We start from the raw sequence: 56,465 nt of genomic DNA on the forward strand, positions 1-56,465 counted from the left end.
TCGGCGCGCACTGGTTCGCCGCGCATCCGCCGGTGCCGCTGGCGGACATCGTCGCCAATCTCGAGATCGAGATGATCGGCCAGCAGGATCCCAAGCTCCCCGCCGGCACGATGATGATGACCGGCTTCGAACGCTCGACCTTCGGCGACACGCTGAAGGCGCACGGCGCCTTCGTCACCACCGACCCCTATCCCGAGCAGAACTTCTTCCGCCGCTCGGACAATTACGCGCTCGCGCTCAAGGGCGTGGTCGCGCACACCGTCTCGGGCTGGGCGACGGTGCCGACCTACCACACCCCCGAGGACACGATCGACAAGCTCGACATCCCGTTCATGGCGCGGGCGATCCAGTCGCTGGTCAAACCGATCGCCAGCCTCGCCGACAGCAAGGCCAAGCCCGAATGGAAGCCCGGCGGCCAGCCGACCGAGTGAGACGATGACCGCCGGCGAACTCCACGACCTGTTGGTCACTGCGCTCGTGCGCCAATATGGCGGCAGCAAGCGTGCCTGGCGCGCCGCGCTCGGCCCGCTGCGGGTGTACGACCCCGCCACGCATCCCCACTGCAACTGGTCCGCTGCCCCTTCGGGCAGCAGCACCGAGAACGCCGCGATCGAGCGCCTGCAGGACGAGCTGCGCGGGAAACACCCGCTGGTGACGACAGGATAAGCCGTCATCCCGGATGTTAGGCTTTCCCGGAAAACCACTGGTTTTCCGTTGGAAAGCCTTACAGTCCGGGATCCACCGCGCCGCTTGATGCTTGCCTCACGATAGATCCCGGACAGCTCGATTTTCTGATCAAATCAGAGATTTGAAGAAAATCGGCTTCCGGGATGACGGGCCGCGGACAAGCTGACGCGCAAGGCCCAACCCTTGGCGCCGGCCCGTCTCACGCCGCGCGCAGCGTCCGCGCCGCGGCGACCATCGCTTCGATCGCCGGCTTCACTTCCTCCCATTTGCGCGTCTTGAGCCCGCAATCGGGGTTCACCCAGAGCTGGTCGGGGCGGAGATGTGCTTGGGCGAGCCGCATCAGCGCGACCATCTCGCTCTCGCCGGGCACCCGCGGCGCGTGGATGTCGTACACGCCCGGCCCGATCGCGCCGGGATAGCGGTACGCAGCGAAGCCCTCGAGCAGCTCCATCTGCGAGCGCGCGGTCTCGATCGAGATCACGTCGGCGTCCATCGCGCCGATCGCCGGCAGAATGTCGTTGAACTCCGAATAGCACATATGCGTGTGGATCTGGGTCGCGTCCGCCACGCCCGCGGCGGAGAGCCGGAACGCGCCGACCGCCCAGGCGAGATAGGCGTTCCAGTCGCGCTTGCGTAACGGAAGCCCCTCGCGCAGCGCCGCCTCGTCGATCTGGATCGCCTTGCACCCCGCCGCCTCGAGGTCGGTGACTTCGTCGCGGATCGCAAGCGCGATCTGGCGGCACGAGTCCGCGCGCGGCTGATCGTCGCGGACGAACGACCAGTTCAGGATCGTCACCGGCCCGGTGAGCATGCCTTTCACCGGCTTTTCGGTCAGGCTCTGGGCGTAGCGCCACCAATCGACCGTCATCGGCTGCGGCCGCGAGACGTCGCCATAGAGGATCGGCGGGCGAACGCAGCGCGAGCCATAGCTCTGCACCCAGCCATTGGTGGTGAAGGCAAAGCCGGCGAGCTGCTCGCCGAAATACTGGACCATGTCGTTGCGCTCGAACTCGCCATGGACGAGCATGTCGAGGCCGACTTCCTCCTGCCAGCGGATGGTGCGCTCGGTCTCCGCGCGCAGGAAGGCGTCATAGGCCGGCGCGTCGAGCTCGCCGCGGTTGAACCGCGCGCGGGCATTGCGCACTTCGCCGGTCTGCGGGAACGAGCCGATCGTCGTGGTCGGGTAGGCCGGCAGGCCGAGCACCGCCGCCTGCGCCGCACCACGCGCGGCGATATCCGTCGCGCGGGCGTACATCGCCTCGGTGACGTCCGCCACGCGCGACCGGACCGCGGGATTGTGTACCCGCGGCGAGGCCTTGCGGTTCGCCACCGCCTGCGCGGCCCTGGCGAGCTCTTCGGAGACGCTCGCGCGTCCGTCGTTGAGCGCACGCTTGAGCAGCGCCAGCTCCTCGACCTTCTGCACCGCGAAGGCGAGCCATTCGGTCACCTCCGCATCGAGCTTCTTCTCGAGCGCCAGATCGACCGGGACATGGAGCAGCGAGCAGGACGGCGCCAACACCAGATCGCGCGTCGCCGCGATCGGCGCGATCCGATCGAGCAGCGCGTCGAGATCGGCGCGCCAGACATTGCGCCCGTCGACGACACCCAGCGAGAGCAGCAACGATCGGGGCGCGGCCTTGAGCACGGCGTCGAGCTGCTCGGGCGCCCGGACCAGATCGATATGCAGCCCCGCCACCGGCAGCGCCGCGGCGAAGGCGAGATTGTCGCCCAGCCCGCCGAAATAGGTCGTGAGCATCAGCTTCGGTCCCGAGCGCGATAGCCGGGCATAGGCGCGGGTCAGCGCCCGGCGCTGCTTCTCGTCGAGGTCGAGGACGAGCACCGGCTCGTCGATCTGCACCCATTCGGCGCCCGCATGCGCGAGCTGGCCGAGGATCGCGGCATAGAGGCCGAGCACTTCGTCGAGCGCGTCGAACGGATCGACGCCACGTCCCTTGGCGAGGCTCAGCCAGGTCACCGGCCCCAGCAGCACCGGCCGGGTCTCATAACCCTGCGCCCTGGCCTCGCGATATTCGTCGACGATCTTGAGCCGGTTAAGCGCGAGCTTCTGGCCCTCGGCGAGCTCGGGCACGAGATAGTGATAGTTGGTGTCGAACCATTTGGTCATCTCGCACGCGGTGACGCTGCCATGGCTGCACCCGGCATGGTCATCGCCGGTCGTGCCGCGCGCCATCGCGAAATAAGTGGCGAGCCCCGCCTCGCCATCGGCGCTGCGATAGCGTTCGGGGATCGCGCCGAGCATCACGCTGGTGTCGAGGACATGGTCGTAGAGCGAGAAGTCGTTCGACGGCAGCCAGTCGGTGCCGAGCGCCTTTTGCCGCGCCCAGCCAGCGGTGCGCAGGCCCGCGGCGGCCTCGAGCAGTTCAGATTCATTGGTCTTGCCGGACCAGAATGCCTCGAGCGCGTGCTTCAATTCGCGTCGCGGCCCGATGCGCGGGAAACCCAGTGTGGCAACAGAGACGGTCATGTTCTTCAACCCCGAAGAATGGGCGAGGAACAGCGGAACAGACGCGCGCAGGCACGGACGCGACGGCCGGCATGCAAGCGGCCGATCCGGGCACCCCGCCGGTGGACGTTATCGCGTCGCGGGCAGGTCTCCTGGCTCGCGGGTCAGCGCGGCGATCCGTCTTCCCGGGGCGAGCCCCAGTGACATGTTGGATCGCAGCTCGCCGCTTACAGTTGCGGGGGCAGCGCCGGCATCGCACCGGCTTCCCGTCTTAGCTCCGCCGCGGGCATGCGCCCGGACGGAGAACCTTCGACGCGCGCAGGATCGCACCGTGGGGGAGCCCCGTCAAGCATCATATAAAGAAATCTTTATATGATGCTATTTGACCGGTCGCTTCTCCAGTTTGCGCGCGAGCGTGCGACGATGCATGCCGAGGCGGCGCGCGGTCTCGGAGATGTTGAATCCGGTCGCCGCCAGCGTCTCGTTGATCATCTCCCACTCATGCGTCTTGAGCGAGGTCGCGCGGCCGGTGACGGGCACCTGGGGATCGCCCATCGCCTTGCCGAATGCCGCTTCGATGTCGTCGGTGTTGGAAGGCTTGGCGAGATAGTGGCTGGCGCCGAGCTTGATCGCCTCGACTGCGGTGCCGATGCTCGCATAGCCGGTGAGCACCACGATCAGCATTGCGGGATCGCGCGCGTGCAGCGTCGCGACGCAGGGCAGCCCCGATGCGGTGCCGAGCTTGAGATCGACGACGGCGCGGTCGGGCGTCTCCTCGGCAAGCAGCGCGTCGAGCTCGGCCGGCCCGGATGCCACCCGGACGCGATAGCCGCGTCGCTCGAACGAGCGCTGCAGCGTCCGCGCGAAGGTCGCGTCGTCCTCGACGATGATCAGGCTGGGACCGTCCACCATCATTCTCCCCCGGTTCCGGCGAGCGGTAGCAGGATGCGCACTTCGGCGCCGCTGTCGAGATTCCGCGCCTCGAGCCGTCCGCCGAGCCGTCGCGCGACATTGGCGGCGAGGAACAGGCCAAGCCCATGCCCGGCGCCCTTGCTCGACTGATAGGGTTTGCCGACATGCGCCAGCGCATCGGGCTCGAAGCCCGGCCCGAAATCGCGCACCGCGATCGACAGCATCTCGCCTTCCGCCCGGACGATCAGCCCGACACCCGTCGGCGAGGCCGCGGCGGCATTGTCGAGCAGATTCCACACCGCCTGACGCAGCGCCGGGTCGGCGGCGACCACCGCTGCCTCGACCCCGTCGCGGCTATAGCCGAGCGGCACCTGCGGATGCGTCGGCCGCCACGCCGCGGCCAGCTCATCGAGATAGGCGGCGGCCCGCACGCTCTCCATCGCCTCGCCGCGCGGCTGGCCGGCCGAATGGAGGATGTCGGAGACGATCGCCTTGCAGCGCCGCACCTCGGCCTGCATCTCCTCGACCTCGCCCGCCAGCTGCGGGTCCGCTGCGATCGCCGGCATCCGCCGCCAGTCGGCGAGGATCACCGACAGCGAGCCGAGCGGCGTCCCCAGCTCGTGCGCGGCGCCCGAGGCGAACAGTCCCATCCGCACGATGCCCTCCTCTTCCGCCGCATGCTGGCGCAGGTCGGAAAGATAGTCGTCGCGGGCATGGAGGTTGCGGCTGATCCGGACGATGAACATGACGAGCAGCGTCGCGACCATCAGGAAGCCGATCCAGCGGCCGATCGCGAACAGGTCCGCGCCTTCGGGGATCAGCCCGATCGGCAGCTCGAGCGGAACGTAGCGGACGGTGAGCAGCGCATAGCTCAGCCCGGCGGCGAACAGCAGGATCGCCACCGACGCGGGCGGCAACAGGATCGCGCCGAGCACCACCTGCAGCAGGAACAGCGAGATGAACGGGTTGGTCGCGCCGCCGCTGAAATAGAGCTGCAGCGTCAGCACCCCCATGTCGATCAGCAGCGCGACCATCACCTCGATGTTGCGCACGCGGTGATGCGGCAGCGCCATCCGGGCGACGAAATTGGCGCCGGCGAGGAACAGCGCGACGCTGAGCATCTCGGCGAGCGGCAGCGGCACGCCGAGCGCGAAATGCACGAACAGGATGGTCAGCGTCTGCCCGACGACCGCGATCCAGCGCAGCTGCATCAGCTGGCGCATATTCTCCGCCGCGGCGGTATCCGCCGGGAGGCCGTTCGGGGCGCCGGAGCGTCGCCGCGTCAGCGCGAGCAGCGGTGCGTCCATCACCGCCGCACCGGGCTGCGCCACGCCAGGGCGGCCGCCTCCGCGCTCAGCAGCGCGAGCGCGAACCAGGTGAGCGCATAGACGAGATGGCTGTTGCGAAAGCGGACCACGGTGAGCCCGCCTAGCGGATAGCCGCCCGGGTTGGGAGAGGCATCGGCATCGACGAAGAAAGGCGCGACCGGGCCGAGCCCCCGCGTCCGCGCGATGGCGGCAACGTCCCGCGAATACCAGCGGTCCGCCGCCGGATCGTTCGAGCGCAGGAAACCGCCCGCCGGCTCGCTGGCGCGCATCAGCCCGATCACGGTCACCGTGCCGCTCACCTGCCCCGCCGTCCGCGTAGACGCACTCCGGCGATCGCCGGGGACGAAACCGCGATTGACCAGCACGATCCCCTGCCCGGTGCGCAGCGGCGTCACCACCCAGAAACCGGCGCCGCGCTCGGTCACCGCCTGCACCAGCGTCTCGCGGTCATGCTCGAACACGCCGCGCGCCCGCACCCGCCGATATTCGAACGCCTGCGTGCCGAGGCCCGACCAGCCGGCCGGAGGCGGCACCGGCGCCGGCGCCGCATGGATGCGCGCATCGACGCGCGCGATCAGATCCTGCTTCCACGCGAGCCGCTGGACCTGCCAGATACCGAGCGCCGCGAAGCCGGCCGCTGCGAGCAGGGCCAGCCCGATCAGCAGCGCGCGTTTCAGGACGGCGCGCCCATCTCCGCCGAGGGCATCGGCATCATGTTGCTGTTGAGATGGTACATGATCCACAGCGAGCCCGCGAGCACGATCACCACCAGCACGGCGGTGAAGACATAGGCCATCAGCGTCCAGCCGCCCTCGGCGCGTGTGTTGACGTGGAGGAAGCAGACCGTGTGGACGAGGATCTGCACCACCGCGAATCCGATGATCAGGATCGTCGTGACCGCCGGGTTCTGCAGCGCCCCGGTCATCACCAGCCAGAACGGAATCGCGGTGAGCACCACCGACAGCAGGAAGCCGATCAGATAGCCGCGGCGCGTGAAATGGGGTGCCTCGTCATGGCCATGGCCATGATCGTCGTGCGAATGGGTGGCGTCGTTCATCGCAGGGCCCCGAGCAGATAGACGAAGGTGAAGACGCCGATCCAGACGACGTCGAGGAAGTGCCAGAACATGCTGAGGCACATCAGCCGCCGCTTGTTCTCGGCGATCAGGCCGCGCTGGCCGAGCTGGACCAGCATCACGCCGACCCAGATGATGCCGAAGGTGACGTGCAGCCCGTGGGTCGAGACCAGCGTGAAGAACGCCGAGAGGAAGGCGCTGCGCTGCGGCGTCGCGCCCTCGGCGATCAGATTGCCGAACTCGAACAGCTCGATCCCGACAAAGCCGGCGCCGAGCAGCCCGGTCACCGCCAGCCAGAGCTGGGTGGCGCGCAGCTTGTCTTCCTGCATCGCGATCACCGCGAAGCCATAGGTGATCGACGAGGTGAGCAGCAGCGCGGTGTTGAGCGCGACCAGCGGCAGCTCGAAGATCTCGTGCGGCGCCGGGCCGCCGGCATAGCTGGTGCTCAGCACGCCATAGGTGGCGAACAGCGTCGCGAAGATGAGCGCGTCGCTCATCAGGTAGATCCAGAACCCGATCAGCGTGCTGCCGCCGGGCGCGTGATGATGCTTGTCCTCCACATCGTAGAAGGACAGCTCGGTGGCGTGAGGTTCGGTCACTGCGTCCGCGGCCATGTCAGGCTCCCGCCGCGAGCAGCTGGGTGCGCGCGTCCTCGTTCTGCGTCACTTCGTCCGCGGGGATGAAGTAATCGCGGTTGTAGTTGAAGGTGTGGACGATGGCGACGACCAGCAGCCCCACCGCGGAGAGCGCCGCGAGCCACCACATGTACCAGATCATCCCGAAGCCGAGCGCCAGCGCCAGGCCGGAGAGGATCACCCCCGTGCCGGTGTTGCGCGGCATGTGGATCGGCTTGAAGCCGGTGGTCGGGCGCTGCGCGCCGCGCTCCTTCATGTCGTACCACGCGTCGAGATCGTGGATCACCGGCGTGACGGCGAAGTTGTAGGCCGGCGGCGGCGACGAGGTCGACCATTCGAGCGTGCGGCCGCCCCATGGATCGCCCGTGGTGTCGCGCAGCTTGTCGCGGTTTTTGATGCTCACCCCGATCTGGATGAGGAAGCCGAGGATGCCGACCGCGATGATCGCCACGCCGATCGCGGCGATGACGAACAGCCACTGGGTCGACGGGTCCTCGATATGCTGGAGGCGCCGCGTGACGCCCATCAGGCCCGCCACGTACATCGGTGTCCACGCGACCCAATAGCCGATCACCCAGCCCCAGAAATTGACCTTACCCCAGAACGGATCGAGCCGGAAGCCGAAGGCCTTGGGCCACCAATATTCGATCGCCGCGAACAGGCCGAACACCACGCCGCCGATGATCACGTTGTGGAAATGCGCGACGAGGAACAGCGAGTTGTGGAGCACGAAGTCGGCCGGGGGCACCGCGAGCAGCACGCCGGTCATCCCGCCCACCACGAAGGTGATCATGAAGGCGAGAACCCACTGCATCGGCAGCTCGAAGCGGATGCGGCCGCGGTACATCGTGAACAGCCAGTTGAAGATCTTCGCGCCGGTCGGGATCGAGATGATCATCGTCGCGATGCCGAAGAAGCTGTTGACGCTCGCGCCCGAGCCCATGGTGAAGAAGTGGTGGAGCCACACCAGCCACGACAGGATCGTGATCACCACCGTCGCGTAGACCATCGACGAATAGCCGAATAGCCGCTTGCCGGTGAAGGTCGAGGTGATCTCGGAATAGATGCCGAACGCCGGCAGGACGAGGACGTACACTTCGGGGTGGCCCCAGATCCACACCAGGTTCCAGTACATCATCGGGTTGCCGCCGAGATCGTTGGTGAAGAAGTTGAAGCCGAGATAGCGGTCGAGCATCAGCATCGCGAACGCGGCGGTCAGCACCGGGAAGATCGCGACGACGAGGATGTTGCTGCAGAAAGCGGTCCACACGAAGATCGGCATCTTCATCATCGTCATGCCCGGCGCGCGCATCTTGATCACCGTGGCGACCATGTTGATGCCCGACAGGGTCGTGCCGATACCGGCTATCTGCAGCGCCCAGAGATAATAATCCGGCCCGGTGCCCGGGCTGTTCTGCAGATTGGAGACCGGCACATAGTTGAGCCAGCCCGCGGTCGAAAACTCGCCGACGAACAGCGAGATCATCACCAGCCCGGCGCCCGCGGCAGTCAGCCAGAAGCTCAGATTGTTGAGATAGGGAAAGGCCACGTCGCGCGCGCCGATCTGCAGCGGCATGACGAAGTTGACGATCCCGACGACCAGCGGGATCGCGACGAAGAAGATCATGATCGTCCCGTGCGCGGTGAAGACCTGATCATAATGGTGCGGTGGGAGATAGCCTTCGCTGCCGCCGAACGCGATCGCCTGCTGCAGGCGCATCATGATCGCGTCGGAGAAACCGCGCAGCAGCATGATCACGCCGAGGATCATGTACATGATCCCGATCTTCTTGTGGTCGATCGAAGTGAACCACTCGCGCCACAGCCAGCCCCAGAGCCGGTATTTGGTGATCGCGGCGAGCACGCCGATCCCGCCGAGGACGACGCCCGCGAACGTGACGAGCAGGATCGGCTCGTGGATCGGGAAGGATTCGAAGGTGAGGCGGCCGAAGATTGCCCGGCTGAGACTTTCGTCGAACATGATGGCTCCGGCGGTCAGACTGTGCCGGCGCGGGCGAGGCCCGGCGCGGCAGGGACAAGGTTGTGCGACGTGTTGCGGTTGGCCGGCGCATCCTTCGACTCGGGCGAGGTGCGGTTCGGGCCGTCGCCCTTCTCCTCGCCGTGCTTGAAGATCGCGCCCTTCGGCTTCTCGCCCGGCGGCGGCGGGGCGGCATGGCCGGGCGGCATGCCGGCGCCGGCATGCGGGTCATTCGGGTGCCCGCCGCCCGCGCGCATGTCGTGCTGCATCACGTCCTTCATGCACGGCGTGCCGGGCTTGACGCAGCGATTGAACACGCGATCGAAGAGATCGGCGTCGACGCCCGCGAAATACATCGCCGGCGAGCGCTCGCTCGGCTTTTCGAGCGCAAGATAGCGCGCGGTGTCGAGCGCCTGCCCGCTGCCTTTCACGCGCGACACCCACGCGTCGAAGCCGCCCTGATCGACGCCGTAGAGCTTGAAGCGCATGCTCGAGAAACCGGCACCGCTGTAATTGGCGGACATGCCCTCGAACTGGCCGGGGCGGTTGAGCACCGCATGCATCGTGCTGCGCATGCCCGGCATCGTGTAGATCATGCCCGCCAGCGTCGGCGCGTAGAAGGTGTTCATCATGTTCGCCGAGGTGAGGTCGAAGCGGACCTGGCGATCGACCGGCAGCGCCAGCTCGTTGACCGTCGCGATGCCCTGTTCGGGGTAGATGAACAGCCATTTCCAGTCGAGCGAGACGACCTGGATGACGAGCGGCTTCGCCTTGGGATCGATCGCCTTCTCGGCCGAGATCCGGTTCAACGGACGGAACGGGTCGAGCAAATGCGTGCTCCACCAGGTCAGCGCGCCGAGGCAGATGATGATCAGCAGCGGCGCCGACCAGATGACCAGCTCGAGCGCGGTCGAATGGTCGAAATGCGGATCGTAGGTCGCATCCTTGTTGCCCTGGCGGTAGCGCCACGCGAACACGACGATCAACGCGAGCACCGGCACGATGATCAGCAGCATCAGCGCCGTGGAGATATAGATGATGTCGCGCTGCTGAAGGGCGATGTCGCCGGCGGGATCGAGCACCGCGCCGTGACACCCCGCGAGCAGACCGGCGAGCGGCAGCAGGAGGAGGAGCCGGCGTGCAATGGACATGGGTGTGTCTTCGCGCATGGACCTCCGCCTATCCCGGCGCCCCGCTGCGCCGACATTGGACATTTTGTCCTATCCCCGCCGTTGCGCTTTTCTGGTGCAACGCGCGTTGAAACGCAATAACATCAAAAAAGGCTGCCGGAGCTAGCGAATGAGTGCACCGATCGCCGCGTCGAACTCGACGCCCCTCGAACGCGATGCCCGCATCGTGAATGCCCGTGACCACAAGATCGCGCCAGGCGAGATCGCCATCGGCGTGATCATCGGCCGCACCAGCGAATTCTTCGACTTCTTCGTCTACGCGATCGCCTCGGTGCTGGTCTTCCCGGCGGTGGTGTTCCCCTTCGTCGATCCGCTCACCGGCACGCTCTATTCGTTCGGTCTGTTCGCGCTGGCCTTCATCGCCCGCCCGCTCGGCTCGGCGATCTTCATGTGGGTCGACCGCAATCACGGCAAGGGCGTCAAGCTGACGATCGCGCTGTTCCTGCTCGGCGGATCGACGATGGCGATCTCGTTCCTGCCCGGCTACGCCTCGATCGGCATCGCCGCGGTCTGGCTGCTCGCGCTCGCACGAGTCGCGCAGGGCGTGGCGCTCGGCGGCACATGGGACGGCCTGCCCTCGCTGCTCGCGCTCAACGCGCCGCGCGAGCATCGCGGCTGGTATGCGATGATCCCCCAGCTCGGCGCGCCGCTCGGCCTGATCGTCGCCGCCGCGCTCTTCGCCTTCTTCCTGTCGACGCTGTCGAGCGAGGACTTCCTGTCGTGGGGCTGGCGCTATCCGTTCTTCGTCGCCTTCGCGATCAACGTGGTCGCGCTGTTCGCGCGGCTGCGCCTCGTCGCCACGCCGGAGTTCGAGCGGCTGTTCGAGAGCCGCGAGCTTCAGCCCGCCCCGATCGTCGAGACGATCCGCGAGGAAGGCCGCACCGTGCTGCTCGGCGCGTTCGCGCCGCTCGCCAGCTTCGCGCTGTTCCATCTGGTGACGGTGTTCCCGCTGTCGTGGGTCGTGCTCAACACCGGCGAGACCGTGGTCCGCTTCCTCGTAATCGAGATCATCGGCGCGGTGGTCTGCGTTCTGTCGATCCTCGCCTCGGGGCTGATCGCAGACATCGTCGGGCGCCGCGCGGTGCTCGGCGTCTCGGCAGTGCTGATAGGCGCCTATAGTGGCTTCGCCCCGCAGCTGCTGGGTGCCGGCAGCTTCGGCGAGACGGTGTACATGATCGCCGGCTTCGTGCTGCTCGGGCTCGCCTTCGGCCAGTCGTCGGGCGCGGTGAACGGCAGCTTCTCGAACGAGCGCCGCTATACCGGCGCGGCGATCACCGCCAACCTCTCCTGGCTGATCGGCGCCGGCTTCGCGCCGCTCGTCGCGCTCGCGCTGGCGAGCAATTTCGGCCTGTGGTCGGTCGGCGCCTATCTGCTCTCGGGTGCGGTCTGCACGCTCGTCGCGCTGGCGATCAACAAGGATTGGGCGCAGCCCTTCGGCCTCGTCGCGCGCGCGGAGCCCGAGCCACAGGCGTGACACTCTTCGTCCTCCTCGCGCGTTGCGCTTCGCGTGCAGCACACAGGAGGACGGGATGCCCCGTGGCGACAAGTCGAGCTACACCGACAAGCAGAAGCGCAAGGCCGGGCATATCGAGCAAGGCTATGAGGACCGCGGCGTAAGCCACAAGGAAGCCGAGCGCCGCGCCTGGGCCACCGTCAACAGCGAGTCCGGCGGCGGCAAGAAGTCCGGATCGGGCCGCGGCAAGAAGGAAAGCCACGAATCCGCGCGCAAGGGCGGCCGGAAGGCCGGATCGAGCCAGAGCGCCGAGAAACGCTCCGCCGCCGCGAAAAAGGGTTGGGAGACGCGCCGCCGCCGCGGCAACGGATGATCGGCACATGAGCGTCATCGGCTGGAAACTCGATCGCGATCAGCGCACGGAGCTGCTCGCGCAATTCCCGCCCGAATGGCCCGATGTGATCGCCGATCATGTGACGCTCGCGGCGTATGTCGACGCCGAGGCTCTCCTTCCCGCCCCGGTACATGCCGAAATCGTCGGCGAGATCAGCGACGGCGAGGGATTGCAGGCAATGGTGGTCGCGCTCGACGGCGGCACCGATCGGCCGGACGGCTCTGTTTGGCACATCACCTGGTCGCTCGATCTGTCCGGTGGCCGCAAGCCGGTCGAGAGCAACGCGCTGATCGCCGAACGCGGCTGGCGGCCGCTCGCTGCACCGGTAGCGATCCGGCTCACGCCGGCGCGGCTCGACTGATGCAGCGCGATCGCGTCCGCGACGGCATCCCCGCCGCATCGCCATGACCGATTTCGCGCGGCTCCGGGACCGGATGGTCGAGGTCCAGCTCGCGCGGCGCGGGATCCGGGACGCGAGGGTGCTGACGGCGATGCGCGCGGTGCCGCGCGAGCGCTTCGTCGACACCGGGCTCGCGCCATATGCCTATCGCGATTCGCCGCTCCCGATCGCAGCGGGCCAGACCATCTCGCAGCCGTGGATCGTCGCCGCGATGATCGAGGCGGCCACGCTCGAGCCGGGCGATCGCGTGCTCGAGGTCGGCGCGGGGTCGGGCTATGCGGCGGCGGTGCTCGGCCGGATCGCGGCCCGCGTCGTCGCGATCGAGCGCCACCCGGCGCTCGCCGCGCTGGCGCGCGAACGGATCGCGGCGCTGGGCTATGACAATGTCGAGATCCATGTCGGCGACGGCAGCTGCGGGCTGGCGGCGGCGGCGCCGTTCGACGCGATCCTCGTCGCCGCCGGCGCACCGGCGGTGCCGCCGGCGCTGCGCGAGCAACTCGCGCCGGGCGGGCGCCTGATCATCCCGATCGGCGCGCCCGGCGAGCAGAAGCTCCGCAAGCTGACCCGCACCGCTGCGGCATGCTTCGCCGAACAGGATCTCGGCACGGTGGCCTTCGTCCCGTTGATCGGCGCGCAGGGCTGGCGGAACGGCTCGACCGAATGACGCCGGCGCGCTAGCCCGCCGGCGCAAACCCGGTATCGGTCAGCCGAAGGCGGCGCAGATCGACCCCCATCTCGCTCTGGAAGCGTGCGACGGCCGCGTCTCCGAGCCGCTGCATCAGCACCCGGTCGCCACGCCGGATGGCGTCGTCGAAGGCGGCATGCTGGATCAGGAAATTGAGGATCAATATCTCCGAGAATTCCTGCCGCTGCGCCTCGCCCATGCGCAGCTGCGCGGGATTGGCGACCAACATCGCACGGACCTGCGCGCGCACGCCCAGCACCTGGGCGCGGTTGTTGTCGGCGGTGTTGGCCATCGCCCAATTGAGGATCCAGTAGGCCGTCAGCGCATCGGCCATGTCGTTGGTGCGCAGCCCGTCATTGGCGACGAGCTGCGCCCAGTTCCGCACCGGATCGGTCTTCTCCATCACCGCGGCGAGCTTCGCGGCATCGGCGGCACCGACCTTCCCACCCATCCACGACGCGAAGTGCCGGCGCACCCGCGCGCTCACTGCCGGCGAGGGGCGATAGCTGGTCGCCGCCGCGGCGCCGGGAGCGGCAGGAACGGCCCTTTCGGCGGGCTGTCGCGCCGGTCGGTCGAGCGGCGCGCCGATCGCCGCCTCGACTCGCTGGCGGTTGAGGATGTCCGACAGGACATAGTTATGCGGCAGCACGGTCCCCATTTCCTGCGCCGCGGCAGGGGCCGCCAGCCCGACGAGGAGGGAGAGGATCGCAGCAGCAACGCGCATCGACGGGGAACTCCGCTCGAATTTCGCCTTGCTTAGCCGCGCGGCATGACAGGGCCAAACGCGCGACGATCATCTCGTCACAGGCTCGGCGCGTTCGAACGTCTAGCGCAGCCGCCGGAAGCGGATCGCGGTGCCGCCGCCGGGAGCCAGCGCCAGATCGAGCACATCGTCGCGCGTCACCACCCGCTTCTCGATCCGATAGGCCTGCGGATTGGTGCGATAGTCCGCCTGCGGCCCGTCGGCATAGATCTGCGCCTCGTAGCGCGCGCCGCTCGCGAGGAAGTCGAGCGGCTCGCGCAGCGTCCGCGCATTCTCGTCGGTGATCGCGCCGAGATACCAATCCTCTCCGCCCCGCTCCTGCCGCGCGACGACGACATAGTCGCCGATCGCGGCCTGGAGCGTGCGCGAGCGTTCCCAGTCGGTCGGCACGTCCTTGATGAACTGGAAGGCGTCGGGCCGCGCCTCGTAATTCTCGGGCAGGTCGGCCGCCATCTGCACCGGCGAGTAGAGCACGACATATTCGGCGAGCTGGGTCGCCAGCGTCGACTGGACGCGTCGGGTCAGCTCGGTCTGGCCATGGGCGAGATCGAAGATGCCCGGCGTGAAGTCCATCGGCCCCGCCAGCATCCGGGCGAAGGGCAGGATGGTGAGATGCTCGGGCGGGTTGGTCGGCACGCCCCACGCGTTGAATTCCTGCCCGCGCGCGCCTTCGCGGCTGATCATGTTGGGCCAGGTGCGCCGGAGCCCGGTGTCCTTGACCGGCTCGTGCGCGTCGATCGCGATGCGGTGCTTCGCCGCGACCTCGGCGACGCGGAGATGGTGGCGGACCATATATTGCCCCGCGAACCATTGCTTGCCGCCGCGCGCGTCGACCACCTCGCCGCTATGGCGGACATAGCCGGTCTTGACCACGCCGACGCCGAGCCTCTGGTACATCGCCATCGCGTCCTCGAGCTGGCGCTCGTAATTCTCGACCGCGCCCGCGGTCTCGTTGTGCCCGATCAGCTGGACGCCCTTCTCGCGCGCATAGGCGGCGAGCGCGGGCGCGTCGAAATCGGGATAGGCCCTGGTGAAGCTGAACTTGTCGCCATTGGCGATCCACTCGCCGTCCCAGCCCTGGTTCCAGCCTTCGACCAGCACCCCGCCGAACCCGTTCTTGGCGGCGAAGTCGATATAGCGCTTCACATTCGCGGTGTTGGCGCCGTGGCGATAGCCGCTGCCCCAGGTCGAGTGGTTGAGATGCATCTCCCACCAGATCCCGACATATTTGCCCGGCTTGAACCACGAGACGTCACCCAGCTTGTTGGGCGCGTTGAGGTTGAGCTCGATCCGGCTGTCGGCCAGCGCCGCGGGGCTGTCGCCGATCAGCACGGTGCGCCACGGCGTGACGAACGGACCCGTCTTCTCGGCGGCGGTGCCGTCGGGCGCGGGCATCAGCGACGCGGTCAGCGTCCCCGTCCCGTTGCCGGCGAGCAGCATGCTCGGAAAGTCGATCAGCGCCGCCTCGTGGAACGACAGATAGACGCCATTGTCGCCCTTCAGCGTCAGCGGAGTCTCGGCAAGCGTGATCCGGCGCGCATCGGTCTGGGTGTAGAGATATTCGTCACGCTCCTGCCCCAGCGCCTGATACCACCACGCCTGGTTGCTTCCGACCGGGCGGAACTGGGTGCGATCGGCGGTGACCTTGACGGTCTGCCCGGCCGGGACTGCGTAGCCATAGCGGAGGCCCAGCCCGTCATCGAACAGCCGGAACGTCACCTCGACCGCCCGGTTCAGCGCCGTGTCCCCGTGCAGCGTCACCGTCAGTTCATTGTGCCGGTCGCGGATCATCCGCTGCTCGCCCCAGGGCTGCTCCCAGCTCGTATCCACCGCATCGCGGCGCGGATTGTCGAGCCCGGTGAAGCGCGGCGCCACTTCGCCTTCGAAGGTCAGCCCAAGCTCGCCCGGCGCGAGCACCGGCTTGCCCTGTCGGCTGACCTCATAGGTCGCCTTGCCGCCCGCCACTTCGACGCAAAGCTCGAGCAGCTTGCCCGGCGATTGCACGCACTCGCGCGCTTCGGCCGCGGCGATGCCGTGCGTGAGCGCGACGAGCGAGACGGCGGCGAGGCGGAGAGGCATGGACACGTCCTTTGCGAAGGTTGGAACCGGCCGTCGCCGCGCCGACGCGCGTCGCGCAGCCCAACCGGAGTCTTCAGAACCCGAAAAAAATCGCGCCGCCGCCGGGGTCGCGCGGCGGCGCGAGGGAGGGTCGTCAGAACTTGGCGCGAACGCCGAACTGGAAGCGCCGATCGACGCGGCTCCACGCGGAGTCCCGGTAGACCGGCCGCGCGCCGGGGGTCGCGGGCGAGTCCCCGAAGATCTGCTGCTGGTACACGCTGGTGGTGTTGAGCAGGTTCGATGCGTCGACCGAGAATTCGAGATAGCGGTTGACCGACAGGCGCAGCGATCCGTCGAGATAGCCCGCCGCCTTCTGGAACACCGGCAGGCCGATGCAGCAGTCGAGATTCTGGGTCAGGTAGCGCGAGCGCCAGTTATAGGCGAGGCGGAAGCCCACCGGCCCCTTCTCGTACAGCGCCACCGCGTTGAAGGTGTGCTTCGAGATGCCCGCCAGCTGGTGCGAGTCGAGCACCGATCCGGTGCCGCCCAGCGCCGGCTGCCCGGCGCCGACCGCGCCGAGATTGGCGCTCGACGAGGCGTTGAGCAGGTTGGAGTTGTTGATCCCCGACTGATGGACATAGGTGTAGTTGAGCTGGGTGCCGAACCCGCTCAGCAGCCCGGGCAGGAAATCGAAGAAGGTCTGCACCGCGCCCTCGAAGCCGAGCAGCTCGCCGCCGTCCTTCGCATTGGCCGGGCCGAGGATCTGCACCGTCTGGGTCGAGCCATTGTTGAGGAAGCTGGTCGCGCCGAACTGGCCGAAGGTGATGCTGCCGTTGAGCTTCTTGTAGAAGCCGGTGAGCGTCAGCGAGCTGCTCTTGCCCATATAATGCTCGAACGACAGGTCGAACTGATCGGCGGTGATCGGCTTGAGCGCGGCGTTGCCGGCATTGGCCTGGAACACGAAATTATAGCCGGTCACATTCGCCGCGGTGTGCGCCGCGGTCGGCGAATTGTAGACGATGTACGGCGAGTCCGGCGTCGTGGCGTAGATCGGCCCGTTGATCGCCACGCTGTTGCGCAGGAAGCCGATATCGGGCCGCGACATCGCCCGCGAATAGGCGAAGCGGATATAGCTCCTGTCGTCGAGCCCGAAGCGGACGTTGAAGCTCGGCAGCCATTCGGTGCTCGACGCCTTGTAGGTGTTCGCCTGCGCCGCGCCGTTGGCGAAGGCGCGGATCGCCGGCGTCAGATAGCAGGCGGGATTGACGATGTTGTTGCCGCTGAGCGGCGTGCCGCACGGCTGGAGATTGGCGAACACGTCGGCGTTCGGGAAGGCGATGCTGCCTTCGCTGGTCTCGCGCGTCTTGACCACGCGGACGCCGACATTGCCGACCACGCTGACGCCGCCGATCATCTTGTCGTCGCCACCGAAGCGCAGCATCAGATAGGCCGCCTCGGTCTGCTCGCGCACCTTGAGCATTTCGCCCGGCGTGAAGCAGTCGTCGACCGTGGCCTCGGCGCGATCGCAGATCGCGGTATAGCCCGGCAGGATCGGCGAATGGGTGGTGGCGCCGCTCAGCGACGTGAGCAGATGGTTGAAGTCCTTGAGCGTGTCGCGGTTGAGGAAGACCAGCGGGCCATTGGGGAAGACCTTGCCGTCGTAGAGGCCGCCCATGTCATAGGATTCCCAGATCCCGGCGCCATAGCCGCTGAAATTGGGGTGCCCGGCGTTGCCGCCGCAATTGCCGGTGTTGGTCGGATAGGCGCCGCCGGTGGTGTTGTCGGCGTTGAAGCCCGGGCCGTTGCAATACCAGGGCTGCGCGATCGGGGTCCAGTTGAACGTCGAGTAGCGGACATTCTGCTTGCGATCGGCATAGCGTACGCCGCCCTTGATCGAGTCGAACCAGCCGTCCCCGCCGAATTCATATTCGAGGTCGCCGCGCAGCGCGAGCGCGTTGGCGTCATTGTCCTCGACATGGCCCTGGATGAACGGGATCCAGTAATTATGGGCATTGGCGAGCCCGCCCGTCGCGTAATTCACGTTCGAGCCGGGCAGATAGGCGATCTGAGGGGTTCCGTCCTTGTTGGTGCTGTACTGGAAGTTCGCCATCGATCCCGAGGCGACGAGGATGTCGTTATTGTAGGTCGACGCGTCGATATATTGCGCGTCGAGGTTGACGTGGACGCGGTCCGAGACATCCCATTTGAAATTGGCCGAATAATCGCGCGTCCCTTCGCGATGGGCGAAGTTGCGCGCCTCGTTCTCGAGATAGAGCCCGTCGCGCAGCGTGGTGCACACCGAAGGCGCGGCGCAATTGTTGACGAACGGCAGCCCGGGGACCGCCGATCCGGCGTTGATCGCCGCCTGCGTGCTCTCCCATGTTCCGCTGAAGCTGCCATGGCCCTGCGTCAGCACGCCCGACTGGAGCATGCCGTTCGAACCGAACACCAAGGCGCCGCTGCCATCGGCCGGCCCGAGCGCGGTCCCGGTACGCGGATTGAACGCCGGCGTGCCGAAATAATTGCCGTCGAGCTTGGCGTGGCTCGCGCGCTCGAACCAGCCGTTGCGATAGTGCGAGTCGACATATTGCAGCGTCGCGTGGACGGTGCCTTCATTGTTCTCATATTGCGCGGCGAGCGCGATGCCGCGGCGCTTGCGGTCGTAATCGACCTCGGAGAAGCGCACGCCGTCGGGCGCATAGACGAAGCCGTTGCCGCCGAACGGATTGGCGGTGCAGCCGATGCTGCCGTCCGAGGTGACGTTGCCCGCCGCCGGGGTCCCGAAGCCCGCGCTGCAATAGGTGTCGATCTTGTCCATGATCACGCTCTCCGTGCGCGTGACGACATGGCTCTGGGCATAGCTGGCGAGCAGGCCGAAACGGCCGATCGGCGTCTCGAAGGTGTTGCTGATCAGCGCGGAGAATTCGGGGGTCCAGCGCCCCGAACGATCGCCATAGTTCATCCGGAAATTGCCGGTGACGAGCAGCCCGTTCTGATCGAACGGCACACGGGTGCGCAGATTGACCGTGCCGGCGATGCCGCCCTCGATCATCTCGGCGGTCTGGTTCTTGTAGGCGTCGACGCCCGCCAGCAGCTCGGGCGAGACGTCGTTGAACTGGAGCCCGCGCGCCGAATCCGCCGAGAAGCTGTCGCGCCCGTTGAACTCGGTGCGGACCTGGGTGAGGCCGCGGATCAGCACGCCGGTCGGCTCGCCCGAAGGATGGGTGCTGTCGTCGGCCGACTGGAGCCGGTTGACGGTGATGCCCGGCACGCGGGCCAGCGCCTCTGCCGCCGATTTATCGGGGAAGGCGCCGATATCGGTCGCGGTGATCGAATCGACGAAGGTGTCGGCGTTGCGCTTGATGTTCTGCGAGGTGCTGAGCGCGGCACGCACGCCGACCACCACGACGTCCTCGACCGGCTCCTGTGCGGCGGGATCGTCGGCGACCTGCGCCTGCGCGGTGGCGCCGCTGGTCTGCGCCTGCGCCGCCGATGCGGCCCCCAGCGCGATCAGCGCGCAGAGCGAGACGCCGCCCTGCAGCGCGCGGAACCGACGAGTCGAATGGAAATCCGTCATGCATGCCTCCCCATGTGCTCCGCTTTTGCGCGGATGCATTTCGGGCGCGGCTATCACCCCGCCCGTTCCGGTTGCATGGAATTGCGTAAATTTGCACGCGTTGCAAGTGGAAATTTCAGTGCGTCCCTAAGGCGAGTCCGCGCCGCGCCCTGCGAGTTCAGGCAAAATGTTTATGCAATTTTGCATTGTGCGTGCGATGCCTTGGGAATCGTCAGCGACAAACAGGCGCCGGTTGCCAGCGCCGCGGCGGCGATCGCCAGCGCGCCGCCCGGCGCTCCGCCGAAGGGCACCCGCACCAGCACGCCCAGCGTCGCCGCGGCGACGAGCTGGGGCAGCACAATGAAGATGTTGTGGATGCCCATATAGACGCCCATCTTGCGCGCCGGTACGCCGTCCGAGAGCATCGCATAGGGCAGCGACAGGATCGCCGCCCAGGCGATGCCGATGCCGATCGCCGGCAGCCACAGGTCTCCCGCCCGCGCGAAGCTGGCGAAGCCGAGCAGCCCGAGCGCGCCGCAGGTCAGGCACAGCGCGTGGCAGGCGCGCCGCCCTGCCCGCCGCGCGATCGCCGGCAGCACCAGCGCGACCAGCGCGGCGATCGCATTATATTCGGCGAACAGCATCCCCACCCAATCGGCGCTGCGGCCATAGCCCGCCGAGGCCGGATCGCGGCTCGCCGGGTCGAGCGCGGCGACCGCGGGGATCGCATAGACCCACAGCGCGAACATCCCGAACCAGGTGAAGAACTGGACCAGCGCGAGCCGGCGGAGCACCACCGGCATGTGGAGGATGTCCTCGACGATCACGACCATGCCGATCGAGCTGCGGCCGAACCGCCGCATCGCCACCGCGGCGAGCTGGAGCGCCCCGAACAGCGCCCCGATCCCCGCCATCAGATAGAGCTCGCGCGGCGCGCCGAGCAGCGGCGTGAGCCCGGCGAGCAGCGCGCCGCCAAGAGCCCACACCACGCCGCTCGTCGTCAGCGCGGCGGTGCCGCTCGCGCTCGGCACGTCGGGATGCGCGATGTCGGCCGCGTCCGCCGCCAGCTGCCCCGGCGGCCGCTCGGGCGTGGTCGCCACCGACCAGCCGACGGTGACGAGCAGCACCACCGCGCCCACCGCATAGGCGGCGGTGACGGTGTCCGCGCCGCCCCCCACGCCGAACCAGTTGGTCAGCATCCACGGCAGCGCCGAGGCGAACACCGCGCCTGCGCCGATGAAGAACACCTGCAGCGCGAAGGCGGAGGTTCGCTGGGGCTCGGGCAGCGTGTCGGCGACCAGCGCGCGGAACGGCTCCATCGCGATGTTGATCGAGGCGGTGAGCACCCACAGCATCACGCAGGCCGACCACAGGGTCGTCACGCTCGGCATCGCCAGCAGCGCCAGCGCGGTCAGCAGCCCGCCGGCGAGGATATAGGGCCGCCGCCGTCCCAGCCGCCCCCAGGTCCGGTCGCTGAGATGCCCGACCACCGGCTGGACGAGCAGCCCGGTGATCGGCGCCGCGATCCACAGCAGGGCGAGCTCGTCGACGTCCGCGCCGAGTGTCTGGAAGATGCGGCTGGTGTTGACGTTCTGCAGGCCCCAGACGATCTGGACGCCGAACAGGCCGAGGCACATGTTCCACAGATGCAGCGCGGCGCGCGGGGGTGCGGCGCTGCGATCCGAACCTCCGGTGCGCGACAGCCGCCTCCTGATCGCTTGCAAAGTCCCCCTCTCGATGCGCTACTAGGCCGTCTTCGGCATTGCCGGCAGCTTGGGTTCGATGGGTAGCAATAGCAACAACAATACCACCCTGCAGGATCTGGCGACGCTCGCCGGCGTCTCGGTGTCGACGGTGTCGCGCGCGCTCAACGATCATCCGCTGATCAGCACGCGCACCAAGCAGCGCGTCTGGGCGCTGGCGCGCGATCACGATTACCCGTTCAAGCCGACCATGCCCGCCGGCCCGATCGGCGCGGTCGGGTCGATCGCGATCGTCACCCCGGTGATGCGCGGCCGGCCGCTGCCGCTCTCGCACCCCTTCTTCCTCGAACTGCTCGCCAATATCGGCGAGGCGGCGCGCGAGCGCGACTGCGACTTCACCGTCAGCCACACCGCGCCGACCAGTTTCGACGATCTGATCGTGGCGACCACCACCAGCCGCGCCGACGGAGTGATCTTCCTCGGCCAGTCGATGCTCCACGAGGAGTTCAATCGGCTGGCGAAAACCAATGCGCGCTTCGTCGTCTGGGGCGCGCAGCTGCCCGGTCAGCGCTATTGCTCGATCGGCTCGGACAATCTGCTCGGCGGCGGGCGCGCGACCCGGCATCTCGCCCGGCTCGGCCGCAAGCGCATCCTGTTCCTCGGCGGCAGCGATCCCGAAGCGCTGCAGCGCCGCCGCGGCTATCTCGAAGCGCTCGCCGAGAGCGGGCTCGACGCCGATCCCGAGCGGATCGTCTCGGTCGAGTTCGAGCTCGAATCGGCCGATGCGGCGGTGAGCGGCCTGCTGCGCCGGGGCGTCGCCTTCGACGGCATCGTCGCGGCGTCGGATCTGATCGCGCTCGGCGCGATGCAGGCGCTGCGGCGCGGCGGAAAGTCGGTCCCCGACGACGTCTCGGTGGTCGGCTATGACGATATGCTGCTCAGCCGGCTGAGCACCCCGACGCTCAGCACCGTCCGCCAGGACACGTTCGCGGCGGGGCGGCTTCTGGTCTCGCGGATCATGGACAAGGACGAGCATCAGGAAAGCAAGCGCCTGCCCACCGAGCTGATTGTCCGCGAATCCTGCGGCGGCTGACCGGGAAATCGGCGGGCTGCGTCCGTCTTTCCGAAACACAGGTTCCCGATATGACCGAATTCTCCCGTCGCACGCTGCTCGGCGCAGGCCTGTCCGGCTCGGCGTTCGCCGCCCTGCCAACCGCGATCGCGCGGGCCGCCGCGATCGCGCCCGATGTTCGCACCGGCACGATCCGCGACGTGCAGCATGTCGTGATCCTCATGCAGGAGAATCGCGGATTCGATCATTATTTCGGCACGCTGCGCGGCGTGCGCGGCTTCGGTGATCGGCTGCCCATCCCGGTCGCCTCCGCGCCGGGCGAGGCCGGGCGCCGGACGGTGTGGCAACAGCGCGATCGCAACGCGGCCGGCGGCGCGCGCACGGTGCTTCCCTTCCACCTCGCGACGCGGAAGGATTTCGATCTGATGCGGATGGAAGGCACGCCGCACGGCTGGACCGACGCGCAGGCGGCATGGGACGATGGCCGCATGGCGCATTGGCCCGAAGCGAAGAGCCAGCGCGCGATGGGCCATTTCCGGCGCGAGGATATTCCGTTCCAGTTCGCGCTGGCGGAGGCGTTCACGCTCTGCGACGCCTATCACTGCTCGGTCCAGACCGGCACCAACACCAACCGCCTGTTCCTGTGGACCGGCACCAACGATCCGGCGGGCACGCATGGCGGCCCGTCGATCGACAATTCGCACGACAGCCTGCCCGGCAAGGGCGGCGCGAGCGACAGCTATCGCTGGACCACGACGGTCGAGCGCCTGCAGGCCGCGGGTATCGACTGGCGCATCTACCAGGACATGGCGGACAATTTCACCGACAACCCGCTGGTCGGCTTCGCGGCTTTTCGCGATGCCTATCGCGACGCCGGCGATGCCGCGCTGCGCGATCGCGCGCTCACCACGCGCGGGCTCGACATGCTGCGCGCGGACGTGCTGGCCGGCCGGCTGCCGCAGGTTTCCTATATCATCGCGACGGCGAAGGGATCCGAGCATCCCGGCCCGTCCAGCCCCGCCCAAGGGGCCGCCTATACCGCCGGGGTGATCGACGCGCTCACTGCCGATCCGGCGCTATGGGCGCGCACCGTGCTGCTGGTGATGTTCGATGAGAATGACGGCTTTTTCGATCATGTTCCGCCGCCCGCGCCGCCATCGCGCGCGCCGGACGGTAGTTTGCTCGGCGGCTCGACCGTCGATCTCGCCGGCGAACACCATCTGCGTCCGAACACCGGTGACCCGCGGCTAGAGGACCCGGCCTATCGCGGCCGCGCCTATGGCCTGGGGCCGCGCGTGCCGATGTACGTCGTCTCGCCGTGGAGCCGCGGCGGCTGGGTCAATTCGCAGGTGTTCGATCATAGCTCGGTGATCCGCTTCCTCGAGACGCGCTTCGGCATTCATGAGCCGAACATCTCGGCCTGGCGTCGCGCGGTCTGCGGAGACCTGACCAGCGCCTTCGACTTCACTGCTCGCGATCCGCGCCCGTTCGCGCGGCTGCCCGATCCGCGGGCCGATTCGGTCCGCGCCGCCGCGATCCCGCATCAGATCAGCCCGCTTGCGCCAACCGATCAGTCCCCGCCCGCGCAGGAACGCGGCATCCGTCGCGCCCGCGCCCTGCCCTATTGCCTCGAAACGCGGGGAACGGTCGATGCCGATGGCATCCGGCTGCGCTTCGAGGTCGCGGCCGGCACGCAGGCCGCCGTCTTCCACGTCTACGACGCCGCGACGCTTGCCGCCGCGCCGCGCCGCTTCACCGTCGGCGCCGGCGACACGCTCGAGGCGCATTGGCCCTTCGATGCCACGGGCCGCTATGACTTGTGGGTGCTCGGGCCCAACGGCTTCCATCGCCATTTCATCGGCCATCGGGGGGACCCGGCCGCCCTCGCGGCGCTCGACTGGGCGATTTCGCCGGACGAAGTCCGGTTGGCGCTCCCCGCCGGCGGCCTCGTCGTCGAGCGCCGGCGCGCCGGCCGATCGACACTGTCCGTCCACATCACCGCGTCGCGGCATCGCTGGTCGATCGAGCGGGATCATGGTTGGTACGACGCGACGCTGACCAGCCCCGACTCTCCCGGCTTCCGCCGGCGGCTCAGCGGCCGGTCGGATCGTTTGGGCCGGTCGACCTGCAGCGATCCGTTCGGCTGAGCATCGCCGCGGCCGCCGCGGATCCCCTCGGCGGCGCGTCGAATCGATGGCAAATGGCACTATCGGGGAGCGGCGCATCGTGAGCGCGCCGCCGGATCGCTGCGACGGGGCCAAAGGCATTCGCACCGCAGATTTCCCCGCGCCGCTGAAGCTGTCGAGGAGTTCCCGGACCAGGGGAAGGAATGGCGGAGAGGGTGGGATTCGAACCCACGGTACCCGTAAAGGCACGCCGCATTTCGAGTGCGGTACATTCGACCACTCTGCCACCTCTCCGCGAGGTCCTGGGATGTCGTTGTCGGGGTTTCCGACGAGCGCCACCGGTCGATAGAGCGGGGGCCATTAGCCGAGTCATTTGAGCGACGCAAGCTCCGCGCTTGTGCGGAAGCGAAGAGGCACTAAATTAAGTCCATGACCAGCCCATCTGCCCCTTCCGAGCCGCTCGAGCCCGGAATCCCGATGCCGCCGGTCGCCTCGGCGCGCTTCGCTATCGGAGACGTCGTTCGCCACCGGCTGTTCGATTTCCGCGGCGTGATCTTCGACGTCGATCCCGTCTTCGCCAATTCCGACGAATGGTACGAAGCGATCCCCGAGGACGCCCGCCCGCGCAAGGACCAGCCCTTCTACCATCTCCTCGCCGAGAACGCCGAGTCGAGCTACATCGCCTATGTCAGCCAGCAGAATCTGGTGGTCGACGACAGCGACGAGCCGGTCGACCATCCGGCGATCAGCGGGCTGTTCGAACGCTTTGCCGGCGGCCGCTACAAGCTCAAGCCGCACCACCGGCACTAGGCCGGGATCGAAGGGGCCCGCGGCCCCCTTCTCCCATTTCCTCAGAACTGGGCAGTGAAACGCCCGTAGACGAAGCGCCCGTTGAAGCCGAACGGCGAGAAGCTGCTGTACGGCTGGTAATAGGCGTCGACCGGGTAGAAGCCGCCGACGCCGGCCGGGCGCGCGCCCGTCGGCCGGGCGCTGGGGTAGACGTCGAACAGATTGTTCGCGCCGAACGCGAACGTCGCGTGCTCCTTGAGCGTGACGCGAAGCTCGAGGTCGGTCACCCATTTGGGCTCGAGGAACACGTCGTCGGGGCCATAGGCGGTCAGGCTGGTCGGCTCGGCGATCGGCGCGGTCGCGCCGGGCGCGACGACGTCGCCATAGCGCGTGGTGCGCGCGGTGATCCCGAACCAGCCGACGGTGCCGTCGGCGCTCAGCACGACCTTGTCGCGCGGCTGGCCATTGGTGAAGCGGATGCCCTCGACCCGGCCGAACAGGATCAGCCCCGGGATCTGCGCCAGCGGCCCGAGATCGGTGATCCGTCGATCGATCTTGTTGGTGTTGCGGTTGTACGCCGCCGAGAGCGACCAGTTGCCGAGCGATTCGAGCCCCATGCGATAGGTCGCGACCACGTCCACGCCCTGGGTGGTGGTGTCGAGCCCGTTGATGAAGAAGCGCGCCGCGCCGACCGACTGGAAGCCATTGGCGTCGAGGATCGCCTTGACCGCGGCGTTGACCGCCGCGGTGCCGCTGCCCGCGGCGCCGAGATTCTCGGTGAGGACGATCCGGTCCTTGATCTTGATGTGATAATAGTCGGCGGTCAGGCTGAAACCGCGGAACGGATTGAGCGCCGCGCCCGCGCTGAAATTGACCGACTTCTCCGGCTCGAGCGGCTTCGAGCCCAATGCGCGCGCGACCGGGCTCGACACCGGCTGGGTGCTGATCTCCACGGGCACGCCCGAGATGAAGTTGGTCGAGGTCGTGGTGAAATATTGCTGGTGCAGCGACGGCGCGCGGAAGCCGTTCGACACCGAACCGCGGATCGCGAAGCCGGGACTGAACTCGAAGCGCGCCGCCAGCTTGCCGTTCAGCGTGCCGCCGAAATCGGAGAAATGCTCGTAGCGGCCGGCGGCGGTCACCGTGAAGCCCTCGAACAGATCGGTATCGAGCTCGACATAGCCGGCATAGCTGTGCCGCCCGACATCGGTCTCCGCCGAGGCGGGGAAGCCCGGAAAGCCCTGCGCGCCGACCAGCGCGCCGCGGCCGGGGAAAGTGCAGACGCTGGTGCCCGCGTTGAAAACGCCGCCCTGCGTCGCGCAATTCGCCGCGGTGGTGGTCTGCGCGGCGACGAAATAGGGCCCGATCGCATAGGACTGGGTCTCGCCGGGCCGGATATTGAACGAATCGTTGCGATATTCGGCGCCGAAGGCGAGCGTCAGCGGCTTGGCGAGCCCGAAGTCGAATTCGCGGCTGAGATCGAGGTTGGCGGTCAGCTGCCCAAAGGCCAGCCCGCCCGAATCGAAATTGCGCTGCGACAGCGGGCCGTACGAGGTGTTGAGGCTGTTCTCGGTGCGGTAGTCGAACTGGTTGTGGCCATAGACGACCGAGAGATCGCCTGCGAAGCCGCCGACATCGCCGCGGATGCCGAGCGCGGCCGAGTAATCGGTCAGATCCGAATGGATGAAGGGCAGGAAGCCGTCGGTGCGCAGCGGCACGAAATTGGCCGTGGTCGGCGTCGTCGCCGGGGTGATCACCGACCAGTCGCGATTGTTCGCCGAAGCCGATTGGCGCCAGTTGGCGGCGCTCAGGCCGTCGCGCTTCGAATAGGAGCCGAACGCATAGAGTTCGAACGTCCCGATCGGCACGCCGGTATTGACGAAGACGTTGTAATCCTCGGTCTTCGGATCGCCATATTGGAAATTGAGGCGGTTGAAGCCGATCTCGCGCGCGTCGAACGCCGCGGTGGGGCGGTTGTAGTTGGGCCGCAGATCATAGCCGGCGCGGTTGGTGTTGTCGCGATCGCGATATTCGGCGGTGACGTTGAAATAGCCTTCGGCGCCGATCGGCAGGCCGACATTGAAGCCGAGCGTCCACATATCGCCGTCATTGGCCTTGCGCTCGCCATCGCGATTCGCCGACAGGATGCGCCCGTCGGCGGGATCGAAGACCGGCTGCCCACCGGTCAGCGCGAGACCCGTGACATTGGGCACCCCGCTGAGCGTGGTGATGTATTTGCCATAGCTCACCTGCGCGCGGCCGCCATGATTGGCGCGCTTGAGCTGGACGTTGATCACGCCCGCAATCGCATCCGAGCCATATTGCGACGAGGCGCCGTCGCGCAGCACTTCGATCCGCTCGATCGCCAGCGCGGGGATGGTGTTGAGATCGACCGCCGCCGAGCCGCGGCCGACCGATCCGTTGATGTTGAGCAGCGCGGTCACGTGCCGGCGCTTGCCGTTGACCAGCACCAGCGTCTGATCGGGCGCGAGACCGCGCAGCGAGGCCGGACGAATCACGTCGGTGCCGTCGGTGATCGACGGCTGGGGGAAGTTGAACGACGGGACGAGATTGTTGAGAATCTTGTTGGTCTCACCGAGACCCGAGCTCGATAGCGCTTCCGACGAGATCACGTCGATCGGCACCGGGCTGTCCGCGACGGTGCGGTTGGCGGCGCGCGTGCCGGTGACGACGATGGTGTTGCCGGGATCGTCGTCGGGCACGGCATCGCCGGGTGCGGCACCTTCGACCTGATCGGTGGCTGGCGGCGTCGCCACGGTCTGCGCCTGCGCCGAAGCGGCGAAAGCAAGAGCCGAAGCAGAGATCGAAAGCATCGAGAAGATCGTGCGTCGCATGATTTGCCTCCCTTTGGGAGGGCTTTGCCTCCCGGCAACATCATGCGCCCATGGTCCTGTAACGAAAGAGCAACCTTTGTGCGCTGCAATAGTATTTCGGATGCTGTGGCCGTCGCGCAACATGCCGGAATTACTTGCCCCGCCGCGCGCCCCGATTCTGCGGCGGCATCGGCCCGGGCACCGCCGGGGTGGTCGCCGGGTCGGAAAATGGCTATCCGAGGTTGACAGCGAAGGCCTCTTCCCTTAGCTGCGCCCTTCCTCCTGCCGGGGCAATTCCTTGGCGGGCACAAGCTTTTGTAGGTTGAGACATCGCCATGTTCGCTATCGTGCGCACGGGCGGCAAGCAGTATCGCGTTGCCGCCGGAGACAAGATCGTCGTCGAGAAGCTCGACGGAGAGGCCGGTTCGACGGTCACGCTGGGCGACGTCCTGCTCGCCGGCGAAGGCTCGGAGCTGAAGCCGACCGACGGTCTGACCGTCTCGGCCGAGATCGTCGCGCAGGCGAAGGGCGAAAAGGTCATCGTCTTCAAGAAGCGCCGCCGGCACAATTATCGCCGCAAGAACGGCCATCGCCAGAATCACACGATCCTGAAGATCACCGCGATCGGTGCGCAGGAAGAGAAGAAGAAGGCCGCGAAGCCGAAGAAGGCTGCAGCTGCTCCCGCCGAGGCCGAAGCCCCGGCCGCGGAAGCCTGAGCCGTCAACGAGATTCGAGGAGTATAGACAATGGCACATAAGAAAGCAGGCGGCTCTTCGCGCAACGGTCGCGACTCGGCAGGCCGCCGTCTCGGCGTCAAGAAGTTCGGCAGCGAAGCCGTGATCGCGGGCAACATCATCGTGCGCCAGCGCGGCACCAAGATCTATCCGGGCGTGAACGTGGGCATGGGCAAGGACCATACCCTTTTCGCGCTCGTCGACGGCCGCGTGTCGTTCAAGGTCGGCAAGCTTGGCCGCAAATTCTGCTCGGTAGACATGATTGCGGAAGCAGCCGAATAACATCGGGTAACCGGACGGGTTGCCCACCAGGGTGACCCGGGTCCGGCGAACGGACCAGCTGAAAAGGGAGACGGGTCACCCCGGCTCCCTTTTTCTTTTGCTCCCACGAAATGCGGCTGCAAACTGGCTGTCACACAGACACGCCAGGGGCACCGCAAGACCGAGGAGACTGGTCATGTTCGTGCGTACGCAAAGACTGACGCTGCGGCCCGGCTGGCGCGAGGACGCCGCCGAGCTCGCCCACGCGATGGGGCATGAGGAAGTGGTGCGCAACCTCGCCCGCGCGCCTTGGCCCTACACGATCGAGGCGGCGGAGACCTTCGCCGCGAGCTTCGAGGAATCGAGCGAGCCCAAGTTCCTGATCTTCGAGCATCGCGACCGCAGGTTGCGGCTGATCGGCGGCATCGGAATCGGCCCGTTCGACAAGGAGCCCAACGAGCTCGGCTATTGGCTGACGCCCGACGCCTGGGGCCGCGGCTACGCGACCGAGGCGGGCGCCGCGGTGCTCCGCGCCGCGCGCGCGGCGGGGATCCGGCACGTCGTCGCCGGCCATTATCTCGACAATCCGGCTTCGGGCCGCGTGCTGCGCAAGCTCGGCTTCCGTCCCACCGGACGCGTGACGCAGGTCTATTCGCGCGGGCGCGGCGCCGCGGTGCCTTCGGCACGGTTCGAGCTGGATCTCACTGGAGGCGGCGTGATCGATCACGATCCGCGGCACCGAATGGCGGCGTGACCTGGTCACGCCGCCACGGACTTCCTCGCCCTGCCCGACTGTAACGCGGAGTCCCGTTCGCGGAAAGCCCGTCTTATTCGCGGCTTTCACCGCGGCATTTCCTCGACTAAGCCGGGTGCCCCCGGGGCAAGAGTAACCTTCCGTCGATGTCGTCCGCTGCACGCAAGCGCCTGTCTCCCGAAGAATCGCGCGACGCCGCGCTCGAGGCCGCCCGCGCGCTGCTGCTCGAGGCGGGGCCTCAGGCCGTCACGCTGAAAGCCGTCGCGGCGAAGATCGGCCGCACCCACGCCAATCTGCTCCATCATTTCGGCTCCGCCGCCGGGCTGCAAAAGGCGCTCGCCGCGAGCATCGCCGGCACGGTGACCGCAAAAATCGGCGCGGCGGTGCTGCGCGCGCGCAGCGGCGATCACGACCCCCGGGAAGTCGTCGATCTCACCTTCGATGCGTTCGGCAAGGGCGGCGCCGGGGCGCTCGCCAGCTGGATGATCCTCAACGGCAACGAGGACGCGCTCGATCCGATCCTCGAAGCGACTCACCGGCTCGTCGACGAGATCAGCGCCGACGCCACCGACGCCCAGCAATTGCGCGAGGAGACGCTCCAGCTCACGCTGATGGCGCTCGGCGATGCGCTGCTCGGCGGCCCGATGGCGCGCGCCGTCGATCTGCCGCGCGATCGTGCCCGCGAGATCGCAGCCGCCCAGCTCCGCCATTCGGTCACGAAGACCGATTAGCGCCTAGGCCGCCTGCTGCGCCGCCCGGCGCGTCTCGATATCTATTGCCTCGTTCACCGCGCGCCCGAGCGAGGCCATGGTGAAGGGCTTGCGCAGCACGCTTCTTCCGCCGAACACATCGGCCTCGGCCTCGCCGGCAAAGCCGGTGACGAACAGCACCGCCACTCCGTCGAGCTGCTCGCCGAGCCCGGCGATCATCTCGGGGCCGGTCTGCCCCGGCATCAGCACATCCGAGATCACCAGATCGAGCGAGGCCATGTCGGCGACCATCGCGGGCGCCGCGAGCGGATCGGGGCACGAGGTCACCCGGTGCCCGAGCTCCTGCAGCGCGCCCACGGTCGCGCCCAGCACGCGCGGATCGTCCTCGACGACGAGGATGTCGAAGCTGCGCGCCGGCGCGCTGTCCTCGACAACCGCCGGCTGGGGTACCGGCATCGGCGCCTCGACCGCAGCAGCGGCCGGCTCGCCGAGATGGCGCGGCAGATAGACCATCACGCTGGTGCCGCTGCCCGGCACGGTCTGGATCGCGATCTCGCCGCCCGACTGGCGGACGAAGCCGAAAATCTGGCTGAGCCCGAGACCGGTCCCCTTGCCCACCGGCTTGGTGGTGAAGAACGGCTCGAACACGCGGTCGAGCACCTCGGGGGTCATGCCGCAGCCGGTATCGGCCACGCTGATCAGCACATAGTCGCCGGCGGGGCATTCGCCGATCTCGTTCTCGACCAGCGTCTTGCCGTCGGTGGTGATGGTCAGCGTCCCCCGCCCTTCCATCGCGTCGCGCGCGTTGACCGCGAGGTTGAGCAGCGCGTTCTCGAGCTGGTGGCGATCGACCCAGACCGTCCAGCCGGTGCCCGCGTCGCGCGTCTTGACCGCGATCGTGTCGCCCAGCGTACGGTCGAGCAGGTCGGACATTCCCGCGATCAGCCCGCCCGCCTCGACCGGTTCGGGCAGCAGCGGCTCGGAGCGCGAGAAGGCGAGCAACCGTCGGGTCAGCGCGGCGGCGCGATTGGCGCCTTCCATGGCATTCTCGATATGCTGCTGCGCATCGGGACCGCCGGTGTGAAGGTGCCGCTTGGCGAGCTCGAGCCCACCGAGCACCACCGCCAGCATATTGTTGAAATCGTGCGCGATGCCGCCGGTCAGCTGGCCGACGGCTTCCATCTTCTGCACCTGGCGCAGCTTGGCTTCGGCCTGCTCGCGCTCGCGCGCCTCGGCGCGCAGCTCGGCGGTCGCGGCATCGACCGCGAGCTGGAGCTCGGCCGCGCGTTCACGCTGCGCCGTTGCCTCGGCATCGGCAGCGGCGCGCTCGCCTTCGGCGGCGATCGCCAGCCAGCCGAGCAGCACCGCGCCGACGACGATCATCAGCCCAAACCCGGTGAGGATCCGCGAGGCGAAGCTCGAATTGTCGATCAGAGCGCCCGCGGCGCGCGTGCGGTCGCGCAGCAGCACCCGTTCGGAATCGACGACCCGGCCGAGCATCGCCTCCACCGCCTGGCGCGCCGGGCTCTGCCGCACGCGATAATAGGCGCCCCACGCGTCCTTGTGCCGCTTGTAGGTCGAATAGAGCGCGGTCTCGCTCAGCTCGCCGCCGCGCACGTCGAAGGCGCGGCGCAGCTGGCCGATCTGGCTCTGCTGGCGCGTGCTGTCGCGGGTGAGCTGCTGCAATCGGAGCAGCTGCTCGTTGGCGCGCGCCCAATGCGAATAATATTGCTGGCCCAGCGTCTTGTCCGCGCTCACCACATAGCGCCCCAGCGCCGCCTCGGCCGCCGAGATCTCGCCCGACAGCTGGTTGGCGCGGATCACCACTTCAAAGGTGTGCTGCTGGAGCGCGACGGCGCGATCGCGCTCCTGATCGGTCCGCTGCTGCAGAACGATGATCGCGACGAGGACGCCCAGCCCGAGCAGCGCGAGCAGACCGAGCACAAGGATACGCCAGTTCGTCACGCGACGAACGCGTTCCAGCGCTATACCTTGCCCCTCACTCATACTATTGAATCTAGGAGCCCGAGGCGCGCTGGGAAAGCGATAAGACTCGGTTTACCTTATCGCCCCCACGGCTCGGCCCGCAGCGCGGAACATTTCCACGATCCGCGCAACTTGCTCGGCCGTATGCTCGGCGCAAAGCGAGCAGCGCAGCAGATAGGTTCCCGCCGGCGTCGCGGGCGGGCGCGCCATGTTCACGTACAGCCCGTTGTCCAGCAGACCCTGCCACATCCGCACCGCCTGTTCCTGATCCTCGAGGATCACCGCGATGATCGCGCTGTCCGGGCTCTCGGTGCCGAGCTTGAAGCCCATCTCCTTGAGCCCGCCGTGCAGCGTCCGGGCGTTTTCCCACAGATGCTGGCGCTTGTTGTGCGCGTGCCGCAGCTTGCGGATCGACATCGCCGCAGTGGCGACCACCGAGGGCGGCAGCGACGCGGTGAAGATATACGGCCGGCACGCCAGCCGGATCGCCTCGAACTTGGGATGGTTCGACACGCAGAAACCGCCGACCGTGCCCACCGACTTGGAGAAGGTGCCGACGATGAAATCGACATCGCCTTCGCAGCCCTGCGCTTCATAGACGCCGCGGCCGTTCGGCCCATAGAAGCCCATCGAATGCGCCTCGTCGGAGAGCACCATCGCGCCGTGCTTCTTGGCGACCGCGACCATCTCCTTGAGCGGCGCGACGTCGCCGAGCATCGAATAGACGCCCTCGAGCACCACCAGCTTGCCCGCTTCTTTGGGAAGCCGGCCGAGGCGCTTGTCGAGGTCGTTGATGTCGTTGTGGCGGAAGCGGACGATCTCGGCATAGCCCTGCTTGCAGCCGTCATAGATCGAGGCGTGGCTGTCGGCGTCGAGGATGACATACTCGCCCTTCCCCGCCAGCGTGCTGATCATCCCCAGATTGGCCATGTAGCCGGTCGAGAAGACGATCGCGCCAGTGGTGCCGTAGAATTCGCGCAGCGCCTCCTCGACTTCCATATGGTCGCGGAAGGTGCCGTTGAGCATCCGGCTGCCGTTGGTGCCCGAGCCGAACTGGTCGAGCGCGTCCTTGCCGGCCTGGATCACGTCCGGATCGAAGGTCATGCCCATGTAATTATAGGTGCCGAGCAGGATCGTGTCCTTGCCCTTGATCACCGCCTCGGTGGGCGACTTGACCTGCTCCATCACGATCGCGAACGGATCGGTCACGCCGCTGTCGAGCAGCGCCTGGCGCTCGGCGATGAGCCCGTCGAACTTGCTCATCAGGTCGCGCTCGGGAGCGACCGCCGCCGGATTCTCCGGCAGCGCGTCGGCGGTCTGTATCGCGTCGGTCATGTCAGCCCTTCAGCTTCTGCACCGCATCGACGAGCTGGCCGATATTCTCGATCTCGGCCTGCATGTTCATCGTGATGATGATGTCGAACTCATCCTCGATCGCCGCGACGAAATCCATCACGGTGAGGCTGTCCCACTCCAGATCCCCGGCGAAGCTGGTGCTCTCGGTCAGCGTGACGCCCTTTTTGTTGAAGGGCTCGATCTGGGCGGTGACGGTCTCGAAGACTTCTGCGCGTTCGGTCATGCGGCGGTCCCTTAGTGCGATCGCGCACAGGTGCCAAGCGAATGCGGCGCTATCGCGGCCATCCTGCGTCGCTACAGGCTCAGGCGGCCTCGGCCTGCTCGCCGCCGCTGCCCAGCGCGATCTGCTCGATCCAGCAATCGACTTGCCCGGCGATCTTGCCGAGCAGCCCGGCATGATAATGCGTCACGTCGGCTATCTCGTCATCGCGCTCGATCAGGTGCGCGAGATCGAGCACCCAGACATGATCGGGATTCTCGCGCGCCGCCTTGCGCCACAACGCGTTGAAAAGCTGCGTGCGCTCGCGGGTGTGATTGTGCGCGGGGCGATATTTGCCCTCGGGCGCGTCCTCGGGCGGCAGCACCACCAGCATGCGCAGTCCGCGCTCGATCAGGAAGATGCAGGTGCGGATCACGCAGGTCTGGTAGAGCCCGCGCTCGAGCAGATGCCATTGGTCGGGCCAGCGCCCGTCGAGATAGTCGACCGTCGCGCCATAGACGAGCAAGGGCGGGAAATGCTGCTCCGCATGGCTGCCGTCGGTCATCATCCGCAGCGCGAACAGGCGCGGATGGTTGTCGAAGTCGATCGCGGGGCGGAAGCGGCTGAAATGCGCGATCCCGCCCGATTGGCAGTCGAACATGATCCGGATCGCCGGATCGACCGCGACCGAGGGCAGCTGCTCGGCGAAGATCTCCGCGCGCACCTCGGGATCGTGGAAGCTGCGATCGGCGATCCAGTCGGGCGTCGTCCGGCTGAACCGGCCGTCCCACGACGACGTGTCGATATCGGGCCAGCGCGCGCGGACCTTGCCGAGCGCATATTCCTCGACGCCCATGTGCATCACGCGGCACGAGAAGGTGAAATGGACGAGCCGCTCGGCGGCGCGATCGACCATCGCGAAGCCGACCAGCCCGTAGCGGCCATAATTGTCCCACGCGAAGATCGACCAGCTGTCGAACGCCACCACGTCGATGATGTCGCGCGCCAGATCCGCCTCCGCCACGCGTGAGCCGGTGTAGTTGAGCTGGTTCGATCGGTTGATCAGCTCGGCGATGCGCGGCGCGAAATCGAGATTGTCCATCAGATAGGGCGCGCAGGCGCGGATGCCGCACGAACGCAGGAAATCCTCGTTGGAAAGCGTCCCCGCCGCCGCCCGGTCGCGGCGCTTGCGCTCGAGCATGCGATAGTCGTCGATCCGGCTGCGCGTGCCGGTCTGGAGCGCGAGCAGCCCGGCGAGCTGGTCGTCGGCGTCGTCGCGCCGGATGTCGAGCGTATGGATCTCGGGCAGCGCGTGGCGCACCTCGCCGAGATTGACCGGATTGTCGTCGACGAACAGCACGTTGGCGGGGCGCAGCTGCATGTCCGCGATGATCGCCGCGATCGCCGCGGGCTTGGGGGTGAAGGCGATGTGCGGGAAGACGAATTCGTCCCACAGGCCCAGGTCCACCAACTTCGCCCGCGCCATCTCGAAATCATTCTTGGAGCAGATCGACGAGACCACGCCCTTCGCGTTGAACGCACGGACGAGCGCCGCGCGGCGCTCGTGCAGCACCACGGCGTCGCCATCGGCGAGCGTGCCCCGCCACAAGCTATCGTCGAGATCCCAGATGATGAGCTTGATCGGCGCGGTCCACATTCTTCCATCATAGGATGGAAGCGCGCGCCTAGAGCAGCCCCTGCTCGCGATACCACGCCGCGGTCGCCGCCAGCCCGGCCTGCGTCTCGACGCGCGGCTGCCACAGATCGGCCGGCGGCCGCCGCGCCGGATCGATCACCCAATCCTCGTGGCAGAAATAGGCGACCCGATCGGGTGTCAGCTTGGCGCCCGCCCCGCGCACCAGCCGGTCGAGATGCGCGCCCGCCATCATCAGCGGCCGCGGCAGCGCCAGCGCGGCAACGCGCTTGCCCGTCGCGGCGCCGATCGCCTGCGCGAATTCCTTGTGGCTCCAGCCCTGCTCGCGGCCGTCGTCGCAATCATAGCCGCGGCCGTGATCGCCGGTCGTCGCCAGCGCGAGCAGCAGCCGGCCGAGATCGCCGACTTCGATCACCGAGAGCCGGCCGCCCGGCGGCAGCAGCGCGATCCCCTTTTTCGCGAGCTTGAACAGCTCGAGCATCTCCATGTCGCCCGGGCCATAGATCGCCGGCGGGCGCACCATCGCGGTATCGAGCAGCGAATCCTCGACCAGCCGCTCGGCCTCGGCCTTGGACCAGCCATAGTCCGACATGCCCGGCTCGCGCGCGGCGAGCGACGAGACATGGACGAAGCGCTGTACCCCCGCGCCTTCCGCGGCAGCCAGCATGTTGCCCGTGCCGTCGATATTGCCCGCCGCGAAGCCTTCGCGGCCCGGCGCGTTGACCACTCCCGCGACGTGGATCACCGCGTCGGCACCGTCGCAGAGCCGTGCCAGTGCCGCCGTGTCGGCCAGATCGCCCGCCACCCATTCGAGCCGCGCCCGCTCGGCCTGCTCGCGGCGCGTCAGCGCGCGCACTTCGTGCCCCGCTTCGATCGCCAGCGCGATCAGCCGCGAGCCGACGAACCCGGTGCCCCCGGTGATCGCGAGCGTGCTCACAGCAGCGCCATATGGCTGCGATGGACGAGCGCCGAGCGCGGCGCATAGCCGAGGATCCCGGCATGATCGTCGCTGCGCCGCCCGATCAGCCGCGCCGCGTCCTCGGCGGGGTATTCGGCGAGCCCGCGCGCGAGCGCCCGCCCCTCGGGCCCGGCGATCACCACGAGGTCGCCGCGCGCGAAATCGCCTTCGACCCGCGTCGCCCCCGCGGCGAGCAGGCTCTTGCCCCCCGCCAGCGCCCTCGCTGCGCCGGCATCGACATGGATCGTGCCGCGCGCGGTCAGGCCGCCGGCGAGCCATGCCTTGCGCGCCGGCGCGGCCTTCTCGGCGACGAACAGCGTGTGCTTCGCCTCGGCCGAGAGCGGCCGCGCGATCCGGCCCGAGGCGATCGCGAGATGCGCCCCCGCGGCATTGGCGATCCGCGCCGCCTGGATCTTCGAGACCATCCCCCCCGATCCCATGCCCGATGCCGATCCGGTGTCGGCCATCGCCTCGATCGCATCGTCGATCCGCTCGACCCGGTCGATGTGCCGCGCGCCGGGCAGCGCGGGGTTGCGATCGTAGAGCCCGTCGATGTCGGAGAGCAGCACCACGCCCTGCGCCCCCGCCGCCTGCGCCACCCGCGCGGCGAGCCGGTCATTGTCGCCGAAGCGGATCTCCTCGGTGGCGACGCTGTCATTCTCGTTGAGCACCGGCACCACGCCGAGCCCGAGCAGCCGGTCGAGCGTCGCCGCGGCGTTGAGATAGCGCCGGCGATGCTCGAGATCGTCGAGCGTCACCAGCATCTGCGCCGCGGTGAGCCCCTCCGCGCCGAGCGTCTCGGCCCAGACCTGGCTCAAGGCGATCTGCCCGGTCGCCGCCGCCGCCTGCGCATCCTCGAGGCTCGCGCGCCCGCCTTTGGCCAGCCCCAGCCGCCGCGCGCCCAGCGCGATCGCGCCAGACGACACCACCGCGACTTGCTGCCCGGCTCGCACGCGCTCGGCGATATCCGCTGCGATTCCCTCGAGCCAGCCGCGCCGCACCCCGCCCTCGGGATCGACGAGCAGCGCCGAGCCGATCTTGACGACGACGCGCGGACAGGAGGCAGGCGGGAAGAGCTGCATGTCCGCCCCCTATCAGCCATTTCGCGTGATCGGGAGAGGGCTTAGAATGCGAGACGGAAGCAGGGGGGAAGAATGTCCAACCATCTTGAGGATCTCACCGCCGAGTGGCTGGAGTATAATGGCTATTTCGTTCGAAAGTCCGTCTTGGTTGGGAAGCGCCCCAAAGGCGGCTTCGAAGGCGAGCTCGACGTGGTGGGCCTGCACCCTCAGACCCGGCATCTCATTCACATCGAATGCTCGTTGGACGCCGATACCTGGGACCGCAGAGAAGAGCGCTTCACCGCCAAATTCGAACGCGGCCGCCGGTATATCGCATCGCTTTTCAACGGCCTCGACATCGACACCGATCCCGATCAAGTGGCGCTGCTACAGTTCGGGGGAGGCACACGAACCGAACTGGGCGGCGCACGCATAATCTGGGTCTCCGACTTCATGTCGGATATGCTGGCATTGCTGCGGACACGCTCCCCCGACAAAAGGGCGGTACCGTCCACGCTTCCTTTGCTTCGATCGATACAGTTGGCGGCACAGCCTCCCAAAGCCCGAAAATCAGCGGGGTGCTTGATACCCGAGCAAAGTCCGGAGACGCTCTGACCTCACACCGGCGACCATTCGATCGCGTCCTCGCCTTCGTCGTCGTCGCTCACCGCGCCGGGCTCGGGGCCGATCGCCTCGAGCAGCTTGTCGAGCACCCAGTCGACTCCGGTGCCGGCCGCGCCCGAAAGCGGGATCACCTCGGCGCCGCTCGCCTCTTCGAGCTCGGCCGAGAGCGCCGCGATCAGCTCGTCGTCGAGCGTGTCGATCTTGTTGAGCGCGACAATCACCCGCTTGTCGGTCAGCCCGGCACCGTAATTTTCGAGCTCGTCGCGGACGATCCGGTAGCTCTCGGCGACGTCTTCGTCATTGGCGTCGACGAGATGGAGCAGCACCTGGCAGCGCTCGATATGGCCGAGGAAGCGATCGCCGATCCCCGCTCCCTCGGCGGCGCCCGCGATCAGCCCGGGAATGTCGGCGACGACGAACTCGCGCTGCTTGTGGCGCACCACGCCCAGCTGCGGCCGGGTGGTGGTGAAGGCATAAGCGCCGACCTTGGCCTGCGCGTTGGTCACCTGGTTGATGAAGGTCGATTTGCCGGCATTGGGCAGCCCGACAAGACCCGCATCGGCGAGCAGCTTGAGCCGCAGCCACAGCCACGCCTCGTCGCTCGGCCAGCCGGTGCCGTGCTGGCGCGGCGCGCGGTTGGTCGAGGTCTTGTAGCTGGCATTGCCGCGGCCGCCGTCGCCGCCGCGCAGGAAGACCACGCGCTCGCCCACCCTGGTCAGGTCGACGAGCAGGGTCCGCTCCTCGTCATCGGCGAGGATCTGGGTGCCCACCGGCACCTTGATCACCAAATCCTCGCCGCCCGCACCGGTGCGGTTCGCGCCCGAACCGCCCTGCCCGCGCTGCGCCCGGAAATGCTGGGTGTAACGAAAGTCGATCAGCGTATTGAGCCCGGCCACGGCCTCGAACACGATGTCGCCGCCCTTGCCGCCATTGCCCCCGTCGGGGCCGCCATATTCGATGAACTTCTCGCGCCGGAAGCTCACCGCGCCGGGGCCGCCGGCGCCCGAGCGCACGAAAATCTTCGCCTGATCCAGAAAATGCATGGGGGCTCATAGTGAAGTTGCCGACGTCCGTCACCCCATCGCGGCGGCCCCCCGCCGAATCAGCCGGTGGCGCGCAGATCGGCGAACAGGGTGCCCGCGCGCGCCACTTCCTCCTCGTGCCCTGGATCGCGCCACGTCTCGGCGAGCGCCGCTTCATACCATGCGCGCATCGCGGGCAGCGCGCGCAGCCGCTCGGCATAGCCCGCCGCCGGCTCGGGCAGCGCGATCCCATAGCTCTGGAAGCGCAATGCCACCGGCGCGAAGAACGCATCCACCGCGCCAAAAAGCGCGCCCGCCAGCCACGGCCCGCCGAAACGCTCCAACCCTTCGTGCCACAGCGCGATCACCCGCGCGACGTCGCGGTCGACTGCGGGCCGCTGCGGCTCGAGCCGCACCCGAACGCCGCAATTCATCGTGCAATATTCGCGCAGCGCCCCGAAGCCCGAATGCATCTCGGCTGCGGCGCAGCGCGCCCAGGCCCGCGCGGCGCCGTCCTCGGGCCATAGGCCGGCGTGGCGCTCGGCGAGATACTCGGTGATGCCCAGCGAATCCCACACGATCGTCCCGTCGTCATCGAGGCACGGGACCTTGCCGCTCGGCGAGAATCCCTCGAAAGCCCCCGCGCCGAACGGCACCAGCCTCTCCTCGAAGGCGATTCCCCGTTCGCGCAGCAGCAGCCACGGCCGCAGCGACCAGGACGAATAGTTTTTGTTGGCGATGTACAGGCGATACATGGCGTCTCTCCCGGGCTAGCGCCGCCCTACGTTGCGGTCGCGCAACGAGCAAGCGCGCGACTTTCGGGGTGGCACGCTCTGGAACCACCGCTATAGGCTTCTACTTTAGCTGAGCGGCGCGCTTCGCGCCGGGACAAAGGCAAGGCGAACCGGCGCAGCGCATGAAATCGATCGATCGCTACATGGCGCGGCTGATCGCGGTGCCGCTGATCTCGACGCTGTTGATCTCGGCGATGCTGCTCGTGCTCGATCGCATGCTGCGGCTGTTCGATTTCGTCGCGACCGAAGGCGGCCCGGTCAGCGTGGTCTGGCGGATGCTCGCCAATCTCCTTCCCGAATATCTCGGCCTCGGCATCCCGATCGGGCTGATGCTCGGCTGCCTGCTCGCGTTTCGCCGCCTCGCGACCTCGTCCGAGCTCGACGTGCTGCGCGCGGTGGGGATCAGCTACACCCGCTTGCTCTACGTGCCCTATATGTATGCCGTGGCGCTCGCGCTGCTCAACCTCGCGATCGTCGGCTATGTCCAGCCGCGCGCGCGCTACAATTACGAGCAGCTTCGCTTCGAGCTGCGCTCGGGCGCGCTCGGCGCGTCGATCAAGGTGGGCGAGTTCACCAGCTTCGGCACCCAGATGACGCTGCGCATCGAGAGCAGCGCCAACGAGGGGCGCGACCTTTCGGGCATTTTCGTGCGGATGACCACCCGGGAGGGGCCGATCGCGGTCACTGCCGAAAAGGGCCAGTTCTTCCGCGCCGACGATCCCAACACGATCATCTTCCGGCTGACCAAGGGCACGTTGGTCCACACGGCGCAGGGATCCCCGATACCCCGGGTGCTCACCTTCGACACGCACAACCTGCCGATCCCGCTCCCCAAATATGAGCAGTTCCGCAAGCGCGGCGACAAGAGCCTCGAGCGCACCCTCCCCGAGCTGGCGGTGCTCGGGAAGAGCCCGGAATCGACTCCGGTCCAGCGCTACACCAGCCGCGCGGCGTTCCACTTCCGCCTCGCCGAGGTCGTGTCGATGTTCCTGCTGCCGATGCTCGCCGCGGCGCTCGGCATTCCGCCCAAACGCTCGACTTCGGCGCTCGGCGTGTTCCTGTCGATCGTGATGATCGTCACCTATCACAAGGTGAACGAATATGCGCAGGCGATCGGCAGCGCCGGCGGGATCGATCCGATCATCGCGCTCTGGGTGCCGTTCTCGATCTTCGCGGGGCTGGTGTTCTGGATGTACTACACCGTCGCCTATGTTCCCGGCGGCCAGCCGATCGGCGCGCTCGAAAAGGGCTTCGCCAAGATCTGGAGCGCGATCCGCAAGCGCCTGCCCGGGCGCCGCCGCAAGACCACCGAGATCCCGGCATGAGCCTCGTCAACTTCTTCCCGTCGCGGACCATGTCGTTCTACATGGGCAAGATGTTCCTCGTGCGCACCTTCGCCATCCTGGCGGGGCTGGTGCTCATCCTGCAGTCGCTCGATCTGCTGAGCGAATCGAGCAAGATCATCGCCTATCCTGGCAACGGCGACGCAGAGGTCTGGCGCTATGTCGGGCTGCGCACGCCCCAGCTGATCGCGACCTTCCTGCCCTTCGCGGTGCTGCTCGGCACGATCCTCGCGCTGTCGCAGCTCAACCAGAACAGCGAAGTCATCGCGATGAAGGCATCGGGTCTCTCGGCACATCAGGTGCTGGCGCCGCTGATCCTCACCGCGCTGGGAGTCGCCGCGCTCTCCTTCACGTTCAACGATCGCATCGTCGCCAGGGCGACCGCTACGCTCGAGCAATGGAAGAAGGTCGAATATGGCCCGCTTCCCATCGATCGCGGCGATCGCGCCAATGTGTGGGTGAAGGATAATGACGATCTGATCGTCGTCGATCAGATCCGTGGCCGCGGCGACGCCGCGCAGCTCTACGGCGTGACGGTCTATGAACGCACCGGCCAGTCGCTCCGTTCGATCCTCACGGCGAAGCACGGCGTGCGTGACGGCACCGGCTGGAAGGTCGACGGCGTCCAGCGCTTCGACATCGCCGCGGGCACCCTCGCCGATCTCCAGCCGCTGCGCATCGCCGAGGGCGTGCGCCCCGATCAGTTCACTCTTAGCCACATCAATGCCGATGGCCTGTCCTTCGCCGCGCTGCGCGAGGTGATCAACGATCTGCGCGTCGCCGGCCGCCCGACCAAGGCGCTCGAAGGTTCGCTGTGGCACAAGCTGTCGGGGCCGCTCTCCTCGGTGCTGATGCCGTTGCTCGGCGCGGTCGCCGCGTTCGGCATCGCGCGCTCGGGCAAGCTGTTCGTCCGCGCCGTGATCGGCATGGCGCTCGGCTTCCTCTATTTCGTCGCCGACAATTTCGCGCTCGCGATGGGCAATCTCGGCGCCTATCCGCCGTTTCTCGCCGCCTGGGCGCCGTTCCTGCTGTTCCTGATGATCGGCGAAGCGGTGTTGCTCCGCACCGAGGAGTAGCGCGCATGGGCGCGACGGTTCCCGGCCCGGACGGCCAGCCGCGCTGCCGCTGGTGTGCCGGCGTGCCCGAGTTCCTGCCCTATCACGACAGCGAATGGGGCTTCCCCGTCGCCGACGATCGCCGGCTGTTCGAGAAGCTCTGCCTCGAAGGCTTCCAGTCCGGGCTGAGCTGGCGCACGATCCTCGCCAAGCGCGAGAATTTCCGCGCCGCCTTTCACGGCTTCGATGCCGAGCGCGTCGCTGCCTTCGCCGATGCCGATATCGCGCGGCTGCTCGGCGATGCCGGCATCGTCCGCCATCGCGGCAAGATCGCCGCCGTGATCAACAACGCGAAGCGGCTGCAGGAGCTGGTAAGGCAGGAAGGCTCGTTCGCCGCGTGGATCTGGCGCTTCGAGCCGAAACCCGGGGACCTCGCGCCCCCGCAGACCGTCTCGACCTCGCCCGCGTCGATCGCGCTGTCGAAGGAGCTCAAGAAGCGCGGCTGGGCCTTTGTCGGCCCGACCACCGTCTTCGCCTTCATGCAGGCGATGGGGCTGATCAACGATCATGCCGAAGGCTGCGTGATGCGCGAGCAGGCGGCCAGGGCGCGGCGCGCGTTCAAGGTGCCGGTGTCATCTGACTGAACCCGGATGGACGAACGAGCAATGCGACGCACGTCCCTGTCATTGCTGGCATTGCTCTGCTCGGCTGCGTCCTCGCCGCAGCAAGACGAGCCCCCGCACTGTCATCAGGCGGGGCCTTACATAGTCTTTTTCGAGTCGGACTCGGCCGAGCTGTCGCGAGAAGCGCGACATACTCTGGACTATGTTGTCGCAGCCAATGAGGGCGCATGTTCGTGGCCGATGGGATGGCTCGTCGGGCACACCGACACGCGCGAGCGCCCCAGCCTTGCGAGTACACGTACAAGCGCGATCTGGCGCTATTTGCAGACGCATGGATGGCGCATCGAGGCCGTTGGATCGAAAGCTTATGGTGCGAGACGACCTCGTGTCGTCACGCCGCCTGGTGTCAGCGAAAGGCAGAATCGTCGTGTGGAGATCTTCTACTCGATGATGGACGGTCCGGGGAAACCGGTACTACCATGATGGCGGTTGATTGAGGCTGTTTCTGCCGGGATCCGTCCGGAGGCCGGCTTGTTGCGCCTCGTTTTTCAGCGTCTCCGCGCGGCGCCGCTCGCCGGCCACGCCCGTCCCCTTGCGATGTAGGAGTTCACCTGCTCCGCTCGCCGCCGGCCCGGCAACTGCCGTTCCGCGCTCTTTGACTCCGTCGAGTTTCCTACCGATTTGCGCAAGAATATTTCCTACCTGCGCAATTCGAGAGTCGTTCTACCGCGACTCTTGCGACTCTAGGTCGACGAATCCCTACAAGATGCCGGCTCGGGCGTCCTACACGCGCGCGATATGGCGATCGTCACCACAGCAAACGGGCCGGCCCCGCGAGGGACCGGCCCGCTATCGTTCACCGGCGCCGCAAGCCTAGCGCCGCACGCCCATCGTGCTCTTCGCCAGCTGGCTCACCAGCCCGGGCAGGCCCTTGTAGCTCGCCTTGTGATAAGGCGAATCCTGCTCGACCATCGCAGTCAGGCGGCGATGGGCGATGCCGAGATTGTGATAGGGCACGCTCGGCAGCAAGTGGTGCAGCGCGTGGTAGCGAAGCCCCACCGGCGCCCAGAGCGCGGGCAGCAGCGCCGGCGGCGGCACGTTGACGCTGTCGAGATACTGCGCGGTCACCGTCATCGCCTCGCCTTCATTCTCCCAAAGATGCGCGACGAGCGTGCGGACCTGGTTGATCACCGTGATCGTGCCGATCACGACGAGGAAGATCGCGAAGGCGCGCAGCGGGATAATGCCGGCAACCGTCAGGCCGATCAGCGCGATCGCCCAGACGCTGGTCGCAGCTTCCTGCCAGAGCCACTGGGTCCGCGCGGCACCCTCGGCGGGACGGCGGCGGAAGGACGGGTTGATCACCAGCCCCGAATAGCGCTCGACCACCGGCTTGCGCAGCGCCGGAACGACCAGCGAGAGCGGCGCGAGCAGCGCGTAGCGGATCAGCAGCCCGACCGGCGCCAGCGCGGCGATCAGCACGAACAGCGGCAGCGACCACGGCTTCATCAGCGCCAGCGGCAGATATTCGGGATCCTCGACCGTGCCGTAGCGGGTACGGGCGTGATGGAGGTTGTGGACGCCCTCGTACATGAACGAAGGCACCATCAGCGGCACGCCGACGAGCAGGTTCCAGCCAAGCCGATAGCCGGGCACATTGCTGTGCTTCATATGGGTGATCTCGTGGATGAAGCTGCCCGCGCGATAGAGCGCGAGCACCGCCACCAGCCCGGCGAGCAGCGCGAGGCCCGGCGAGCTCAGCATGATCGCCAGCGCGAGCGCGCCATAGCCGATCACCACCGAGGCGAGCGTATCGGCCCAATAGACCAGCGGGCGCGCCTTGTGCAGGTCGCGCGCGATCTCCGCGGCGGCGCGCAGCATCGCCTTGTCGTCGGCGATGCGCCCCGCCGCGGCGCGCGTCGCCGGCGCGGCCGGTGCCGTCGCCTCGCGCAAATCCAGTGCGATAGAACTGTTCATGGGCATGTCCATTGCCTCTAGATAGTGGCTAGAACGGGGCAACAACAGGGGGATGCCGCGGCGCAGCAGGTTGTGCTTGACAAGCAGCCCCCTGAGGCCGGACTTCGGCGCACTCTCCAGAAGGTCCCCGTTCATGTCCGAACTCGCCGTCCGCCCGATCCACTCGAAGGCGGATATCAATGCTTTCGTCGAACTCGCCTATCGCCTGAACGGCGATGACCCGCATTGGGTCGCGCCGCTGCGCGACGAAGTGAAGGCGACGATCGATCCGAAGAAGAATGGCTGGTTCAGCCATGCCGAGGCGCAGCTCTTCCTCGCCGAGCGCAACGGCAAGGTGGTCGGGCGCATCTCGGCGCACATCGATCGGCTCGCGCTCGAAATGCCGCCCGAGCAGGGCTTCGGCCCCGGCACCGGCTTCTGGGGCCTGTTCGAGGCCGAGGACGCCGAGGTCGCCGCCGCGGTGATCGCCGCGGCCGAGGCATGGCTGCGCGACAAGGGCATGACCCGCGCGCTCGGTCCGGTCAGCCTGTCGATCTGGGAAGAGCCCGGTCTGCTGGTCAAGGGCCATGACCATTCGCCGACCGTGCTGATGGGCCACCACCCCGCCCGCTATCAGGGCTGGATCGAGGCGCTGGGCTATACCGAGGCCAAGAAGCTGATCACCTACGACCTCGACATCGCGCAGGGCTTTCCGCCGCTGATCCAGCGCATCGTGGCGGCGGGCGAGAAGAATGCCCGCATCAAGATCCGCAAGGTCAACAAGAAGCGCTTCGACGAGGAAGCCGCGATCATCCTCGCGATCCTCAACGATGCATGGTCGGACAATTGGGGGTTCGTGCCGCTGACCCAGCCCGAGATCGACGATGTCGGCAAGAAATTGAAGCCGCTCGTGTTCGAGGACCTGATCATGATCGCCGAGCTCGACGGCGAGCCGGTGGCGTTCATGGTCACGCTGCCCGATCTCAACGAGCCGCTGAAGCCGCTCAAGGGCAAGCTGCTGCCGTTCGGCTGGGCCAAGCTGCTGCTCTGGCTGCGCAGGCCCAAGGCCTACACGATGCGCGTGCCGCTGATGGGCGTGGTCAAAAGGCTGCAGAGCTCGCGCATGGCGAGCCAGCTCGCTTTCATGATGATCGAATATATCCGCCGCGCGGCGGTGCCCAATTATGGCGCGAAGCGCGGCGAGATTGGCTGGATTCTCGACGACAATCAGGGAATGATTGCCATCGCCGATGCGATCGAAAGCCGGATCAACCGCGAATATCTGATCTACCAGAAGCCGCTCTGAGCGGCCGGACCGCGGCGCGCAGGGGTTGCGCGCCGCGGACGGTCTTGCTTACTTCTTGTCCGCGTCGGCGGCCAGCGGATCGACGCCGGTCTTGGCGATCCACTGATCGCGGGTCATGCAGGTTTTGGCAGTGAAGATCGTGCCCGTGCTGGTCTGCGGCTTGACGCAGTAGCGGCGCTCCTTGCCACCCGCCTTGGCCGAGGCCTTGGGCGTATCGGTGGTCGGATCGGGCGCGGCGGCATAGGCGGGCGCCGTGGCACCGGCGACGAGGACGGCGGCGGCGACGAAGGCGACGGCGGCGCTCGAGATGCGGCCGGTGGTGCGATTGCTGAACATTATCCCTGACTCCTCTTACTTCAGACACCAGGCGCTCCCTCGTGCCGCCTGCATCGGAAGCATTGCATCGCCCGTGCCAGTTTTGAGTTATGTGGGATTTCAAATACTTGGCTGTATTACACTTCCAAGTCACCGCCAGAACACAGCAATACGCGCCAAGAATTGGCGGTTAATGCCGCCGACTGTCCGAAAAGGGACACCGGCCATTGTCCGGAACCGGACGCGGCCATGCGTCTCGGTGTCGTCAGGGGTCGATTGATCGCGTCGCGCGCCGCGCCTCAGCGCAGCGTCACCCAGGTCGGGGCGTGATCGCTGGCCTTTTCCCGCCCGCGATACTCCTTGTCGACGCCCGCCCCGGTCAACCGGTCGGCCGCCTGCGGGCTGAGCAGGAGATGGTCGATGCGGAACCCGGCATCGCGCTGCCAGCAGCCAGCCTGATAGTCCCAGAAGGTCCAGATCCCGCCGGCGGGGAAGCGAGTCCGCAGCGCGTCGGTCCAGCCCTGGGCGAGCAGGCTGCGATAACGCTGGCGCGATTCCGGCTGCATCAGCGCGTCGCTCGCCATCGCGCGGACCGAGAAGGTGTCGTCGTCATGGGGGATGACGTTATAATCGCCGGCGAGCACCACCGGCCGCTCCTCGGCGAGCAGCGCCTGCGCGCGATCGGCGAGCCGGTCCATCCATTTGAGCTTGTAGTCGAACTTGGGCCCCGGCTGCGGATTGCCGTTGGGCAGATAGATCGAAGCGATCACCAGATCGCCGACCTCGACCTCGATATAGCGGCTGTGCGCGTCCTCGGGATCGCCCGCGAGCCCGCGCTGGCGCTCGACCGGCTGCTGCCCGCGCGCGAGCACCGCGACGCCGTTGAAGCCCTTCTGCCCGTGCCAGACGGCGCCATAACCGGCCTTCTCGATGTCGCCGACCGGCAGCGTCTCGTCCGCGCCCTTGAGCTCCTGCAGGCAGACCAGATCGGGCTTCTGCTCGTCGAGATATTCGAGCAGGCGCTCCATGCGCGCCTTGATCCCGTTGACGTTGTAGCTGACGATCTTCATGCCCGCTGGTTAGCGGCGCGCGCGACGCAGCGCCAGCGCTACCGCCGGCGCGTCAGACCGAGAAGCTAGTGCCGCAGCCGCAGCCCGAGGCCGCGTTGGGATTGGTCACCGCGAAATGCGCCCCGCCGAGATTGTCGACGAAGTCGACCTGGGCACCGCGCACGAGATCGAGGCTGATCGAATCGACCACCAGCCGAACGCCATCGGTCTCGACGACGCTGTCGTCGCCTTCCACGGCCTCGGCCATGCCGAACTTGTACTGGAAGCCCGAACAGCCCCCGCCCTCGACCGAGAGCCGCAGGATCGCCGGCTTCGATTGCTTCGCGGCGATCGTCGCCACGCGCGCCGCGGCGGCGGGCGTGAGCGCGATGTCTGGCTGGGTCAGCGTGGCCATGCGCTGGAGATAGTGGCGCGCGCTCTGCGAGGCAATGCGGCGCGGGCGCGCCGCGGATAACAAGATGTTTACCATGACCGGCTAGCGAGAGGCGCGACAGGATGGCCGCGCTCCGAATGAACACCGCCTTGCACGATTCGCACGATCTCACCCGTGATTTGCTCGACCAGGCACTGCGCTGCGCGAGCAACGGCCTCATCCTCTTCGACGAGGACGAGACCGTCCAGCTCGTCAACGAGCGGCTGCACAGGCTGTTCGGCATGCCGCACGGCGCCGTGAAACCAGGCGACAGCCTGAGTGACTTCCTCCACGCGTGCGGCCGTGCTGTCGGCTGGGATGCCGAGCGCACCGCGCGGATCCTCGAGAATCACCGCGCATGGAAGGTCGAAGGGCGGGATCGCACCGTCGAGCACCGGCTCGACGGCGGCGGCATCGTCCGCGTGTCGTTCCGCCCGCGTCCCGGGCGCGGCGCGGTGCTCACCTATGACGACATCACCAACGAGCGCCGGCTCGAGGAGATTGCCGAGGAACGCGCCGGCGCGGAGCAGCAGTTCCGCACCGAGATCGCCCACACCGTCAGCCGGATCGCCGAAGCCGCCGTCGAAGTGAGCGCGACCGGCGACGGCGCCGAGCGCGCGATCGCCGCAGCCTCCGCAGGAACCGGCGAGCTGGTCACCGCCGCCGAGCAATCGGCCGAGGCGATGAGCGCCGCGGCGAGCACCGCCGCCGCGATGTCGTCGGTGATCGCGAGCATGGCCGATGAGGCAGGCCGCGCCGCGCTCGGCACCGCCAGCGCCGCTGCCGATGCGCGCCGCACGCTCGATCTCTCGGAAAATCTCGCGACCCATGCGCAGGAAATCGGCTCGATCCTCGACTGGATCCGTGACATCTCCAGCCAGACCAAGCTGCTCGCGCTCAACGCCACGATCGAGGCCGCCCGCGCCGGCGATGCCGGGCGCGGCTTCGGCGTCGTCGCGCAGGAAGTGAAGTCGCTCGCCGAGCAGACCGCGCGCGCCGCCAACGAGATCTCGGGCAAGATCGACGGCATCCGCGCCGCGACCGAGCAGGTGGTCAGCGCCAACAGCGCGATCGAATCGGGGCTCGACGAGGTGCGCCAGCAGGCCGATCGCATCCAGGCGACGATCGAGGAGCAGCACGTCCAGGTCAATGTGATCGTCTCGGCGGTCGACGAGACCGCCCTCACCGCGCGGCAGATGGCCGACAACATCCTCGCGGTCGACAGCAACACCCGCGCGCTGGGCAATGCCGTCGGCGAAGTGAGCAGCACCTTCGGCCAGGTGCGCCAGCTCATCGAGCATCTCGAGGCCGGATCCGATCGCTTTCTGCGCGCCCGCGCCTGAGCACCTCCCCTTTTCGGCGAAAGCTCAGCTTTTGCTCATGATTGCCAGCCGTGACCCGTGACACGCCGTGCCTCGCATTCGAGGCAGGGGAGCAGAGCGATGGCAGTGATCGACAGCGATGGCGGCATGCGGCGCACCCCGCCCTGGCGGATCCTCGGCTGGGGCGCGGCGGGAACCGTGCTGCTGCTCCCCTTGCTCGTCGGCGCGCCCTGGAGCGGATCGGACTATGGGGTGATGGCTTTGCTGCTCGGCGGTGCCGGGCTGCTGCTCGAGCTCGCGGCGCGCGCCTCCGGTGATCGCACCTATCGCGCCGGCGCCGGGGTCGCGGTCGTCGCCGCCTTTCTGCTGCTGTGGGTCAATGGCGCGGTCGGCGTTCTCGGCGACGAGGACAATCCCGCCAATCTGATGTTCGTGGGCGTGCTCGCCATCGCGCTCGCCGGCGCCTTCGTCGCCGATTTCCGCCCTGCAGGCATGGCGCGGGCGATGCTCGCCACCGCGGCGGCGCAGCTGCTGGTCGGCATCGTGGCGCTCGCGGCGGGGCTCGGCTCGCCCGGCTATGCCGGACTCTACGAGGTCGTGCTGGGCACCGGCGTGTTCGGCGGGCTCTGGCTGCTCTCGGCCGGATTGTTCCGCAGAGCGGCCGTCTGAGGTGAGATTTTCATTCAAGAAGAGGTGTTTGCCGCGTCAGGCGTGATACAATGAAAGGATGGATTTCGAGGTAACCATGCGCGACGCTCCGTCCGCGGCGCTCCGGCGCCGTGCTCGTCCGCGCGCGCGTGGCAGGAGCTTCGGAGGCGGCACCGCGTCGTGAGCGAGGCCCTGCACCAGCGCGAGCGGATGCCGCGCAAGAACCTGATGCTCGCCGCGACGATCGAATCAGCCGGCTCGCGCGCGCCGGTGCGCATCCGCAATCTTTCCGAGACCGGCGCGATGCTCGACGGCGCGGCGCTTCCCGGGGCCGGCGCGGCGCTGGTGCTGCTGCGCGCCGACATTCAGGTCGCCGCCAAGGTCGTCTGGCGCGAAGCCGGGCGCTGCGGGATCTGCTTCGACAATGTCGCGGCATCGGTCGACGAATGGGTGACCGGCAAGCGCGCGGCGACCTTCAACGGCCAGCAGGGTCAGGCGCGGGTGGACGCGATCCAGAGCGCGGTCCGCAGTGGCGCGATGCTTCCCTCCGAACCCGCGCCGGGCGCCGGCGGGGCCTTGCGCCCGGGCGAGCTCGAGCAGCGCATCTCGGAAGAGATCGTCTATGTCCAGCGGCTGATCGACGCGCTCGGCGAGGAGCTGGTCGAGGATCCGGTGATGCTCCAGCGCCATTCGCGGGTGCTGCAGAATCTCGACCGCGCCAGCCAGGTGCTCGCGCATCTCGGCAGCGTGCTGGCCGCGCCCGATCGCGCCGGCGCGGCGCAGGCGATCGCGATGCAGGATCTGCGCGAGCGCCTGCTGCGAAAGCCGATTTTCTAGAAGTTTCGCCGAAAAGGCGGTGCCGGGGTCAGTGCCCCGGCACTCCTCTCCTGCCTCTTACTTCGCGGGACCGCCGACGCCGCCCTGCGCGCGGTTCTGGACCGCGGTCAAATATTCGCCGGTCTGGAGGAAGGGGATCGGATTGACCGCCTTGCCGTCGACACGGACTTCATAATGGAGGTGGCTGCCGGTCGAGCGACCGGTCGAGCCCATCAGGCCGATCATCTGCCCGCGACGCACGCGGGTGTTGTCGGCGACGAGGATCTTCGAGAGATGGCCGTAGCGGGTCTCGATGCCGCGGCCATGGTTGATCTGCACGAGATTGCCATAGCCGCCCTGGCGACCGGCATGGCTGATCACGCCGTCGGCGGTGGCGTAGATCGGCGTGCCGATCGTGCCGGGGATATCGACGCCGGCGTGCATCGCGGCAGTGCCGCGGAACGGATCCGAGCGGACGCCGAAGCTCGAGGTGAACTGGAGCTTGTCGACCGGCTGCATCGACGGGATCGAGATCACCGTCTGCTCGAGCGCGTCGAGCTTCTTCCAGGTCAGGAACAGCGCGCGGAACTGCGCATCGGCGCTCTCGGCCGAATCCGAACCGGCGGTGCCTTCGTTATTGTCGTCCATCGGCTCGTACGGGCCGCCCATACCGCCCTTGACGAAACGCTCGGGCGCGAGGCCGAGGCGGCGGAAATGGCTGGCGGTCTGCTGATAGCGCGCTTCGCCCGCGAGGCGGGCCTTGCCGGCGAGCGCCGCCTGGCGCTGCTCGACCTGACGCAGCGGCGCGAGCATCTCGTCGGCGACGGCGCTGGTCTTCGGCGCAGGCGCGGCGACGGCGCCGTCGAGCGCGACCGGATCGACCTTGCCGTTGAGCACCGCGGAGATCAGCGCCTGGCGCTGCTCGACGCGCGTCGCCTGGAGCTTCGCGGCCTGCTTGGCGGCGGCGACTTCGGCCTGCATCTTCGCGACCTGCGCGCGCATCTGGGCGACCTGCGCCTCGGGCGAACCGGGCGCCGCGTTCACGCCGCTGACGGCAATCGCGCCGGCCATCGCCTGCGACACGCCATAGCCCGAGAAAAGCACGGTGATCGCCGCGGCACCGGCGAGAAGCGCCTGGGTGCGGCCGGCAATGCTGAAACGGCGCAGATCGCGGCCGTCGTGGAAAATAAAATCACGGGTGGTGAAAAATTGACGGAACCGTTCGGCCAGGTTCGCATTTTTGTCGTTCGAAACGTTAGCCATGAGTCCCCGGCGGTCCAAGGCAAGCGCGCACCGATGCGACCCGGTGATCGGCTTACAAAAATTCCAACGATCCAGTTGCAGCCCCTCCGCGTCTGGACGGTTGGGTTTTGGCCAGAGAAATCAGGGAACCGCAAGCGCTGCGTAGTAACCACGCGTCAGACCGGCTGACTCGCGCGCCGAGTCGTTGAATGGAGGTTTAATCAGCCCGCGAAAATAGGTGCGAACAAGGCTGTGCCACGTCGTTTCCGGGTTAATATTTTGTTCACGACAGGCTGATTCGAACCACCGGGTGCCGGCCCGGACATGACGCACTTCGTCGGTCAGGATCCGGGTCAGTATCTTCGCCGTAGCGACGTCGCCCACCATCTGAAATCGCTCGATCGTCGAAGGGGTTACGTCGAGCCCCCGCGCCTCCAGCACCATCGGCACCACCGCCAGCCGCGCCAGCGAATCATGCGCGGTCGCGGCGGCGGCGTCCCACAATCCGTCATGCGAGGGCATCGCGCCGTAGTGGCTGCCGAGTTGCTTCAATCGGCGGTCGAGCAGCGCGAAATGCATCGCCTCGTCGGCGCCGACCTGCATCCAATCATCGGTGAAGCTGCGCGGAAATTGTCCGCCGAACCGCCCCACCGCATCGAAGGCGAGGTCGATCGCCGCGAACTCGATATGCGCCAGCGCGTGGATCAGCGCGACGCGGCCGCGTTCGGATCCGCCCTTGCCGCGCTTGGGCATCCGGTTGGGCGGCAGCAGCTCGGGCCGGTCGGGCCGCGCCGGGCGATCGGGCATCGCCACGTCGAAACGATGGTCGAGCCGCCCCAGCCGCCAGTCACGCGCGGCCGCGCGCGCCGCCTTGATCTTGGCTAGTGGCGCATCGGCGTCGAGCACCGCCCGCGCCGCCTCGGCGACGCTGCGCCTCACTTGCCGAGCATCTCCTTCGCCGCGGCGAGCACTGCCTCCGCGTGACCGGGCACGCGCACCTTGCGCCATGCGCGGAACAGCTTGCCCTCGCCGTCGAACAGGAAGGTCGAGCGGTCGATGCCCATGTAGCGGCGCCCGTAGAGCTGCTTCTCGATCCACACCCCGAACGCTTCCATCACCGTCCCGTCATCGGTGGCGAGCGGCACGCTGAGATCGTATTTTTCGGTGAATTTACGATGCTTTGCGGCACTGTCCTTCGACACGCCGAGAAGTTCGACGCCGAGCGCTGCGAACTGCGGCAGCAGCGCCGAGAAGTCCTGCGCCTCGCGGGTGCAGCCGGCGGTGTCGTCCTTGGGATAGAAATAGAGCAGCAGCGGTCCGCCGCGCTCCGCCAGCGCAATACGTCCGTCGCTCCCTTCCAGCGTCAGCGCGGGAAGCGCGTCTCCGGGCTCGATCATGGCACGTCTCCGTCAGCCACCGGCGCGGATCGCCGCCCAGCAGTCGGCGACCTCCTGCCGGGTTCGTTCGAGCGAGGCAACCACCGCGTCCCACGAAGCGAGCCCCATCGCGCGCGCGATCAGCGCCTGCGTCGTCTCGCCGGGCGGCTGCGCGTCGGGGGCGACCAGCCGCAAGGTCACCAGCAGCCGCGAGAGCAGCGCATGCGCCTCGATCATCGTCGCGGACATCAGCCCCTGCTCGGCCAGCAATCGGATCGCCTCGCGCAGCCGCGGGGTGAAAGCGGTCTTGTGACGCAGCTGGAGCACGTGCACCGCGAATTCGAGGTCGACCAGTCCGCCTGGCAGCAGCTTGGCGTCGAGCGGCCCCGCCGGGGGTTTGTGCGCAGCCATCTCGTCGCGCATCTTCACCGCATCGGCGAGGATGTCGCGTTCGGGCCGCGCCCCGTTCAGCACCGCGTCGACGATCGCCTGCACCGCGCCGCGCGCCTCCGACGAGCCGAAGATCGGCCGTGCCCGGGTGAGCGCCATATGCTCCCAGGTCCAGGCGTCCTCGCGCTGATAGCGCTCGAAGGCATCGAGCGACACGACCAGCGGCCCCTGCGCCCCCGAGGGCCGCAGCCGCGTGTCGACGTCGTAGAGCGGCCCCGCCGCGGTGGGCACCGAGAGCGCCGCGGTCACGCGCTGGGCCAGGCGGTTGTAATAGGTCACCGCGCCCAACGGCTTCGCGCCGTCGGATTCGGCGGCATAGTCGCCGGTGAACAGATAGACGAGGTCGAGATCCGAGGCGTGGGTGAGCGCCTGCCCGCCCATCCGGCCGAGCGCGAGGATCACCAGCTCGCTGCCGGGCACCCGGCCATGCGCGCGCTCGAACTCGGCGATGGTGGCCGCGGCCAGCACCTCGATCGCCGCCTCGGCGATCCGCGCATAGCCATAGGATACCTCGATCGGATCGCTCGCCCCCGCGACGATCTGCGCGCCGAGCGCAAAACGTTTCTCGCCGACCAGCCGCCGGACATGCTCGAGCTGCCATTGATAGTCCGCGCCGCGCTCGCGCGCCGCCATCGCGTCGATCAGCTCCGGCACCTCGGCGACCGGCTCGAGCGCGCTCGCGTCGATCAGCCCGTCGAGCAGTTCCGCGCGGCGGCCGAGCTGTTCGGCGAGGGTCGGCGCGTGGCACAGGATCGCGCTCATCAGCTGGCGCAGCCCGGGCTGCGCCTCGAGCAGGCGGAAGAAGTTGATCGCGCTCGGCAATCGCGAGAGCATCGCGTCGAAGCGCGTGATCGCGTGGGTGCTGTCCGGCGCCTGCGCGAAGGCGTCGATCAGCCCCGGCAGCAGCGCCTCGAGCGCCTCGCGCGCCTGCGGGCTGCGCAGCGCCGGATAGCCCCCGCCGCGCCAGCCCTCGACGATCCTGAGCGCGCCCGCGGGATGATCGAATCCGAGCTCCTTGAGCCGGGCCTCGAGCGTCGCGGGATCGGCCGGCAGCCGCGGCTCCTCCTCGCCGGCGAGCCCGTCATAGACGCGCCCGACCCGCTCGACATGCGGCCGCAGCCGCGCGATCAGCGCCGCGCCATCGTCCAGCCCGTGCAGCGCCGCGACATTGTCGAGCGCCTCCGCGCCCGCCGGCAGCATATGCGTCTGGAGATCGTCGACCATCTGCAGCCGATGCTCGACGGTGCGGAACTCGACATAGGCAGCGGTCAGCGCCGCGGCATCTTCCGGGTCGATTCGCCCCGCCCCGGCCAGCGCCGCCAGCGCGTCGCGCGTCGCCGGCACGCGCAGCTCGGGATCGCGCCCGCCATGGATGAGCTGATGGATCTGCGCGAAGAACTCGATCTCGCGGATGCCGCCACGGCCGCGCTTGAGATCATATCCCGGCCCGAACGCCTGCGCCTGCGCATAATGGTCGCGGATCCGACGCGAGATGTCGCGGATCTCGCGGATCGTCCCGTAATCGACCGCGCGCCGCCACACGAACGGGCGGATCGCCGCGAGGAAATGCTCGCCCAGCGCGCGGTCGCCGGCGCAGGCGCGCGTCCGGATGAACGCCGCGCGCTCCCACGGCAGCGCCTGCGATTCGTAATAGGAGATCGCCGCCTCGACCGGCAGCGCGATCGGCGTGACTTCGGGCGACGGCCGCAGCCGAAGATCGACGCGCATCACATAGCCGTCGGCGTCGCGCGACTGGAGCAGTTCGATCACGCGCCGCCCGATCCGTACCGCCGCCTCCTCGACTGCCTCGCGCGGACGGCACGGCAAGGTTGCGGGATCGAAGATCAGGATCGGGTCGATGTCGGACGAATAATTGAGCTCGCGACTGCCCAGCTTGCCCAGCGCGATTGCGGCGAAACCCTGCGGCTCGGCATCGGGCGTCCGCTCGCGGATCGCGGCGCGGATCGCGCGATCGAGCGCATCGTCGGCGAAATCGCTCAGCAGATGCGTGACACGGGTCAGGTCGAACCGCCCCGAGAGATCGCCCAACGCGACGAGCAGCGCCAGACGCCGGCGCTCGAGACGCAGGCGTCGCGATACGGGAAGGTCCTCGTCGAGCATCCGCGCAGTCGCAAGCGGGTCGGCGAGCGCCCCGTCGAGATTTTCGAGCAGCTGCGACTCGCGATCGAGCAGCATTGCGAGGAAGGGCGCATGACGCCGGGCGACGTCCACCGCGGTCGACAAGTCACCGGAATTCATACGGATACCCCTTGTCGATACGGGGCGAGAACAACACATTTACAATTGTCAAGCAAC

General features: G+C 67.7%; 51 protein-coding genes, 1 tRNA gene and 1 riboswitch (1 of these 53 only partly in view). Of the genes, 22 read left to right on the forward strand and 30 right to left on the reverse strand.

From position 1 onward, the window contains the following. Both E5A74_RS07685 and E5A74_RS07690 read left to right on the forward strand, forming a co-directional pair. A protein-coding gene (locus E5A74_RS07685; protein ID WP_135983651.1) for a M28 family metallopeptidase crosses the window boundary here: on the forward strand, nt 1–431 show its 3' portion. It extends 928 nt beyond the left edge of the window; only the last 431 of its 1,359 coding nucleotides appear in the window; the start codon falls outside the window, past its left edge; it ends in the stop codon at nt 429–431. Between the two features lie 4 nt (nt 432–435). Then, nucleotides 436–666, forward strand: a complete 231-nt coding sequence (locus tag E5A74_RS07690; RefSeq protein ID WP_135983652.1) for a hypothetical protein — start codon at nt 436–438, stop codon at nt 664–666. Between the two features lie 220 nt (nt 667–886). Here E5A74_RS07690 and metE read toward each other — a convergent pair whose 3' ends face one another. From metE to cyoA, 8 genes are all read right to left on the reverse strand, one after another. Continuing rightward, entirely contained in the window at nt 887–3,172 is a 2,286-nt protein-coding gene (metE, locus tag E5A74_RS07695) for a 5-methyltetrahydropteroyltriglutamate--homocysteine S-methyltransferase (RefSeq protein ID WP_135983653.1), read from the reverse strand. Between the two features lie 104 nt (nt 3,173–3,276). Continuing rightward, nucleotides 3,277–3,477, reverse strand: a riboswitch (cobalamin riboswitch). A gap of 52 nt (nt 3,478–3,529) precedes the next feature. After that, nucleotides 3,530–4,063, reverse strand: a complete 534-nt coding sequence (locus E5A74_RS07700) for a response regulator transcription factor (protein WP_135983770.1) — start codon at nt 4,061–4,063, stop codon at nt 3,530–3,532. Continuing rightward, entirely contained in the window at nt 4,063–5,394 is a 1,332-nt protein-coding gene (locus E5A74_RS07705) for an ATP-binding protein (RefSeq protein ID WP_240699718.1), read from the reverse strand. Before E5A74_RS07705 ends, E5A74_RS07700 begins: the two co-directional genes overlap by 1 nt. Beyond that, complete coding sequence (locus E5A74_RS07710; RefSeq protein ID WP_135983772.1) at nt 5,370–6,068, reverse strand: SURF1 family protein; 699 nt, start codon at nt 6,066–6,068, stop codon at nt 5,370–5,372. Before E5A74_RS07710 ends, E5A74_RS07705 begins: the two co-directional genes overlap by 25 nt. Then, the gene (gene cyoD, locus E5A74_RS07715) at nt 6,065–6,448 is read right to left on the reverse strand and encodes a cytochrome o ubiquinol oxidase subunit IV (RefSeq protein ID WP_135983654.1); all 384 of its coding nucleotides are present in this window, start codon (nt 6,446–6,448) and stop codon (nt 6,065–6,067) included. Before cyoD ends, E5A74_RS07710 begins: the two co-directional genes overlap by 4 nt. Then, nucleotides 6,445–7,080, reverse strand: coding sequence for a cytochrome o ubiquinol oxidase subunit III (gene cyoC / locus E5A74_RS07720; protein ID WP_135983655.1), 636 nt, complete (start codon nt 7,078–7,080; stop codon nt 6,445–6,447). The genes cyoD and cyoC overlap by 4 nt, the downstream gene beginning before the upstream one ends. A 1-nt stretch (nt 7,081) precedes the next feature. Continuing rightward, complete coding sequence (gene cyoB, locus E5A74_RS07725; RefSeq protein WP_135983656.1) at nt 7,082–9,082, reverse strand: cytochrome o ubiquinol oxidase subunit I; 2,001 nt, start codon at nt 9,080–9,082, stop codon at nt 7,082–7,084. A gap of 14 nt (nt 9,083–9,096) precedes the next feature. Further along, the gene (gene cyoA / locus E5A74_RS07730) at nt 9,097–10,230 is read right to left on the reverse strand and encodes a ubiquinol oxidase subunit II (protein ID WP_135983657.1); all 1,134 of its coding nucleotides are present in this window, start codon (nt 10,228–10,230) and stop codon (nt 9,097–9,099) included. 148 nt (nt 10,231–10,378) lie between these two features. On the opposite strand from cyoA, the gene E5A74_RS07735 reads away from it, so the two are divergent. Genes E5A74_RS07735 through E5A74_RS07750 form a run of 4 tightly spaced genes read left to right on the forward strand, consistent with a single transcriptional unit; the run spans nt 10,379 to nt 13,180 of the window. Then, nucleotides 10,379–11,743: an MFS transporter gene (locus tag E5A74_RS07735; protein WP_135983658.1), complete on the forward strand. Its 1,365-nt coding sequence runs from the start codon at nt 10,379–10,381 to the stop codon at nt 11,741–11,743. A 55-nt stretch (nt 11,744–11,798) separates the two neighbouring features. Continuing rightward, nucleotides 11,799–12,095 (forward strand): plasmid stabilization protein, encoded by a 297-nt coding sequence (locus E5A74_RS07740; protein ID WP_135983659.1) that lies wholly within the window; start codon nt 11,799–11,801, stop codon nt 12,093–12,095. A gap of 7 nt (nt 12,096–12,102) precedes the next feature. Then, complete coding sequence (locus tag E5A74_RS07745) at nt 12,103–12,477, forward strand: hypothetical protein (protein WP_135983660.1); 375 nt, start codon at nt 12,103–12,105, stop codon at nt 12,475–12,477. A gap of 43 nt (nt 12,478–12,520) precedes the next feature. After that, complete coding sequence (locus tag E5A74_RS07750; RefSeq protein WP_135983661.1) at nt 12,521–13,180, forward strand: protein-L-isoaspartate(D-aspartate) O-methyltransferase; 660 nt, start codon at nt 12,521–12,523, stop codon at nt 13,178–13,180. Between the two features lie 10 nt (nt 13,181–13,190). Here the strand turns inward: E5A74_RS07750 and E5A74_RS07755 are convergent, their stop codons facing one another. The 4 genes from E5A74_RS07755 to E5A74_RS07770 all read right to left on the reverse strand — a co-directional run bounded on the left by E5A74_RS07755 (nt 13,191) and on the right by E5A74_RS07770 (nt 21,302). After that, the gene (locus tag E5A74_RS07755) at nt 13,191–13,925 is read right to left on the reverse strand and encodes a DUF6683 family protein (RefSeq protein ID WP_135983662.1); all 735 of its coding nucleotides are present in this window, start codon (nt 13,923–13,925) and stop codon (nt 13,191–13,193) included. Nucleotides 13,926–14,027: 102 nt separating this feature from the next. Beyond that, nucleotides 14,028–16,043: a glycoside hydrolase family 97 protein gene (locus tag E5A74_RS07760; protein ID WP_135983663.1), complete on the reverse strand. Its 2,016-nt coding sequence runs from the start codon at nt 16,041–16,043 to the stop codon at nt 14,028–14,030. Nucleotides 16,044–16,176: 133 nt separating this feature from the next. Beyond that, nucleotides 16,177–19,599 (reverse strand): TonB-dependent receptor, encoded by a 3,423-nt coding sequence (locus E5A74_RS07765; RefSeq protein WP_135983664.1) that lies wholly within the window; start codon nt 19,597–19,599, stop codon nt 16,177–16,179. Nucleotides 19,600–19,769: 170 nt separating this feature from the next. Further along, a complete protein-coding gene (locus tag E5A74_RS07770; RefSeq protein ID WP_240699719.1) occupies nt 19,770–21,302 on the reverse strand; it encodes an MFS transporter in 1,533 nt (510 codons plus the stop codon). Nucleotides 21,303–21,360: 58 nt separating this feature from the next. On the opposite strand from E5A74_RS07770, the gene E5A74_RS07775 reads away from it, so the two are divergent. Together E5A74_RS07775 and E5A74_RS07780 are read left to right on the forward strand one after the other, a co-directional pair. Next, a complete protein-coding gene (locus E5A74_RS07775) occupies nt 21,361–22,374 on the forward strand; it encodes a LacI family DNA-binding transcriptional regulator (protein WP_135983665.1) in 1,014 nt (337 codons plus the stop codon). 50 nt (nt 22,375–22,424) lie between these two features. After that, entirely contained in the window at nt 22,425–24,500 is a 2,076-nt protein-coding gene (locus E5A74_RS07780) for a phosphocholine-specific phospholipase C (RefSeq protein WP_135983666.1), read from the forward strand. A 183-nt stretch (nt 24,501–24,683) separates the two neighbouring features. Here the strand turns inward: E5A74_RS07780 and E5A74_RS07785 are convergent. Continuing rightward, nucleotides 24,684–24,773 (reverse strand) — tRNA-Ser (locus tag E5A74_RS07785). A 135-nt stretch (nt 24,774–24,908) separates the two neighbouring features. On the opposite strand from E5A74_RS07785, the gene hspQ reads away from it, so the two are divergent. Next, nucleotides 24,909–25,289: a heat shock protein HspQ gene (gene hspQ, locus E5A74_RS07790; RefSeq protein WP_135983667.1), complete on the forward strand. Its 381-nt coding sequence runs from the start codon at nt 24,909–24,911 to the stop codon at nt 25,287–25,289. Nucleotides 25,290–25,330: 41 nt separating this feature from the next. On the opposite strand, the gene E5A74_RS07795 is transcribed toward hspQ, so the two are convergent. Then, on the reverse strand, nt 25,331–28,123 hold the full coding sequence (locus E5A74_RS07795; RefSeq protein ID WP_208411774.1) for a TonB-dependent receptor plug domain-containing protein: 2,793 nt from the start codon (nt 28,121–28,123) through the stop codon (nt 25,331–25,333). Nucleotides 28,124–28,437: 314 nt separating this feature from the next. On the opposite strand from E5A74_RS07795, the gene rplU reads away from it, so the two are divergent. From rplU to E5A74_RS07815, 4 genes are all read left to right on the forward strand, one after another. Continuing rightward, nucleotides 28,438–28,818, forward strand: coding sequence for a 50S ribosomal protein L21 (rplU, locus tag E5A74_RS07800; protein ID WP_135983668.1), 381 nt, complete (start codon nt 28,438–28,440; stop codon nt 28,816–28,818). Nucleotides 28,819–28,848: 30 nt separating this feature from the next. After that, entirely contained in the window at nt 28,849–29,118 is a 270-nt protein-coding gene (gene rpmA / locus E5A74_RS07805) for a 50S ribosomal protein L27 (RefSeq protein ID WP_135983669.1), read from the forward strand. 175 nt (nt 29,119–29,293) lie between these two features. Then, on the forward strand, nt 29,294–29,851 hold the full coding sequence (locus tag E5A74_RS07810; RefSeq protein ID WP_206365800.1) for a GNAT family N-acetyltransferase: 558 nt from the start codon (nt 29,294–29,296) through the stop codon (nt 29,849–29,851). A gap of 146 nt (nt 29,852–29,997) precedes the next feature. After that, a complete protein-coding gene (locus E5A74_RS07815) occupies nt 29,998–30,582 on the forward strand; it encodes a TetR family transcriptional regulator (protein WP_135983670.1) in 585 nt (194 codons plus the stop codon). 3 nt (nt 30,583–30,585) lie between these two features. Here E5A74_RS07815 and E5A74_RS07820 read toward each other — a convergent pair whose 3' ends face one another. From E5A74_RS07820 to proB, 6 genes are all read right to left on the reverse strand, one after another. Beyond that, a complete protein-coding gene (locus E5A74_RS07820) occupies nt 30,586–32,568 on the reverse strand; it encodes an ATP-binding protein (RefSeq protein WP_135983671.1) in 1,983 nt (660 codons plus the stop codon). A gap of 51 nt (nt 32,569–32,619) precedes the next feature. Beyond that, the gene (gene spt, locus E5A74_RS07825; RefSeq protein WP_135983672.1) at nt 32,620–33,882 is read right to left on the reverse strand and encodes a serine palmitoyltransferase; all 1,263 of its coding nucleotides are present in this window, start codon (nt 33,880–33,882) and stop codon (nt 32,620–32,622) included. A gap of 1 nt (nt 33,883) precedes the next feature. Further along, nucleotides 33,884–34,126, reverse strand: coding sequence for an acyl carrier protein (locus E5A74_RS07830; RefSeq protein WP_135983673.1), 243 nt, complete (start codon nt 34,124–34,126; stop codon nt 33,884–33,886). A gap of 79 nt (nt 34,127–34,205) precedes the next feature. Next, nucleotides 34,206–35,759: a hypothetical protein gene (locus E5A74_RS07835; protein WP_135983674.1), complete on the reverse strand. Its 1,554-nt coding sequence runs from the start codon at nt 35,757–35,759 to the stop codon at nt 34,206–34,208. A 28-nt stretch (nt 35,760–35,787) separates the two neighbouring features. Continuing rightward, entirely contained in the window at nt 35,788–36,693 is a 906-nt protein-coding gene (locus E5A74_RS07840; protein ID WP_135983675.1) for an NAD-dependent epimerase/dehydratase family protein, read from the reverse strand. Continuing rightward, the gene (gene proB, locus E5A74_RS21230) at nt 36,690–37,796 is read right to left on the reverse strand and encodes a glutamate 5-kinase (protein WP_135983676.1); all 1,107 of its coding nucleotides are present in this window, start codon (nt 37,794–37,796) and stop codon (nt 36,690–36,692) included. The genes E5A74_RS07840 and proB overlap by 4 nt, the downstream gene beginning before the upstream one ends. Nucleotides 37,797–37,868: 72 nt before the next feature. Here proB and E5A74_RS07850 point away from each other — a divergent pair, with 72 nt between their 5' ends. Beyond that, nucleotides 37,869–38,390, forward strand: coding sequence for a VWA domain-containing protein (locus tag E5A74_RS07850; protein ID WP_135983677.1), 522 nt, complete (start codon nt 37,869–37,871; stop codon nt 38,388–38,390). Between the two features lie 2 nt (nt 38,391–38,392). Here E5A74_RS07850 and obgE read toward each other — a convergent pair whose 3' ends face one another. Together obgE and E5A74_RS07860 are read right to left on the reverse strand one after the other, a co-directional pair. Beyond that, on the reverse strand, nt 38,393–39,442 hold the full coding sequence (gene obgE, locus E5A74_RS07855; RefSeq protein WP_135983678.1) for a GTPase ObgE: 1,050 nt from the start codon (nt 39,440–39,442) through the stop codon (nt 38,393–38,395). Nucleotides 39,443–39,501: 59 nt separating this feature from the next. Continuing rightward, nucleotides 39,502–40,176: a glutathione S-transferase family protein gene (locus tag E5A74_RS07860; RefSeq protein WP_135983679.1), complete on the reverse strand. Its 675-nt coding sequence runs from the start codon at nt 40,174–40,176 to the stop codon at nt 39,502–39,504. Nucleotides 40,177–40,337: 161 nt separating this feature from the next. On the opposite strand from E5A74_RS07860, the gene lptF reads away from it, so the two are divergent. The 4 genes from lptF to E5A74_RS21435 are packed head-to-tail and all read left to right on the forward strand — an operon-like array spanning nt 40,338 to nt 43,719. Next, nucleotides 40,338–41,540, forward strand: coding sequence for an LPS export ABC transporter permease LptF (gene lptF / locus E5A74_RS07865; protein WP_206365802.1), 1,203 nt, complete (start codon nt 40,338–40,340; stop codon nt 41,538–41,540). Beyond that, on the forward strand, nt 41,537–42,634 hold the full coding sequence (gene lptG / locus E5A74_RS07870; RefSeq protein ID WP_135983680.1) for an LPS export ABC transporter permease LptG: 1,098 nt from the start codon (nt 41,537–41,539) through the stop codon (nt 42,632–42,634). The genes lptF and lptG overlap by 4 nt, the downstream gene beginning before the upstream one ends. Nucleotides 42,635–42,639: 5 nt before the next feature. Next, entirely contained in the window at nt 42,640–43,257 is a 618-nt protein-coding gene (locus tag E5A74_RS07875) for a DNA-3-methyladenine glycosylase I (protein WP_135983681.1), read from the forward strand. A gap of 21 nt (nt 43,258–43,278) precedes the next feature. After that, the gene (locus tag E5A74_RS21435; protein WP_166745686.1) at nt 43,279–43,719 is read left to right on the forward strand and encodes an OmpA family protein; all 441 of its coding nucleotides are present in this window, start codon (nt 43,279–43,281) and stop codon (nt 43,717–43,719) included. 390 nt (nt 43,720–44,109) lie between these two features. On the opposite strand, the gene E5A74_RS07885 is transcribed toward E5A74_RS21435, so the two are convergent. Continuing rightward, entirely contained in the window at nt 44,110–45,213 is a 1,104-nt protein-coding gene (locus E5A74_RS07885) for a fatty acid desaturase family protein (protein ID WP_135983683.1), read from the reverse strand. A gap of 133 nt (nt 45,214–45,346) precedes the next feature. Here E5A74_RS07885 and E5A74_RS07890 point away from each other — a divergent pair, with 133 nt between their 5' ends. Next, entirely contained in the window at nt 45,347–46,498 is a 1,152-nt protein-coding gene (locus E5A74_RS07890) for an N-acetyltransferase (RefSeq protein ID WP_135983684.1), read from the forward strand. Nucleotides 46,499–46,546: 48 nt separating this feature from the next. Here the strand turns inward: E5A74_RS07890 and E5A74_RS07895 are convergent, their stop codons facing one another. The 3 genes from E5A74_RS07895 to erpA form a co-directional block, all read right to left on the reverse strand. Then, nucleotides 46,547–46,834: a hypothetical protein gene (locus tag E5A74_RS07895; RefSeq protein ID WP_135983685.1), complete on the reverse strand. Its 288-nt coding sequence runs from the start codon at nt 46,832–46,834 to the stop codon at nt 46,547–46,549. Between the two features lie 278 nt (nt 46,835–47,112). Next, nucleotides 47,113–47,883 (reverse strand): exodeoxyribonuclease III, encoded by a 771-nt coding sequence (gene xth / locus E5A74_RS07900; RefSeq protein ID WP_135983686.1) that lies wholly within the window; start codon nt 47,881–47,883, stop codon nt 47,113–47,115. Between the two features lie 52 nt (nt 47,884–47,935). Beyond that, nucleotides 47,936–48,277 carry an iron-sulfur cluster insertion protein ErpA gene (gene erpA / locus E5A74_RS07905; RefSeq protein WP_135983687.1) on the reverse strand — a complete coding sequence of 114 codons (342 nt, stop codon included), beginning with the start codon at nt 48,275–48,277 and terminating at the stop codon, nt 47,936–47,938. 101 nt (nt 48,278–48,378) lie between these two features. Here erpA and E5A74_RS07910 point away from each other — a divergent pair, with 101 nt between their 5' ends. From E5A74_RS07910 to E5A74_RS07920, 3 genes are all read left to right on the forward strand, one after another. Then, nucleotides 48,379–49,638: a methyl-accepting chemotaxis protein gene (locus E5A74_RS07910; RefSeq protein ID WP_135983688.1), complete on the forward strand. Its 1,260-nt coding sequence runs from the start codon at nt 48,379–48,381 to the stop codon at nt 49,636–49,638. A gap of 99 nt (nt 49,639–49,737) precedes the next feature. Continuing rightward, on the forward strand, nt 49,738–50,286 hold the full coding sequence (locus tag E5A74_RS07915; RefSeq protein ID WP_166745687.1) for a hypothetical protein: 549 nt from the start codon (nt 49,738–49,740) through the stop codon (nt 50,284–50,286). Nucleotides 50,287–50,445: 159 nt separating this feature from the next. After that, complete coding sequence (locus E5A74_RS07920) at nt 50,446–51,102, forward strand: PilZ domain-containing protein (protein WP_135983689.1); 657 nt, start codon at nt 50,446–50,448, stop codon at nt 51,100–51,102. Nucleotides 51,103–51,159: 57 nt separating this feature from the next. On the opposite strand, the gene E5A74_RS07925 is transcribed toward E5A74_RS07920, so the two are convergent. From E5A74_RS07925 to E5A74_RS07940, 4 genes are all read right to left on the reverse strand, one after another. Further along, nucleotides 51,160–52,344, reverse strand: a complete 1,185-nt coding sequence (locus E5A74_RS07925; protein ID WP_135983690.1) for a M23 family metallopeptidase — start codon at nt 52,342–52,344, stop codon at nt 51,160–51,162. A gap of 120 nt (nt 52,345–52,464) precedes the next feature. After that, nucleotides 52,465–53,262, reverse strand: coding sequence for a ferritin-like domain-containing protein (locus E5A74_RS07930; RefSeq protein ID WP_240699720.1), 798 nt, complete (start codon nt 53,260–53,262; stop codon nt 52,465–52,467). Continuing rightward, nucleotides 53,259–53,720 carry a peroxiredoxin gene (locus tag E5A74_RS07935; RefSeq protein WP_135983692.1) on the reverse strand — a complete coding sequence of 154 codons (462 nt, stop codon included), beginning with the start codon at nt 53,718–53,720 and terminating at the stop codon, nt 53,259–53,261. The genes E5A74_RS07930 and E5A74_RS07935 overlap by 4 nt, the downstream gene beginning before the upstream one ends. A gap of 12 nt (nt 53,721–53,732) precedes the next feature. Next, nucleotides 53,733–56,408 (reverse strand): bifunctional [glutamine synthetase] adenylyltransferase/[glutamine synthetase]-adenylyl-L-tyrosine phosphorylase, encoded by a 2,676-nt coding sequence (locus tag E5A74_RS07940; RefSeq protein ID WP_135983693.1) that lies wholly within the window; start codon nt 56,406–56,408, stop codon nt 53,733–53,735. Nucleotides 56,409–56,465: the final 57 nt, after the last annotated feature.

Source organism: Sphingomonas naasensis, assembly GCF_004792695.1.
Lineage (GTDB): Bacteria > Pseudomonadota > Alphaproteobacteria > Sphingomonadales > Sphingomonadaceae > Sphingomonas > Sphingomonas naasensis.

Coding starts and splice junctions, on each gene's coding strand:
- E5A74_RS07690 (WP_135983652.1), top strand. CDS start 436: ATGACCGCCGGCGAACTCCACGACCTGTTGGTCACTGCGCTCGTGCGC.
- metE (WP_135983653.1), bottom strand. CDS start 3,172: ATGACCGTCTCTGTTGCCACACTGGGTTTCCCGCGCATCGGGCCGCGA.
- E5A74_RS07700 (WP_135983770.1), bottom strand. CDS start 4,063: ATGGTGGACGGTCCCAGCCTGATCATCGTCGAGGACGACGCGACCTTC.
- cyoD (WP_135983654.1), bottom strand. CDS start 6,448: ATGAACGACGCCACCCATTCGCACGACGATCATGGCCATGGCCATGAC.
- cyoC (WP_135983655.1), bottom strand. CDS start 7,080: ATGGCCGCGGACGCAGTGACCGAACCTCACGCCACCGAGCTGTCCTTC.
- cyoB (WP_135983656.1), bottom strand. CDS start 9,082: ATGTTCGACGAAAGTCTCAGCCGGGCAATCTTCGGCCGCCTCACCTTC.
- cyoA (WP_135983657.1), bottom strand. CDS start 10,230: ATGTCCATTGCACGCCGGCTCCTCCTCCTGCTGCCGCTCGCCGGTCTG.
- E5A74_RS07735 (WP_135983658.1), top strand. CDS start 10,379: ATGAGTGCACCGATCGCCGCGTCGAACTCGACGCCCCTCGAACGCGAT.
- E5A74_RS07740 (WP_135983659.1), top strand. CDS start 11,799: ATGCCCCGTGGCGACAAGTCGAGCTACACCGACAAGCAGAAGCGCAAG.
- E5A74_RS07745 (WP_135983660.1), top strand. CDS start 12,103: ATGAGCGTCATCGGCTGGAAACTCGATCGCGATCAGCGCACGGAGCTG.
- E5A74_RS07750 (WP_135983661.1), top strand. CDS start 12,521: ATGACCGATTTCGCGCGGCTCCGGGACCGGATGGTCGAGGTCCAGCTC.
- E5A74_RS07755 (WP_135983662.1), bottom strand. CDS start 13,925: ATGCGCGTTGCTGCTGCGATCCTCTCCCTCCTCGTCGGGCTGGCGGCC.
- E5A74_RS07760 (WP_135983663.1), bottom strand. CDS start 16,043: ATGCCTCTCCGCCTCGCCGCCGTCTCGCTCGTCGCGCTCACGCACGGC.
- E5A74_RS07765 (WP_135983664.1), bottom strand. CDS start 19,599: ATGACGGATTTCCATTCGACTCGTCGGTTCCGCGCGCTGCAGGGCGGC.
- E5A74_RS07775 (WP_135983665.1), top strand. CDS start 21,361: ATGGGTAGCAATAGCAACAACAATACCACCCTGCAGGATCTGGCGACG.
- E5A74_RS07780 (WP_135983666.1), top strand. CDS start 22,425: ATGACCGAATTCTCCCGTCGCACGCTGCTCGGCGCAGGCCTGTCCGGC.
- hspQ (WP_135983667.1), top strand. CDS start 24,909: ATGACCAGCCCATCTGCCCCTTCCGAGCCGCTCGAGCCCGGAATCCCG.
- E5A74_RS07795 (WP_208411774.1), bottom strand. CDS start 28,123: ATGCGACGCACGATCTTCTCGATGCTTTCGATCTCTGCTTCGGCTCTT.
- rplU (WP_135983668.1), top strand. CDS start 28,438: ATGTTCGCTATCGTGCGCACGGGCGGCAAGCAGTATCGCGTTGCCGCC.
- rpmA (WP_135983669.1), top strand. CDS start 28,849: ATGGCACATAAGAAAGCAGGCGGCTCTTCGCGCAACGGTCGCGACTCG.
- E5A74_RS07810 (WP_206365800.1), top strand. CDS start 29,294: ATGTTCGTGCGTACGCAAAGACTGACGCTGCGGCCCGGCTGGCGCGAG.
- E5A74_RS07815 (WP_135983670.1), top strand. CDS start 29,998: ATGTCGTCCGCTGCACGCAAGCGCCTGTCTCCCGAAGAATCGCGCGAC.
- E5A74_RS07820 (WP_135983671.1), bottom strand. CDS start 32,568: ATGAGTGAGGGGCAAGGTATAGCGCTGGAACGCGTTCGTCGCGTGACG.
- spt (WP_135983672.1), bottom strand. CDS start 33,882: ATGACCGACGCGATACAGACCGCCGACGCGCTGCCGGAGAATCCGGCG.
- E5A74_RS07830 (WP_135983673.1), bottom strand. CDS start 34,126: ATGACCGAACGCGCAGAAGTCTTCGAGACCGTCACCGCCCAGATCGAG.
- E5A74_RS07835 (WP_135983674.1), bottom strand. CDS start 35,759: ATGTGGACCGCGCCGATCAAGCTCATCATCTGGGATCTCGACGATAGC.
- proB (WP_135983676.1), bottom strand. CDS start 37,796: ATGCAGCTCTTCCCGCCTGCCTCCTGTCCGCGCGTCGTCGTCAAGATC.
- E5A74_RS07850 (WP_135983677.1), top strand. CDS start 37,869: ATGTCCAACCATCTTGAGGATCTCACCGCCGAGTGGCTGGAGTATAAT.
- obgE (WP_135983678.1), bottom strand. CDS start 39,442: ATGCATTTTCTGGATCAGGCGAAGATTTTCGTGCGCTCGGGCGCCGGC.
- E5A74_RS07860 (WP_135983679.1), bottom strand. CDS start 40,176: ATGTATCGCCTGTACATCGCCAACAAAAACTATTCGTCCTGGTCGCTG.
- lptF (WP_206365802.1), top strand. CDS start 40,338: ATGAAATCGATCGATCGCTACATGGCGCGGCTGATCGCGGTGCCGCTG.
- lptG (WP_135983680.1), top strand. CDS start 41,537: ATGAGCCTCGTCAACTTCTTCCCGTCGCGGACCATGTCGTTCTACATG.
- E5A74_RS07875 (WP_135983681.1), top strand. CDS start 42,640: ATGGGCGCGACGGTTCCCGGCCCGGACGGCCAGCCGCGCTGCCGCTGG.
- E5A74_RS21435 (WP_166745686.1), top strand. CDS start 43,279: ATGCGACGCACGTCCCTGTCATTGCTGGCATTGCTCTGCTCGGCTGCG.
- E5A74_RS07885 (WP_135983683.1), bottom strand. CDS start 45,213: ATGAACAGTTCTATCGCACTGGATTTGCGCGAGGCGACGGCACCGGCC.
- E5A74_RS07890 (WP_135983684.1), top strand. CDS start 45,347: ATGTCCGAACTCGCCGTCCGCCCGATCCACTCGAAGGCGGATATCAAT.
- E5A74_RS07895 (WP_135983685.1), bottom strand. CDS start 46,834: ATGTTCAGCAATCGCACCACCGGCCGCATCTCGAGCGCCGCCGTCGCC.
- xth (WP_135983686.1), bottom strand. CDS start 47,883: ATGAAGATCGTCAGCTACAACGTCAACGGGATCAAGGCGCGCATGGAG.
- erpA (WP_135983687.1), bottom strand. CDS start 48,277: ATGGCCACGCTGACCCAGCCAGACATCGCGCTCACGCCCGCCGCCGCG.
- E5A74_RS07910 (WP_135983688.1), top strand. CDS start 48,379: ATGGCCGCGCTCCGAATGAACACCGCCTTGCACGATTCGCACGATCTC.
- E5A74_RS07915 (WP_166745687.1), top strand. CDS start 49,738: ATGGCAGTGATCGACAGCGATGGCGGCATGCGGCGCACCCCGCCCTGG.
- E5A74_RS07925 (WP_135983690.1), bottom strand. CDS start 52,344: ATGGCTAACGTTTCGAACGACAAAAATGCGAACCTGGCCGAACGGTTC.
- E5A74_RS07935 (WP_135983692.1), bottom strand. CDS start 53,720: ATGATCGAGCCCGGAGACGCGCTTCCCGCGCTGACGCTGGAAGGGAGC.
- E5A74_RS07940 (WP_135983693.1), bottom strand. CDS start 56,408: ATGAATTCCGGTGACTTGTCGACCGCGGTGGACGTCGCCCGGCGTCAT.